The following is a 56,331-nucleotide window of genomic DNA, read 5'->3' on the forward strand; positions in this document are numbered from 1 at the left end:
TTACCTGGGGAAGCTCCTCCAGAGCCTTCTTTACAGCCGCCTCGCAGTGACCGCACATCATACCTTCAATTGTAATCGTTTTTTCCATCGTTGTCTTCTCCTTTTTTACATTTTGTTTGATTTTTTTATCTTTACTCGCGTCATGCACCTTAAACCAGTTAAGACGCAGGGCGTTTGTTACCACGCAGAAGCTGGACAGGCTCATGGCTGCCGCGCCGAACATAGGATTGAGCTGCCAGCCGAAAATCGGAATCCAGACGCCCGCTGCCAGTGGAATGCCGATGACATTATAAAAGAATGCCCAGAACAGATTTTCATGGATATTCCGAAGAGTTGCCCGGCTTAAGCGGATGGCCGCAGGCACATCGCTTAAGCGGCTTTTCATCAACACCACATCAGCCGCGTCAATAGCAATATCAGTTCCCGCTCCGATGGCGATTCCCATGTCGGCTCTTGTCAGGGCCGGAGCATCGTTGATGCCGTCGCCTACCATGGCTACCTTGCCCTTCTCCTTCAGGGCCCGGATAACGCTTTCCTTTCCTTCCGGAAGCACGCCGGCAATGACTTCATCCACCCCGGCCTGCTTTCCGATGGCCCTGGCTGTTCTCTCGTTATCGCCGGTCAGCATCACCACATGGATTCCCATATTCTGAAGCTCACGCACTGCCTGCGGGCTGTCTTCCTTGATGACGTCCGCCACGGCGATGATGCCAAGGAGTTTTCCATCCTTTGCGAAGAACAGCGGCGTCTTTCCTTCCTCCGCCAGCTCTTCCGCCTGCCGGCGCACGGCGTCTGTGACTTCCGCCGTCTGGCTGATGTATTTCAGATTGCCTCCGGTCAGACGGCTGCCGTCCAGCTCTCCGGTCAGGCCGCCGCCCGGCACTGCCTGGAAATCCGTCACTTCCAGATCAGACTGCACACCGCGTTCCCGGCCCGTCTCAAGAATCGCGTTTGCCAGCGGATGCTCGCTCTTCTTTTCCAGGGCATAGGCCAGGGTCAGGAGCTCTTCCTCTGAGGTTTCTTCCGCCGGAAGGATGTCGGTAGTCTTCGGCTCACCGCTGGTGATGGTTCCTGTCTTATCCAGAGCAACAATCTGCATCTTTCCAGTCTCCTCCAGGGAAACCGCCGTCTTGAACATGATGCCGTTCCTGGCTCCCATTCCGTTGCCCACCATGATGGCTACCGGCGTGGCCAGTCCCAGAGCGCAGGGGCAGCTGATGACCAGTACGGAAATGGCCCGTGCCAGCGCAAAGCCTATGGTCTGACCTGCCACCAGCCACACAATCAGCGTCACCACAGCAATCGCGATAACCGCCGGGACAAAGACTCCCGATACCCGGTCTGCAATCTTCGCAATAGGCGCTTTGGTTGCAGCCGCGTCGCTGACCATCTGGATAATCTGGGAAAGGGTCGTGTCCTCGCCCACGCGGGTCGCCTCACAGCGGATAAAGCCCGAGTGGTTCAAGGTTGCCGCAGATACGGCGTCGCCCGGTTTTTTGTCTACGGGAATACTCTCCCCGGTCAGCGCCGATTCATTGACCGCGCTGCTGCCATCCAGCACAATGCCGTCCACGGGTATATTTTCCCCGGGCCGCACCACAAAAATGTCGCCTTTTCTGACCTGGTCGATGGACACCTCCACTTCTTCTCCGTCCCGGACGATCACGGCCGTCTTCGGCGCCAGCTTCATCAGCCCTTTGAGCGCGTCCGTGGTCTTCCCCTTGGAATGGGCCTCCAGCATCTTTCCGACCGTAATCAGGGTCAGAATCATAGCTGCGGACTCAAAATAGAATTCATGCATGTAAGACATGACGCCTGCCATATCGCCGTTCATCTGTGCCGCCGTCATGGCAAAAAGCGCATACAGGCTGTATCCAAAAGATGCTGCCGAACCAAGCGCCACCAGCGTATCCATATTGGGGGCCCCATGAATCAGCCCTTTGAAGCCGCTGATAGAAAACTTCTGGTTGATCACCATGACGATGCCCGTCAACAGAAGCTGGGCGATTCCGATAGCCACATAATTCTCCGCCAGCGCCTCCGGCAGCGGCCAGTTCCACATCATATGTCCCATGGACAAATACATCAGCGGAACCAGGAAACAGAGCGAGGCAATCAACCTCCGCCGAATCTTCGGCGTCTCCGTATCCTTCAGAAAATCGTCGTCCGCTCCCGCGGCGGCGGAGCCGGCTGCGGCTCTGCTGGAGCCAGCTCCGGCACCGGCGCCGGCGCCTCTGGCGCCCTTGACAGAGGCGCCGTAGCCCGCCGCCTCCACGGCGGCGATGACGGCCGCCTCGTCCGCCGTGCCTTCCACTCCCATCGAGTTTGTCAAAAGACTCACGGAACAGGAGGTCACTCCAGGCACCTTGGAGACAGCCTTTTCCACTCTCGCGCTGCAGGCCGCACAGCTCATACCTGTCACGTTATATTGTTCCATAATCTCTCCTCCTCACTCTGCGCGGATTTTCTATCTGCCGGCAGCCGGAAAATTCCTGGCGCTATGCACCGGTTCCGGCCGGCTGGCAGAACGCTTCCGCGTAGTCTGCGCAGTCTAACCATACATATCATTTCATCATTTACCGCATCAGCTTCTGCAGCACCGTCACCAGCTCGTCAATGGTCTCATCATTGCCTTCCCGGATATCGTCTGCCACGCAGGTTCGGATATGATTGGCAAGCAAAACTTTATTAAAGCTGTTCAGCGCCGCGTTGACCGCCGACACCTGTACCAGTATGTCCGGACAATAACAGTCACTCTCCACCATCTTCCGGATTCCCCGTACCTGGCCCTCAATTCGGCTCAGACGGTTAATCAGATCCTTATATTCCTTCTCTGTACGCTCCTTCGTCTTGTGGGAGCAGCAGCATTCTTTCTGTTCTTCCATACCTGTCACCTCTTTTTCCCAGAATTCCCGCTGTGGGAGCCGCTGAATACTTCTGCCTGTACGTTCCGCTGCCGAATCGGCCGGTTCAACAACATTTCACCGTATCATATTCCGCCGCTTCAAATACGCCCCAGGGGTATCTCTGTTTGAGCTCATTATATACCCCATCAGGGTATTTTGCAAGAGGAAATTTTATCAATTCCATTGTTTTCAGTACTGCCGTATAACGTTATAATTTATACAGAGATTTTTCTTTTTCACGCAACCAGCGTCTGTTTTTGTCGGCTTTTAGAATAGAAGGGGGATTTTTATATAGAAGACAGCAAAATCATCGAACTGTACTGGCTGCGGGACGAATCTGCCATTCAGGCAACCAGCCGGAAATACGGACCCTATCTTTTTAAAATCGCATACAACATTCTGACCGATACCCAGGACAGCGAGGAGAGCGTCAATGACACCTATCTCAAAGCCTGGAATTCCATGCCGCCCCACAGACCAGGGCTTCTCCCGGCCTTCCTCGGAAAAATCACCCGGGAGCTGTCCATTGACCGGCTTCGTTACCGGACTCGGAAAAAACGACGGGATTCAGGATACATGCTTGCCCTTTCCGAACTGAAGGAATGCGTATCCGGCACTGATACGACGGAACAGCAGACATCAATGCTTTTACTTGCGGAATCTATCAGCTCCTATCTCCGCAGTCTGTCTCCGGAGGCGCGGAGTCTCTTTGTAGGGCGCTATTTTTATCTGGATTCCGTTCAGGAAGCGGCCGCTTATTGCGGAATGAGTATATCAAAAGCCAAAAGCCTGCTGCACCGGACCCGCAAAGGACTGAAGGTACACCTGGAAAAGGAGGGATTTCACTTATGAAAGCGGAAACCATTCTTGACTCTCTAAATTTTCTGGATGACGAAATCATTATCGAAACCGACAGACTCCGCAAAACTCCAAGACAGGTGCGCTCCAGATGGCCCTGGTTGAAATGGGGAGCCGCCGCGGCCTGCCTTCTGGCCGCCCTGTGGATGACCTCAAAACTCTGGCCTGCCGCCCGCCTGGAGCCCTCCCCGGCTTTTCCGGACTCTTCCTCTGAGTCTGCAGACTCTGCTCCCGAAGGAAGCATTCCCGAATCCTCAAACATCTCCGATACCTCTCCCACGGAAGACGTTTCCGAGTCTTCCGGCCTTGTCCCGGAAGCAGAGCTTCCTGAGTTTTCAGATCCTTCACCGGAAGCAGAATTGCCCGATCTCCCTGTCCTGACTGTCTCAGACATCTCGGCAGGCGGCATGGGATTTGAGGGACTTATGGCCTTCGATATCTCTGAGCTGACCAACGCAAATCCCTGGACGGAAGATATTACCCTTACAACGCTGCCCGTTTACCGAAACCAGCAGGATTATGAAGAAAACTATTATCCGGTCGACGTCGACTGGGATCAGATGAATGAGCTTCTGCTGGAAACCGCGGGAAAGCTTGGCATGGATACCGGCTCTCTTAACATCGCAAAGGAATCTGGCTGGTCCAATTATTTGAAAACAGAACAAGACGGAACTGTCATCACAGCATGGTCCTCTATGGAAATTCAAATAAATTTTGAACCGGCCGTATCACTTCCTGAGCAATATCATTTTACTCACTATTCTACTTATGAAGAGCTCGCGCAGGCTGCTGAGTATTTGCTCTCTGCTTACAGCCATCTGCTCGCCCCGGACAATCCCCGCCTGAACATCAGCGGAGGCGATTATGACATTTACCTCCGTCAGAGTTATGAGCCGGAGTTTTTCGAAGCCGGGAACAGCCTGGAAGAGGATATCATAAATTATAATTTTTATCCCATCCGTTTTTCCTGCGATGACGCAGGACGGCTGATGAGCATCCGCATTTTTCAGCCCGATCTGTCAGGAAAAATCGGGGACTATCCTGTGATCACGGTTCAGGAAGCCGCTGCGCTCCTGGAAAGCGGAAACTACATTACCTCCGTCCCCTACAGCATTTCAGAAATGAAAGATGTAAAAAAGGTGGAGCTTGTGTACAAAACCGGAGATTACGAGACATATTACATGCCCTATTACCGGTTTTACGTGGAACTGCCGGAAGAGGAAGAAGCAAACGGCCTGAAGACCTACGGCTGTTATTATGTGCCTGCTGTAAATGGACGATACCTTGAGGTTGTGCCTTCAGAAAGAGGCTTTTTAACTAGTACACCTGGCTCCCTCACACCTGCAATTTTTTTCGCAAATCTATTGCCCTGCCGAAAAAACAGCCGGTTTGTCCTCAAATCCGGATTCTCCGGCAGAACAGCCTTGACGAGTCCCGAAAATTTTCTTATTCTAAAAAATATGAAAATCCGAGAGATGTAAAAGTGAGCGCGGCTGCAGAAGCGGCCGGACTCCAAAGGTATCTGAAACGCAGAACATTTGCAGGAAAGCAGCGAGGTACGGACATGAATTTATATGACATCCTGGGCCCGGTTATGGTAGGCCCTTCCAGTTCTCATACGGCAGGCGCCGTGCGAATCGGGCTGATTACACGCAGACTGCTCGGAAAAGCCCCCGCAAAAGCGGACATCGCCCTGGCAGGTTCTTTCGCCGCTACCGGCAGAGGACATGGCACGGATCGGGCCCTTGCAGCTGGTCTTTTAGGTATGCAGCCCGATGATACCCGTATTCCCGACAGCCTGCAGCTGGCGCGGGAACAGGGAATGGAAATACAGTTCCGGAAAATACAGCTCAAAGACGCCCATCCAAACACAGCTCTTCTTCATGTGGAAACCGAAGACGGACGGGAACTGGAGCTTCAGGCTTCTTCTCTGGGCGGCGGCCGGATCATGGTAAACAAACTGGACGGCATTGATGTAAATTTCACCGGAGAAAGTCCCACGCTTATCGTCCACAACCTGGATCAGCCTGGTCATGTGGCCGAGGTCACTTCCATGCTGTCCCACAAGTCCGTAAACATTGCTACCATGCAGCTTTACCGGAACAAGCGGGGCGGCTACGCCGTCATGGTGCTGGAAACCGACCAGCCGATTCCGGAGGACTCTGTTGCCTGGCTTGCCCATCTGGAAGGTGTTATTAAAGTAACCTATCTGAACACAGTACAGGAGGATGAACATGGCGTTTGAATCAATGGAAGAATGGCTGAGATCCAGCGCTGACAAAAACATATCCACAGCAGAGGCTGTAATTCAGGAGGATATGAGTGATCGGGGCGTATCCCGGGAGGAAACCTGGACACAGATGAGCCGTATGTGGGAAGCCATGCGCAGCTCTGAACAGGATTATGACAGAACTCTGCGCTCCCACAGCGGACTTGTAGGCGGCGCAGCCGGGCAGATGGAGGATTATCTGAATACCTGCCATCCCCTCTGCGGAGAAACCATGGGAAAGGTTATCATGCGGGCGCTCCGCCTGGGAGAATCCAATGCCTGTATGAAAAGAATCGTGGCGGCCCCCACGGCCGGAGCCTGCGGTGTCCTTCCTGCCGTTCTCGTCACCGCCGCCGAGCAGGACGGATATTCGGATGACCAGATGACCGAAGCCCTGTTTACCGCCGCCGGCATCGGCCAGATCATAGCCGCAAGAGCGTATATTGCAGGCGCCATGGGGGGGTGTCAGGCAGAGATCGGTTCGGCATCCTCTATGGCCGCCGGCGCCCTCGTCTTTCTGCGGGGCGGAAGCCCGGAACAGATGGCCGATGCTGCTGCCATTGCCCTGAAAAATCTTCTGGGACTGGTCTGCGATCCGGTCGCCGGACTGGTAGAGGTCCCCTGCGTAAAACGAAACGTCATCGGGGCTGTCAATGCCATGGCTGCCGCGGATATGGCCCTGGCCGGAATCCGCAGCACCATTCCCGCCGATCAGGTCTTTGACGCTATGAAGGAAATCGGCGATCAGATGAACAGCTCCCTGCGGGAGACTGCCGAAGGCGGACTGGCCGCCACGGCCGCCGGCCGGGCGGTCAGCGAAAGGCTGCGGGAAAATCTTTAGAAGCTTTAAAAATATTTAAAAACAGAAGGAAAAGCAGAAGGCTGTCAGGATATGGCCGTCCCAGGTCTGGCTGCCATATCCTGATAAACCAAAAAAGGCTTCCACAACCAAAGGTGGAAGTCTTTTTTCCAGCTCTTATGCAGAGCTTTATCTTTTATTTTAAATCCGCGCATTCTGCTTTGAACCCTGAACAGTGCCGTTACCTCTGCAGCCGGCTCGGCCCAGGCTGCCTCGCGGCACACAGGAGGTTCCGCTTAGGGCTGCTTCATTCCTGACCTGACCCGGTTCACAGATTCCTGTTGCGCAAGACCCAAGCGTCAGTGCTGCTTACAAAGGGCTGCACACTGTTCATAAAGTCCGGGGCAGAATATCACCCCTGCTGTAGCGGATTGCAGGTACAGGGCACCGCTAATTCCCCGGCTGCGCGGAAATTTTATGACATATTAATCTGCACGGCAGTCTCTGAGGACTGTCTTCGATAGTATACCCTTAATTTGCCTGTTTGTCAACGGCTTTCTGGCAGAGCTTCTGCCGCTTTCCGGCTCCTCAGCTCCTTAAAAAACTCTGTCAGTATCCTGCTGCACTCCTCGCCCAGCACTCCCCGTTCCACCTGAACCTGGTGGTTGAATTCCGGCATCTCCAGAAGGTTCAGGACAGAACCGGCGCAGCCGGCTTTGGGGTTCATGGCCCCGATCACCACCCGCCCCATACGGGCCTGTACAATCGCTCCGGCGCACATCTGACAGGGCTCCAGCGTAATGTACATAGTGCAGTCTTCCAACCTCCAGTCTCCGGTCTTTTTACTGGCTTTCCGAATCGCGTTCAGTTCCGCGTGGGAAAGTGTATTCTTGTCCGTATTCCGCCGGTTGTAACCCCTTGCTATGATTTTATCATTCTGCACAATGACACAGCCTATGGGCACCTCCATCAGAGCCCAGGCCTTCCTGGCCTGACGCAGGGCCTCCTTCATATATTTTTCATCTGCTGTCATTCTTGTCCTTCCTTTTCCTCTGTTTTTCAAAAGGCCAGATTCCGTTTCCCCTGACATCTTCCCCTGCCGTCTTTCCCGCCCGGCTCCGGCCGGTTATTTCAGCAGGCGGCACCAGTAACCGAAGCTTTCTTCCGGTGCCTGTGTCTGCGTCTGCGCATCCGGCCCTTTCATCACCTTGAACTCTTCAAAGCCGAACATGGAAGCAAGCATCTGCTCCTTTTCATTGTAGATGCCTGGAACTCCTATGTAATAGCTTATCTGCCTCTCCGTCTGCTTACGGAACAGAAGAAGGTGGTGATGCTGGTAAAAGCCGTGAAGCAGAAAACTGTTATTTCCAAGCCCCCATTTGTCCCGGGGAATCCTGGACAGTTCCCTGTTCCCCAGACGTATTCCAGACAAAATGTCTCCACCTCCATCCTGATAGCGTACTGCCGGAAAATGAGACACCAGGTATTCCCACTGCCTTCTTCTGGGGTCTTCTGGAACAAGCATTTCAGGCTCCGTCTGCGCTCTCTTTTTTTCCTGTTCCTGCCGCGTCCAGTCTGGCTTCAGCTGGGCCGCCTGTAGAGGTTCCGGCTCAGACTCCGTCTCCAGTTCTGTCCATGGCTTTGATATTTGCTCCGGCTCTGGCTCCGGTTCCAGCCTGGCCGCCTGTGCCATCTGAAAATTCATCCCAGCATTTCTCATCAGATCAGTCTGCTCTTCCTGCTTTGGCCGTTCCGCCACCCTTTCCGCACCGCTTTGATTATCTTTTCCTGTATTTTCCTCCACATTCCTCTGCCTGGCAGACCTCTCAAGGGGCTCAAACCTGTCTACGTCTACCGGATAGTCGTCCCACTCTGCGGCAAAGACGCGGTTTTCCCCTTCGATATAAATTCCCCGGCTCTCATCCAGGCTGAAGCCGCCCATAAGGCTGTCCGTTCTGGTTACTCCATTCCACTCCAGCGCTCCATTGCGGCTTTCCAGCTCGCCCAGATACTGTCCCTCCAGCCGTTCTCTTTTCTGCGTAAATACGTAAACCCGATAGGGCCTCTGCCGGTGGCTGTAGAATCCCTTCACGTGCACCCAGATCTTACATTCGTCTCCGCGGGCATTTACCTTGACAAACCCTGTATTTTCTCTTTTTTCTCCCTGCTCGTATCCGTAAATGTAGGAGACAAACCGTTTATAGTCAGACAAAGAATCCCTCCCTTTCTCTCATTTGCTAAGATATTCTATGCCTGACCTGTCCTCTTCATTCCAGAATCTTTTTATTCTTTTCTCTGGCATAGCGTCGGTGCACCAAGGGACAATACGGTCCCTTGTACACCGACGCTATCCTTAATTAACAAGGACGTTCCCGCTGCCGGAAACCTATTCGCTTTTGTCTTTCAGCCGGCTGCTCAGCTCGGCAAACTGTGAGAGCTCCAGCGCTTCTCCCCGTATACCGGGAGCAAGTCCCATCTCTTCCAGGACAGCCGCTGTGCATTCCTTGGGAATATGGAGCTCCGGCGCATTGTAAAGTCCGTTGACCAGCGTTTTTCTGCGCTGATTGAAGGATGCCCGGATAATCTGAAACATCAGTTTTTCATCCTGCACTTCTACTGACGGCTTTTCATGCTTTGTCAGCCGGATAACGGCTGAACCCACCCGGGGACGGGGCATAAAGCAGTTTGGCGGAACGTTGGCCACCAACTCTGGCCTGGCGTAATACTGCACGGCCAGGGACAGCGCGCCGTAATCCTTGGAACCCGGCCCCGTCTTCATACGGTCCGCCACTTCTTTCTGAACCATAATCGTAATGCTTTCCACCGGAACATGGTTTTCAAACAGACCCATGATAATCGGCGTTGTAATATAGTAGGGAAGATTCGCCACTACCTTGACGGGTTTTCCTCCGTTCTTTTCTTCCACAAGCTTTGTCAGATTCACCTTCAGCACATCTTCGTGAATCACCGTCACATTATCGTAACCGCTGAGCGTATCCTCCAGAATGGGAAGCAGAGCGTCATCTATCTCGATCGCCGCCACCTCTCTTGCAGAATATGCAAGATACTGGGTCAGCGTACCGATTCCGGGACCTATCTCGATCACAAAATCATCCTCCGTTATCCCTGCGGAACGGATGATTTTCCCCAGCACATGCTCGTCAATCAGAAAGTTCTGTCCGTATCTTTTCTGAAAGACAAACTTATATTTGTTCAGTATCTCTATGGTATTTTTGGGATTTCCCAGGCTTGGAACCGGTCTGCTCATAACTCTCTCCCCTGAAAATATAGTTTTCTGGCATTTTCATTTGTAATACGGATCACTTCCTCTGTCTCCATTCCCTTGAGCTCCGCAACCGCTTCCGCCACATAGGGAAGATTCAGAGAGGAATTGCGTTTTCCACGGTTTGGAACCGGGGCCAGGTACGGACAGTCTGTCTCCAGCAGAATCCGCTCCGGCGGCAGCATCTTCACGACCTCTTTCAGTTTTTTGGCATTCTTGAAGGTTACAACGCCGCCGACTCCGATATAGTATCCCATTTCAAGATATTCCCGGGCCGTCTCGGGCGCATAGGAAAAGCAGTGGATCACGCCCTTAAGCTTTGGCGTATGGGCCTTTTTAATCTCCTCCAGTGTGTCAGCGCATGCCTCCCGGCTGTGTACAATAATCGGAAGCTCCAACTCTTTTGCCAGATCCATCTGTCTCCGGAACCAGTATTTCTGAGTCTCATGGTTTTCCTTATCCCAGTAATAGTCCAGGCCGATTTCTCCTGCTGCCACGGTTTTTGGATGCCGGCACTGCTCCTTCAGCCATGCAAAGTTTTCCTCATTCAGCTCTCCCACCTCATCCGGATGGATTCCCACTGCCGCATAGATAAAAGGATACTCTTCTGCCAGCGCAAGCGTCGATTTCACTGACCCCAGGCTGGCGCTTACATTTACAATATATTCAATTCCCTGATTCTGACACTGAGAAAGAAGCTCGCTTCGATCGGAATCAAAGGCTTCATCGTCATAATGGGCATGGCTTTCAAATATCATCTTTCCGCCGCACTCTCTTTCCTCGTTTTCTTCTCATTATACAGAACCACTGCCCAAAAATCCAGTACCGCTTTTTGCATCGGTGTACAGAGGACAATACGCCCTGGTATGCCGGTACTATCCCTCCACCACATATCTCACATCCGCGAACCCCACGCAGTCGCCGGGCCGGAGCCTTGCCTTTTCATTGACTTCCAGGCGTCCTCCATTCAGATATGTCCCGTTTGTGGAGTTCAGGTCTGTCAGATAATAGCAGTCCTCCTCCCTGGAGATCCTTCCATGTATCCGGGAAATCCCTCTGGCCTTCAGCCATCCATCCACCGCGTCTTTTTTCTTTCCTATTAAAAAGCTGTCCTTCGTAATCCGCAGATCCGGATAGGCCGCGCTTTCACTCCGCAGAAAAAGGCCCGGCTCCCTGGCTTTGGAGAGAAACGAGGTCCCTCCTTCCGGCTTTTCCGTCCATTCCGGGGAAACCGCGTCAAAATTCCGTTCCGGTTCCCGCTCCCGGATGCAGTCTTCTTCTACCACCGTCTGCCCGTTTCCGTCATACCGGATAATCTTTCTCTCAGATTCTTCCTGCTGCCCCTGTCTGTCTTCCGGCAGTCCGTTCTCTTCCTGCCATGTCTTCAGCAGCTTTCCCAGCGACGGATTTTCTTCTCCCGCAATCCTGTAAAATTCATATCCCAGCGTAACCGCTCCCGAGTCCTGTCTGTCCAGACGGTCCAGAAAATATTCCGCCAGTTCCAGAAGCTCTCCTCCCGGGTCTTGTGTTTCAAAGGGAAAAAAGCAGAAAAAGGATGTCCATTCATCCGGATCAATATAGATAAAATCCGGCGTCAGCAAAAGCCGCTCCACATCCAGAAGGTATTCTTCACAGGAACATACCGCCTGATACATGCCGCGCAGCAGCTTTAGAAGCTCCGGAAGCTTCAGCTTTTTCCGCTCCAGTACCAGACGCAGACTCTGCCGGGAAGTAATCTCATAAAACAGAGACGCTCCCCTGTCAAATCTGCTCATTCTGCATTCCAGGAATCCCGGAATTTTGTTTTTCAGCAGCATACCCGTCTGATAATTTTCCTGGTACTCCTCCTGCTCCAGTACCAGATAATTGTGATTCAGCTCTCTTTTATATGACACATTCATACGATACCTGCTCCTATTCCTCGATTAGATTTTTCAATCGCCGGCTGTTTCGGATAAAATCCACCGGATTCAGCCGCTGCGCAGTCTCTTCTTCCCTGACATCCAGACCGCCCAGAAGGGAGGTGCTTCCTTCATAGCAGACTGTTACAGAGCTGTCTGCCACTTCCACAGAAACACCCGTCAGCCGCAGCAGAAGAAGTCTCTCATCTGCCAGACCTGCGGCCTGTCCGGTAAGCCAGTTTTCCAGATGCTCTTCTGTCTCATACTTACGCGCCGCCCCTTTTCCTGCCAGCTCCGCCGCGCAGGAAATCAGAACGCTTCTGTCATGGAGATAGAGACTGAGAATGAAAAATACAAATATAAGAAACAACAGGAAAGGAAGAAGCAGAGAAGCTTCTACGGTAAAGCTTCCGCTTTTCCATTTTGACACCGCCGTTTCTTTTGGCCTTCTCTTTCTGCTTTTTACCTTCATACCACTTTCCATAGCATCCTCCCAAACTGTGCCAGGCACAGGAAAGGTACAAAAGGAAACTGCTGCTTCCAGCCGGCCTTTCCCAGTATCAGCCCTGCTCCCAGAACCAGCGCGCACAGAATCAGTCCTGCCATCAAAAGCTGCATATTCTCTGAACCTCCCAGATAAATGCCCGTTACACAGAGCAGCAGACCGTCCCCGAATCCGATGGCGCCCCTGGTTACGGCCGCTGCCGCCAGCACAAAAACTCCAGATCCGATACCTGTCAGAAGCTCAAGACTGCTCTGATATTTCAGCAGCAGATTCACCAGAATCCCTGCGGCGGCAAAAATTCCAAGACTCGGAATGCTGACCTCATGCTGCCGCAGATCCTGCCTGGCATTCCATACCAGCAGCAGAATCACACAATATTCGCTCCACATATATCCTATCCTCCACACACCGAACAAGGCGGCAGCCCTCCTGTCTCCCAAAGACGAACCGCATGAATTCCCCGGACCAGCGAAGAGCAGTTCAGCGTCTGATGATACCGGTTTCCCTCTTCCGTCAGGAACACGATTTCGGAACCTTCTTTCCAGCAGCGTTCGCAGGGATAATATTTTGCCCCGTCCCCATTGCGGAGCTCTTCCACTTTATCCAGCTCCGTCTGCTGAACAGACAGTTTCAGATGCCGGCAGCCTAAATCCCTGTGATACACAGTTCCGTGATCTGTCACGTAGACGATTTCGCTGTCCTCTATTTCCGGAATGCCGCTTCTCCCGGCAAATCCGGTAAACCCGCGGACTGAGCGCTCCACGGAAATCTGAACCGGCCGGAACCAGAGAATCCAGGGCGGAAGCACTGCCTGAAAAGAAGCCCGCAGCGTCAGCACAGAATCCTCCTCATTCCAGACTGTTCCCAGAAAAGAGATTCCGTCCGCTCCGTCCTTTATAATTTCCGCTGCCACCCGATCCTCCAGATAGGCTTCCACTTCTCTCTGTCCGTAAAGCATGGCCATCGCCGAAGGAGCCAGACTTCCTGCATCTTCCAAAAAATAAGCCATCTGCGCCAATTCCCGTCCTGTATCTGTCAACGCACGTCCTATCTCCACACGAACCTGAACCAGGAAAAACAGCGACAAGAAGGCTGTCAGCGCAAAAAGGAACAAAGGAAATACAAGCGCAGCCTCTACTGTCAGGCTTCCTCTTTTTCTGAAAGAGGCGCACCGTGATGTTTTTTCGGCACAGGGATGGGAAAGAGAGTTGTCAGAATTGATTGTCAGAATGACAGCCCGACCATCTGCCGCTGCCTGGAGAGCTTTGAATTTAATTAGACACACCCCCGTACGAAAAAACATCACGGTACACCCCTTTCTTACCTCTTCAAAACCGTTCGTTTTTTACCATTCGTACCCTATCCAGCGCTCTGCCGTCAGCTCCTGTCCATTTGTACATACCGCCCGGAACCAGAAAGCATCTGTACACTGATCGATATAAAACCAGTGCCCGCCTGACTGTTCCCGGATTACACCCTCTATGGCATCCAGGCTTCTCATCATTTTATGTTCCCGTCCGGTCAGTGTAAGCAGGATTCCCAGATAATCCTGGTACAAAAGCCCTTCCGGGTCCTCCTGCTCATCAAACCCGGAAAGAGCCCCCGCTTCCAAAGCCCCGGACAGAGACAGCTTCCAGGTGGAATTATTCTTAAAAAACGCTGTCCTTTTTCCATTCAGCAGCATCCGTACATCCAGGACGCTCTCTGCGAAAGCCCATGCCAGAAGCAGTACCTGCTTCATGGCTTCTACCAGACCGGGAATCATTGTAGCGCCCACCAGCGCTGCCGCCAGAGCCGCACACTCTGCTACCTTTGCAGAATCAGACAGCAGATATGCATAATTCATGCCTTCCCGGATAGCCAAAAGCCTTCCGCAAACCGCTTCCAGATTGGCAATGTCTGTATCCTTTCCGGCTATGAGGTACTCCAGCTGATAATCCAGCCAGGCTCCGCTCTCCTTTCCTTCTGCCAGATACTCGGCCGCATCCGGAAAATGCTCCAGAAGATATGCCAGGAAAAACACGTCATTGCCCACACCCGGACTGTTCCGTCCCCGGGGACCTGCTCCCGAAAGAAGCACTCTTGCGGAAGGCATCGTGCTTAAATCCGCCTTTTTCCCGGACAGCTTGTCCGGCTCCTTTACCACCAGATTTAAGATGCTTCCCCGTTTCAGACTGTTTGTATTGGAAACCGGGTCCGGCGTGCTCTTCTCCTCTTCTTCCTCCCGGCGTTTTTTCAACTCTTCCAGATTCTGATTCTCACGTGCATCTGCCTGAGCATAGCTCTCTTCATTTCCGGAGGCCTGACTTCCATATTCTTCATACTGCTTCAGCTTCTGCAGAAGGGAGGCTCCCGTCTTCTGCTTCATATAAGCCACCGCCTGCTCATAATACGCAGTCCCCTTTCCGTCCGTCGCCCTGGAATAATCCCAGGTATCTACCCCGGCCGTCTCTCCTTCGGACAGATTTGCGTCCAGAAAACCGGTGATTCTCCGGTTCAGATACTCTGTATCCTCTGCTCCCCCTCCATAGCTCAGATCCAGATAAAACAATCCGTAAATATCCAGCAGCTCTCTGTGATATTCAGAAAGAACTGAGTATTCCGCCAGCTCCAGAGCCTCCTGCGTCTGACTGCGTAGCATCGCGTAACGGGCAGATTCCAGCGCGGCCTGAAAGAAAAACAGAAGCACCGCCAGCAGCATGCTCAGAAAGACTGTAATCTCTCCCCGTTTCCATATCCTGCTGCTCATAACCGCTCTTATACCAGCCTGCTCTGACTTGTGATCTTGTCAAAGATCTCATTGACCAGAGAGGTAAGCTGATTTTTAAATATGATCACGAGGGCAATCAATACCACAAGGATCAGGATCATCTCCACCGTACCGATTCCATCCTCTTCCTTCCAAAAACGTTTCCACCAATATTTCATATTCAGTTCATCCTTTCCCGCCTGTATGGTTTTTGTTTTCTCACTTTCCGCTTCTATCACATCTGCATCTTTCTGCTACATCTGCATGGACATTCCTGCAGGGATCAGTATCAGAATCATTACGACTGCCAGCATCATGACCATCGGAAATAAAAGCCTTGTTGCCGCTTCTTCCCCCTGATTCCGGGCGCAGTCCTTCCTCTGTTCAAAGGCTTCCAGAATCTCCGCGTTCAGGATCTGGCTTAACCCCTTACTTCCTTTTCGGAGATTCTGCTCCAAAAGAGCTGACAGCTTCAGATAACAGGGCAGGCGGCATCGAATCCCGAAATTTTCATATACCTTTGTCTCTGCCACACCGCTCTGCATTTCATGACAAGCAAGGGCCATTTCCTCATAGGCAAACCGGGGCTTTATCTCCCCTTTATCCCTTTTTTGCTGATACTCTTTTACAATGGTCTCCCACGCGTTCCGGGCCGCCGCTCCCGCGCCCATCAGAAGCACCAGTTTGCTTACAATCCCGGCATAATCACGCTGCATCTGACGCTCCCGCTCCTGCACCTGCTTTTTCAATTCCCGGTCCTTTGCCACATACACCAGGACTGCCGCAGACAGAGTCAGGAACAGAACTGTCAGAGCAGAAGAAGACGGTGCTTCCGTCCAGCTTACCGCAACCCCACCTATTCTCTCCGGCAGTTTTTTCATTTTCTGACTGCTGCTCTCCTGCTGAGCCGCAGCCAAAGCTTCGCTCACAGTCTCTTTCCACTGCTCCTCCTCTGTGGGAATCGGCGGATAAATCTTCACGACTGCCCGGTATATCTCTTCCTCTTCTCCGCACACGAGTCTGGCTGTCAGTTCCGTCAGGCTGCCTTCCTCTTTCAGGTTCTCCAACCGGAGGCTTCCATCCAGATTCAGCGTCTCATAAGTATCCAGTTCCCATTCCACGGTAACAGGCGTGTCTTCGATCTCCCGAATCAGATTCAAATCGCTCCGCACTTCTTCCAGAGAAGCGTTCTCCCCCAGGATATAATCTTCCATCCGGTTCACCTCCCTCTCCAGAAGATCTCTGCTTTCCTCTGCAGTCAGCGCGCGGGGCTCCACTTTCACGGACACATTTTCCTGCCCGCCTTCTTCCATACTCAGACGCAGTTCCTGAGTATAAGCCTTTTCCTTACGGGGAAGAAAATACCCTTCTGTCAGAACCCGGCTGCTCCCTGATGTCAGGACAAAGAGCAGAGCAAGGACAAAACCGGCTCCCAGGACTTTCAACATGAGCCCGGTTTTTTCCGCGTAATAAGCTTCTGCACGTTCTTTTACTTCACGTTCCGGTCCGAGAAGTTTCAGGTTTTCTTCTACCTCAGCCTGGCCCGGATATTTTCCTCCGATCCTTTTCCTGAGCCACACGCTTATCTTCCGCATATTGCCGGAAAGCCGTCTCTCTCTTTCTCCCTTTTTATCTTTCTTTTCAACCTTCTTTTCCCCGTCCTTCTCTCCGTACTCCTTCTCTTTCCTTTCCTTCTCTGTCTTTCTGCTTTTCCCGAACATCGCCTTTCCGCCTATTTTCGACACATCCCTTCTACAATCAGAAGTTAAATCTCTATCTCCAGCATCCGCCTTCCCAGATAACGCGCCGTCAGATACAGCCCAAGGCAGCCTGTCATGACACAGATTCCCGCCGCATTTCCATATACGGGGTCCAGAAAGCCCGGACAGCCAAGCCGCAGATAAAGAATCATGGCAAAAGGAATCACATTCATGATCCTCTGCTCATATCTGCGGGAAGCCAGCACGGAGGCCACCTGTCGCTCCGTATCCACGGTCTGCGTAATGGTACGGGCGGTATCCTTCATGACCGCTATCAGATCTCCGCCATTTCTCTTTCCCGTTGCAAAGATTTCCGCAAACATTTCCGCTTCCTCCATACCGCTTCGGGCCGCGAAATCCCGGATTGCTTCTTCCACGGTCTGATTTGCGTCCAGCTTCCGCTGCATGGCTGCCAGTTCCTGCACCATATCTGCGCTTTCCGGGTATACCAGCTTTAAATCTTTTCGGGCCTCCCGGACAGCATTTTCAGCAGAATATCCTGCCGCCAGCGCCGCCGCCATGCTCTGAACCGCATCTTTAAACTGAAGTTTCAGCCTCTTTCTCCGCTCTTCCGCAAGCCGCTCCCCCTTTTCACGAAAATGCTGAATTCCCACCAGCGGAAAAGCGGCAAACGCAAGCGGCGAATTATAAAAGCAGAGAGCTATGATTCCTGTTATCAGCGCCGCTTCCAGGCCATATCTGAGCTTTTCTTTCCGGCTGAAATGATACGTCCTGTAATCCATATCTTCAGCCCCCAATTCCCGCTGCTCTCATCTTTTCTTCATGGAACAGCCCGTCCCGCTTTCTGAGGCTTCCCCGAACCTTAAGTCTGTCCTCTCCCACGTCTTCCTGAAACTCAAAAAGCGTATGCAGACAGATCTCCCCTTCCCGGATTCCGTCCGTTTCCACTATCTCCAGAACTCTCCGGCTTCCGTCCCGGAGCCTGCCCAGATGCACAATCAGGTCTACCCCGGAAGAAATCTGTCTCCGGATGGCCATAAGCGGCAGTTCCATCCCCATCAACACCATAGTCTCCAGACGGCTCAGCATATCCCGCGGACTATTCGCATGTCCCGTGCTCAGAGAGCCGTCGTGTCCGGTATTCATGGCCTGAAGCATATCGATAGCCTCCGCGCCGCGAACCTCTCCTACAATAATCCGGTCTGGCCGCATCCGCAGCGCCGTGCGGATCAGATCCCGGATGGTAATCTCCCGCTCACCTTCCAGATTGGCTCCCCGCGCCTCCAGCGTGACCAGATTCCGCACCCGGTCCAGCTGCAGCTCTGCATTATCCTCTATGGTAATAACCCGGGCTGTCTCTGGTATAAATTCCGAGAGCGCATTGAGAAATGTAGTCTTTCCGGAACCGGTGCCTCCACTCACAAAAATATTGTAGCCGGCCTGGACTGCGGCCTTCAGAAACTCCACAGCTTCTTCCGTCAGCGATCCCCAGCTCACCAGCTGCGCTATCCGCACCGGCTCCTCCGGAAAACGCCGAATCGTAATCACCGGACCATTCAGGGCCACCGGGTCCAACACAATATTCACCCTGGAGCCATCCGCGAGGCGGGCGTCCGCTATGGGGCTGGCTTTGGTCACGCTCCGGTTGCAGAAGCTGACAATCTGCTGCACCACGTCTTCCAGCTGTATTCTGGTGGAAAACCTCCTCTCCCACCGGAAAATTCTGCCCTTCTTCTCTATAAAAATGTGATCCGGTCCGTTTACCATGATCTCCGTCACCTCCGGATCTTCGATCAGTTCCTGCAGAATATCGAGCCTCCGCATGGCATGGAACAGTTCCTTCTGCATCCGGAGTTTTTCTTCCAAAAGAAGATAGCTGCTCCGGCTGCAGGCCATGATTTCCTCATCAATCAGCGCCTGCACCTCTTCATCTGTCAGCTCCCTGGACAAATCCAGCCTGTCCTGAACCCGGCTCCGCAGCCTCGCGCGCAGTTTTTCCCAGTCTTCCTTCACTCTCCGCTCCACCTCCTGCTTTCCGCCTTTGCCAGAAATTCGATTCCCCCGCCTCCAGACAGACAGAGCTTCTTTGTCCGTTCCATAATATGTTCCAGCTCCAAAAGCCCTAAGGTGTCCTCATATTGTGACACTTTTGCTCTGGCCGTCTCATCCTCTTCCACAGGCGTATAGACGCAGTCACATTCTTCCAGAAGTTCAAAGAGCCCGTTCACCATGCCGCTTAAGTCAAGAATCACCACCTCATACCGGCTTTCCCGCTCCAGCGCATCCAGCAGAGCCTCCCAGTCTTCCCGGCTGATATGCCGGAGTTCCACCGGGGAACGCAGCGGCGGAATATAATCCAGATCCCCTATCTGCTGAATCACACCTTCCAGCTTGCAGGCAAAGGCTTTCTTTCCCTGTTTCAGAAAATACATCAGTTCCGACAGCGTCCAGTCGTCTTCATAGGGATACAGCGCCGCAAATCCCGAATATTCCTCCATATTCAGATACAGCGTCCGGCGTCTCTTTGCCACTTCTTTCCCAAGCGCCAGCGCAAACCCTGTCTTTCCTGTCCGCCCCACAGGGGAGTAGATTCCCAGCCTCTTCATTCCCTCCTTTCGGAGCGCCATGCCGAGAGCCTGCGGCGCTTGTTCCGCATAGATATCCAGCGCCTGCCGGAGAATCTGCGTGCAGGGCTGAAACTTGTAAATCGCCGGATATCCGTCATCTTCCCTGTATTCTTCCTCTGTCAGCAGAATCACTCTGCCCAGGCCCTTATCTTCTGAAATCTGAATCCTGTATTCTTCCGACAGAAGGAGAATGTCAACCGGATGTTCTTTTGTATAAGCCGTAAGCTCATCCCAGTCCGTAAATCCATGTACCGCAAACAGAGAGTCTTTCCGCGAATTTGCAAACTCCGCAAACTTTTTCGCGTACCCCTTTTCTCTGCCGCATACCGCCATCCGTCTCCCTTTCACCCAAGTCCTCCCATACACAGCAGCGCACCGAGCAGCAGACTTACAGATAATTCAAAGAGCAGAAAACTACTCGTTAAAAGCAGGAGTTTTGGCGTTCTCTTGTAACACTTTATTAATGATTTCAACCAGGCAACGCCCCCTTTCATGTCCCAATCATGTCCAAACTGGAATTATGGTTTGAGTCAAACCGCAGATACGGGCTGCGCCGATACCGGCATCAGCCAGATTAAGAAATTTCTTGAACGATCGTAGGTAAAGTATAGCTGTCTTTTCCGGATTTGTCCATTGTAAAATATTCACAAAATTCCGAAGGCCGCAATTCCGTAAAGCAGCCCCAGCCCGCTGATTCCAAGGCTTCCGACTGTCAAAAGCGTCAACACATTCAATCCCACAAATACAGAAATATTCTGGGAGAGCAGAAGAGCATTGATCAGCTGAATCCCTATCGCCCCGAATACCATGCGCAGCAGAAAATTCAATACCTTCATAGCTTTTGTCCTTCGTTTTTTATTATTTATATGGTCCGGACATCCAATATATTCTATTTTTAGTATAAATTCCTTCATCCTGGCCTATACTCATATTGTAGCACGGAAAAAAGGCCTTCACCACAGACGGCAGGCCTGAAAGAAAACTTATAAAAAGCGGGGGTTGCAGCATGAGTCTTTTTAAGAAAGAGCCGACACGGGGGACTTCCGGCGAATCCTTTACCCGGCGCCAGCTTCTGGAAGACCTTTATCTCACGAAAAACGCACTGGACACCGCCTACGCAAACTTCGAGGCGGTCGTAGATCCGGATCTGATCGACTGCTATACTTATGAAATCTACTCTGTGCAGAAGCGGTATAAATTCCTGCTGGAACAGGCAAAGCAGATGGATTTGCAGACGTATTTCTGATTTTCAAAATACCGTCATATAATGTTATCTGAATTCAACACATGACACTTTTCCCAACACCTATCCCCTTCCCCGGACTGCGGCGTACATCATATAAGTACGCCGCAGATATCCGACTTGCCCGTTCAGTTTCCACCTCCCCTCAATGGGAGGCCTTTTCTATCTCCCGCAGAGCTGTCACCAGAGGATCTTCTGATCCATCTGACAAAATATCCGGCGTGGTTCCGGCTTCTTCGCTGCTCGAACCATCGGGATTCAGTCCGTACATCATAGTATACTGTACCAGAATACCGGAGTTGGGAAGCTGAAGGAAAACAGGGTCCAGGCTTCCGATTCCATCTCCCCCGGTCTGCTCTCCCACAAGTTTTGCAAAGCCTGTCTCTTTGCAAAACACAGCAAAGGATTCACTGGCCGAATAAACCTGCGGTCCGACCAGAAGCCAGATTCTTCCTTCAAACGGCGCCCGGTAATTTCCCGGCGATACATGAAGTACGCTTTCCACATAATAATCCGCGGCCTCCAGCCCCTCCCGGTTCAGCTTAGGCAGCGCCGGCAGTTCTCCAATCGGATGAAGTTCCTCTTCCGAAAATACATTTTCAATATAAGGCCGGTTATTCTCACTGTCTGCCAGAAGCGCATAATTGGTACAGGATATCGATTCCTCTATAAACGGCGATACCAGGAGATTCTGCCAGTAAAGCTCACTTCCTCCGCTGTTTTCGGTCACATCAATTATCAGATCCGTATAACCTTCCAGTGAATCAAAAAACGAAAAAAGCTGTTTTTGATCCTCTTCATATTCTGCGGGAAAGCTGTCGATTTTTACATAAGCGATTCCAGAAGCCGGAAGCTGCAGCGTATGAATATTGGCTGCTTCCTCCCCGGCCGTTTCTGTTCCGGCATTTTCACCGTCACTCTCATCTTCCTGCGCCTCCAGCATCTTTTTCAGCTTCTCGTAACCTTCTTTTGTCCCGGGTGATTCGAGTACCTCTTTCCAGTGAGTCCTTTCCTCTGCCTGAGTGTCTGCCTGTCCGTCTGTCTGACTGTCACAATAGGCGGACAGATAGTCCTGATAAGCTTCCGGTTCAATGAGCCACAGATGGCCATAAGTTCCCAGAAGATATAGCGTGCTGTAGACCGCGCTGTAAAACGCCTCGTCGCTGTCTGTCTCTTCTATCATCTCCCGATAATCCCGAAAGATATCCTCTGCCGGATAATCCGGATTTTCCCGATCATGTATGCCAAGGCAAAGGTAACTGTCCTTCAATGTGCTGACCAGATAATCGAAGTCTTCCAGCCGTTGTTCCCGGGTAAGTCCCAGCGCGTTTCGAAACGCCGGATTCCAGTCTTCCGCACCACTGGCTGCGGCGCCGCAGCCGGATATCAGGCTGAAAGCCAGCGCTGCTCCAAGAATCCGTCTCCATTTTTTCCCTGTCTGTCCCATCTTCCTGTCCTCCTCTTTCTAATGAAACTGTCAGCCCTTTATTGTGTTTTCCGGCCCGGATTTCATCTTCTATAAGATTAAGAAAAATTTCTTACAGACAGCTGAAGAAAATTCTTTCAGGTTTCTTACATTTCAGCGAAATTTGTTTATTTAGAAGATTCGATTTCAAAAAAACATCCCCTTCAGGGTCCGAAGCAATAAGCCCAGACTCTGAAAGGGACATTTTATTTCTTTATTTCCTTACTTTTATATCATCCTCATGCGCAGGCTGCCTGCAGCTCCTCTGTTCTAGCAGATCTCCGCTCCCGCAGGCATGTCCTTATCCGGCATCATCAGCGCCAGATTGCCGTCCGCGTCTTCCGCGCAGAGAATCATTCCCTCAGAAAGCACTCCAGCCAGCTTGGCAGGTTTCAGATTTACTACCACCATAACCTTCTTGCCGACCATTTCCTCCGGCGTGTAATGGGCCTTGATTCCGGATACAATCTGCTTCACCTGGCTGCCGATGCGCACCTGGGAGCACAGAAGCTTCTTGGACTTCTTTACCGCCTCGCAGGCAATGATCTCTCCTACCTGGAACTGAAGCTTCTCGAAGTCTTCAAAAGTAATCTCTGCTTTCGGTTCAATATCAATAACAGCCTTTCCGCTGTCTGCTCCATCGCTTCCGGCTCCGGCAGCGCCTTCTGTATTTCCCGCAGTCCCCGCTGTACTTCCTGCTGCCTCGGCCGCTTTTTTCTCCTCTACCTTTGCCAGAACCTCATTCACATCCAGACGGGCAAACAGGATCTCCGGCTTATCTGTTACCTTTGTACCGGACTGATACAGCCCAAACATATTCATGACTTCCAGAGAACGCTTCTTTGCGCCCAGCTGAGCCAGAATTTTCTCAGCAGTCTCCGGCATGAACGGCTCCAGCAGGCAGGCTCCGATGCTGATGCTCTCTACCAGGTTATAAAGCACGGTTGCCAGCCGGTCTTTCTTGCTCTCATCCTTTGCCAGAGCCCAGGGCATGGTCTCATCGATATATTTATTGCACCGCTTGAACAGTGTGAAAATCTCTGTAATCGCGTCTGCCACGCGCAGCTCGTCCATCTTCTCAGAAGCCTTCTGAGCAGCTGCCACGGCAGTCTCCCGCAGCTCTCTGTCCACAGGTTCAATGACGCCCGCATTGTTCACCACGCCTCCAAAATACTTGTTTGACATGGAAATGGTACGGTTTACCAGGTTTCCCAGGGTATTGGCCAGCTCGGAATTGATACGCTCCACCATCAGCTCCCAGGTGATTACGCCATCATTATCAAAGGGCATTTCATGCAGCACAAAGAAGCGCACTGCGTCTACGCCAAACATATCCACCAGGTCGTCCGCGTAAAGTACATTGCCCTTGGACTTGCTCATCTTGCCGTCGCCCTGCAGCAGCCAGGGATGCCCGAACACCTGCTTCGGCAGCGGAAGATCCAGAGCCATCAGGAAAATCGGCCAGTAAATGGTATGGAAGCGGATAATATCCTTTCCGATCAGATGCAGGTCTGCCGGCCAGTTCTTCTTGAACAGATCGCTGGACTCTCCGTCACAGTCATAACCGATTCCGGTGATGTAGTTGGTCAGAGCGTCGAGCCACACGTACACCACATGCTTCGGATCAAAATCCACCGGGATTCCCCACTTAAAGGAGGTACGGGATACACAGAGATCCTGCAGGCCCGGAAGCAGAAAATTATTCATCATCTCATTTTTCCGGGACACCGGCTGAATGAATTCCGGATGGCTGTTGATATGATCTATCAGGCGGTCCGCATACTTGCTCATACGGAAGAAATACGCCTCTTCCTTCGCCGGCTGCACCTCACGGCCGCAGTCCGGACACTTACCATCCACCAGCTGTGACGGAGTCCAGAAGGATTCGCAGGGAGTACAGTACAGTCCCTCATAGGAGCCCTTGTAAATATCGCCCTGGTCATAGAGCTTCTTGAAAATCTTCTGTACCTGCTTCTCATGGTAGTCATCCGTCGTGCGGATAAATTTATCATAAGAAGTATTCATCAGATCCCAGATACGTTTGATTTCCCCAGATACCTGATCCACAAATTCCTTGGGCGTCACCCCCGCTTCCTGAGCCTTCAGCTCTATCTTCTGTCCATGCTCGTCGGTTCCTGTCTGAAAGAACACATCGTATCCCTGCATTCTCCGGAACCGCGCAATCGCGTCCGCCAGTACGATCTCATAGGTATTTCCGATATGCGGCTTGCCCGAAGTATAGGCAATCGCCGTCGTCATATAAAACTTCTCTTTTTCCATCCTTATTTCCCTTTCTTTTCTCTCAACCTGCAAATGATACTGCAAGACCTCAAAATTACACTTGTAAAATTCACGCGCCAGGCGCAAAATCAAGAAGAGTATCTGAACCGCGTCCGCTTGGCTCACTGCCTGCGGGAATAAAAAACCCGTCTTCTTTATCACTAAAGAAGACGGGATATTCCCGTGTTACCACTTCTGTTCGCCTGCCCCTCGCGGGAACCGGCCTCTGCGGGTACGGGACGGCTCTTCATAGCTCCGCGTCCTTATACCCTTCCGCTGTAACAGGCGGCCCTGTCACGTCTTATCGCAGATTCTCTGTGCTCTGCGTTCATCCGTACCGCTCGGAAACCATCTTCAGCCGCTTTGCCTTCATCCCTCTCAGCTTCCGGGAATTCTCTGTAAAAAGCGCATTCAGCCTACTCTTTTCTTCATAGCGTTTGCAGTAAATATGCGGTTTTCATATAAATGAGCGTAACACGCAAGAATAGCTTTGTCAAGCCGTTTTCTCTTTTGTTTTCTCTGCAGCTTCTTGCCCTGTCCTCCATTCGTTCCGCTCGCAGCGCTCCTCATGTGCTACTGCTCTTCTCTTCCGTATTTCTCAAAATACTCCCGGGCCTGTTCCGGCGTCAGGAAAAACCTTCGCTCCAGCTTGGAAAGAATCCGCTTTTTCGGGATATTTTCTTCCAAATTGTCCAGAATAAAGGCACAAATTCCTTTCTGAATTCCTTTCTGAATTCCTTGCTGCAGTCCCTGTTCCAGCCCTTGTTGCAGCCCTTGTTCCAACCCTTGCTGCAGTCCCTGTTCCAGCCCTTGTTGCAGTCCTTGTTCTAACCCCTGTTCCAAGCCCATGGCCCGGCCTTCTTCCAGGCCCATCTCAATCGCTTCTTTCCGGAGATATTCTCTCTCCGCCTTCTCATCATACTCTGTCAGCAGCATCTTACGCACCTCCATTTTGCTCTTCCTGAGAATATCCTCTAATATTCCCCGATTCATGCAGGCTTCGATTCCCTGTTCCACAGCGTCTTCCAGCACCATTCCCGCTCTCAGGTTCCGGCGGATTTCTTCTATGAATTCAGAATAATCCTTAAGCCTGCGGCAGCGTTCCATGATTGCCTGATTGTGTCCGTAATTAATATTAAGTACAACAGCTCTGCATTCCAGACTGGGAAGTTCGTCCTTTCCCTGGCTTTGAAAAGAGTCTGACAGCAGAAGCTGTATCTGATCAGGTTCCTCTTTTGTACCATTGTAGAATACCACATACCTGGGAAACGGCAGCGGCAGCCTTCTCCCGGTTCCGGTCAGACGGTAACCATTCTCCTCCAGATAACGCTGGTACAGTTCCGCGAAGTACAACAGCCCTCTCAAAGGCATATTTTCATTCCATGTGCTCTGATGTTCATACAGATTCACAGTCGCGCCCAGGAGAAATGACAAATCATTTTTCATGCCAAGATAAAGCACATCCTCCAGCGTATTGATTTCCAGCTCTTCTGTATCCTGGTATTCCGTCCCGTTTATCGCATTGTAAAGCTCCAGCAAATCCCTTTTATTCTGAAAGACGAAGCGGAACAGCCTGTCTTTATATTTGCGGTTTATCCTTTGTGCCGTTCTGAATTTATACCGCTTTCTTTTCACCCGGTTGGTTTCTCCTTTCATTATACGTTTTTAATATCCGGCCTGCAAGATCAGAATGCGGCAGTCATAGGCATCAACTCCTTCTTCTGTTACTGCTCACTTCGTTCACAGTAATCTCCGTTTTTATTTGAGGCTTTGGGAATAGGAAAACAGAACTGTTTTCCCGGGCAGATCGATCATCTGCAATATCAGAATACCACAGCCGGGAACTACGCACAACTGCTTTTATTTCTTTTCATCCTTCCTCTGGGGCTTCTTGCAGGCATAAGCTTCCTCTGCTATAGTATATACAGGATTTTTACACAGAAGGAAATCGAACCTAAAGGAGAACCTGTTATGTCAAAAAAGACGTTATCACCTGAGCAGAAGCGTCTGGATACGGATATCTGGATCATTGCGCTGGTTACCCTGGCCGTTTTCTGCCTTTATGCCGCAATGGGAAATCAGTTAACCCAATTTGTCCTGGACAGCGGCCGCCCCATTTTTCCCCGGCTGCTGGTGAACGCCGGTATTCAATACGGCGTCGCCGGACTCGGCATCACGATTGTCTGTATTCTCCGCAGGGAGGCATTTTCCTCCTTCGGACTCAGAAAAGAACAGGCTGGAAAAGCTGTTCTGGGAACCATACTTGTCTTTCTTCCCCTCCTCTGCTGCCGGTATCTTTCGGGGCAGATAGAAGGCTGGCAGCCCTTCAGTATCTTAATCACAGAAGATGTGCTGAACAGCGGTTTTCCCCTTTCAGTTCTGGGAATGGCAGTAATTATCCTGGTCTGGGGATTTTTTGAAGGTTTTAACTACGCAGTCATCAGCGAAAAGATAAACCGCAGATATCCTCCTGCCGGACTCTGGCTGGATATGGGCGCTGTCATCTGCGCCGCTGCCTGTCTGCTTCTTCATCCCTTCAACACTTCCTTCTGGGGAATCGTTGAGCTTATCACCACTTTCACGGCTATCTATGGAATGCTGATAGTAAAAAGGCAGACCGGAAACGCCTGGGGCTGTGTTTTCGCTTTCTGCTTTATCTGGAATGCCTTTTAAATTTCCAGTTTTCTTCCAGATATGCCGATAAAATACTTTGTTTTCTCTTTTTTTATAAACTTTTAATAATTTAACGCCAAAAAATCTGATTTTTCTCTTGACAAGCGGTGCTATAATAAAACTGTAATTAAATAACGAACACTTAACAATACCTGTTTGTTCTGCAAAGTGGAAGGCTGCTAAGCGATTCAGATTTTTGGAGGAAAAGATAAATGAATACTTTAAAAGCTGAAAAAAGAGACATGACAACAAAAGCCAAGAAACTTAGAAGAGAAGGTTATGTAACGGGCGTTATCTACGGCCGCGAGATGGCGGAATCCATTCCGCTCAAAATCGAAAAACCCGCTGTAGAGCGAATCCTTAAGACAAACGGCAAAGGAAGCCAGGTAATGCTGGAAGTAGACGGCCAGACCTATGACGCTCTGATCAAGGAAATTGATTTTGATACCCTGAAAGGGCAGCTTCTGGAAATTGACTTCCAGGCTCTGGTAAGCAATGAAAAGGTACATTCTGTAGCTGAAATTATCCTTTTAAATCATGAAGCTGTTCAGGGCGGCGTGATCCAGCAGATGCTGCAGGAAGTTTCCTACAAAGCTCTGCCCGCCGCATTAATAGATAAAATCCGGGTGGATGTAAGCAGCATGAAGGTGGGCGACACCCTGAAGGTGGAGGATCTGGACATTGCAAAGAATCCGGATATTGATCTTCAGACTCCGCTGGACGCTGTGATTGCTACTGTTATCGAGGTTCACAATGCTCCTGCGGAAGATGAGGGTGAAGAAGATACCTCAGAGGCTTAAAGCCCTGCATATCTGCTTCACAGAGTATACCGGCAGTTAAGGCCGGAGATATGGCTGAACTAAAATTTTATACCGGCATGGTTCTCAAAAGGACCATGCCGGTTTTTATTTCCCCCGTTTTTTATTTTCCACGGCTTTTCCGCTTCCAGCCTTCCGGCCTGCCTTTTGCTAATCACAGGCTCTGCCCAGCAGAATGCCGCAGACGAATGCGGCCACAGCGAAAATCAGCAGCAAAGGCAGCACATCCTCCAAGCGGAAGGTGTTTTCCGTCATCAGCCTGTAACCCCAGAAAGCTGGAAACAGCTTTCCCACAGCCTCGAAACCTGCCGGAAGCAGCTCACCCGGAAACATGATCCCGGAAAGCAGGATGGAAGGCAGGAACACAAGAATGGAAAACATTGACGTTTGCGTCTGATCCTTTACCGCCAGTCCGATGACGGACGCGGCGCTTAAGGAAATCAGGATAAACACAGCAAGGCCCGCAAAATACGCTCCTGGATTTTCCGGAATTTCAGCGCCAAAAGCAAGAGGCGCCGCCGCATAAAGAATCACGCTCATCATAAACAGGTGTATAAACGCCGAAATATTTGTTAATACAAGACCGAGACAGAACGGAACCCCATTTACCCTGTAAACCTTCCGGATTCCGCCGCTGTAGATTTCCACCAGAGAAGGCGGAAGGCCAATCAGCGCTCCCATAGATACGCCAAACACTGTCATGGACTGAATCAGCGTCTTTCCCGCATCAGGCATGACCGCCGTAAAGATGCCTCCCATCAGAACGAAAAACAAAAGCGGAACGATATAGCAGGTAATAAGCAGCGTTTTGCTCCGTATATCCATCTTCCACTGCAGCGATATTCCGTACAGAAAAGCTCCCATGTGTCATCCTCCTTTTGCGATTTTCATAAAGTGCTGTTCCAGCGTTCCCCGGTCCGTCCTGATCTCCAGAATATCCGTTCCACTCTCCCTGTACCGGGCAAGCAGCGAAAGCAAGGCGTCTCTGATATTATCCGTTTCATAAGCATCAGTTCCGCACGCCGTCCGGACAGAAATATGGTAATGTTTTCCCACTTTTTCATGCAGTTCTCCCACCGTGCCGGTAAAAGCTATCTTCCCCTCTGTCAGAATCCCTATCCGGTCGCAGAGACTTTCCACCTCAGCCATGTCGTGGCTGGCCAGCATGATGGTCTTCCCACGGGCCTTCAGCTTCCGGATCTGTGCGTGAAGGGAAAGCCTTCCTTCCACATCCAGGCCCGCCGTGGGCTCATCCAGAAAAAGAATATCCGGATTTCCGATCAGCGCCAGAGCCAGGTGAAGACGCCGTTTCTGGCCTGTGGACAGCTGATAATACTGCTTCTTTGCCAGTCCATCAATCCCCAGAGCAGCAAGCATCTCCCTGTCAGGCGCGGTTTTATTCCATCCGGCAAAAAGCTTTACCGCTTCCATAGCCCGGATATGCTCTGGCAGAGAAGCGGATTGAAGCTGAATCCCCATTCTGCCATGAACCGCAATGCTGCCAGCGTCACATTTCCTCAGTCCCTCTATACACTCCAGGGCTGTGGTCTTTCCCGCGCCGTTTACACCGAGCAGCGCGAAAATCTCTCCCTGACGCACACGAAAATCGAGACCTTTCAGCACCTCATGCGCCCCATAGCTTTTCCTTAATCCCCTGATTTCTACGGCATTTTTCATGGCGCTTCCTCCCCGAACGGATCTGTCCCCAGCCCGGAAAAATATACGTCCAGTACCTGCTCAATATATCCGTTCGCAGCCTCCTGCTTCTCCTTCCACTTCGGGTTGGTGTTCACAGTCTGTCCGAATTCCACCAGCTTTGAGAGCATGCTCATGTCACCGCCGGTAAATTCTGTAATCATATCCCAGTAGTCTTTCGCGAATTTCTGTCCTTCTTCACTGTCCGCAGGGCTGCCTGCGTTCCGAAGCTGCAGCGCCCTGTCCTGAAGCTTTATAAAACGATCCATAAACGCCTGTCCGCTGTCCTTATCAAAACGGCCTCGGATGTGATCCAGCATCTGATCGTCAAAATGCTTAATCAGCCAGTAGAATTCATTTTTCATCCGCAGATTTACAATAATATCCGCGTATTTTTTGAAATCCACAGACTGCATCTGGAGCACTTCTTCCCGCAGCGCCTCCAGCTCCCTTAAGGATTCCGACAGTTCTTCTATCTTATTTCGGACAGCAGACGCCTGATCTTCCAGGGCCTCCGCCACCTCTGCCGGAGTATCAAGAGAGATGAGCCTGTTTTTGATATCATCCAGAGAAAAGCCAAGATTCTTCAGGGACAAAATCTGATGAAGCTTTACGATATCCTTATCTGTATAGAGTCTCCGTCCACCCTCGCTCAAAGCGGACGGAGACAACAGGCCCTCTCTGTCATAATGCTGCAGTGTCCGCACAGTAACACCCATTCTTTTCGCGGCTTCCCCCACCGTCATATAGCCTTCCGGTATCGCTCTGTATTTTTCCATTTCCGTTTTACCTCCTGACTGAAAGTATAACTCATTACGCTGCGTCACAAGCAAGCCCCTTTTCAAAGCAGACGCAAAAATTTTTTCTTTGAAATCTCCGCAGACCGGGTGTTCCGCCTCAAACTGCTTTTCTCCCAGGACTTTAATTGCTGTTCTTCTCATAAGATCCTATAAGATTTTTTCAGGTGAACGCAATTGAAATTTGTCAAAAAAAGACTGGAAACGGGGCGGAAGCCTTCCACAATCCTTCTGTTTCTCTTCCTTTTTCCAGCGCTGCTGCTCTGTGCGCTTTTCCTTTTTCTCTGCACGGACGGAGAAAAGGAGCAGACAGCCGATGAAGCCTTCAAAACCTTTACCAGCAGGCTTTTCCTGTCAAACGTATCTTCCAACACACTGACGCTTCACTATACACTGGCTGACCCGGAAGCCGCAGGCATCACAGACGCTCCTGTGTCCTTCGGAGAATATTCTGCCTCCGCAAAGGAGCGCTCCGCAGCCGCTTTGGAAAACGCGCTGGATACCCTGTGTTCTTTCCCGAAGGAAGAACTGTCTGCCTCCAACCGTCTGACCTATGACATTCTCCGAGTGCAGATTCAGAGCGAGCTGGCCCTTGCCGAATATCCTTATTATGAAGAGATTTTAAGCCCTCTGCTTGGAACCCAGGCCCAGCTTCCTATTCTGCTGGCTGAGTACAGCTTTTCCTCCAGGGAAGACATCGAAACCTATCTGGCTCTTCTGGAACAGATCGATTCCTACTATGAAAGCCTGCTTGCTTACGAGAGGGAAAAGGCAGAAGCAGGCCTTTTTATGCCGGAGGAGACTGCAGAGGCTGTAATCACCCAGTGCCGGGATTTTGTCTCCGATCCCGGCAGCCATTTTCTGCTGTCTTCCTTTGAGGAACGTCTGGCCCAGGCGGATTTTCTTTCTGAAGAAGAACGGAAAACCTATGCGGAAGCCAACCGGGCCCGCGTCATCGGTCATGTGCTTCCTGCCTATGAGCTCCTGGCAGACGGTCTGGAAGAGCTCAAAACATGCGGCACAAACCCTTACGGCCTCTGCTATTATCCGGAAGGAGCCGCCTATTATGAAGCCCTCATAGACTGCACCATTGGCTCCGGGCGCAGCATGACAGAAATCCGGAATCTCATCGACGGGCAGCTTCTGTCCGATGCCCGGCTAATGGCAGATATCATTACCAGGCGGCCCGAGCTTCTGACTCACCTTTCCCGCCCGATAGAATCCCAGGCTCCGGAGGATATTCTGGCAGAACTGCAGGAAGCTATCCAGGCAGATTTTCCCGCCGTAAATTCCGCCTCCTGTACCGTCAAATACGTGGCCCCTTCATTGGAAAGCTACTTAAGCCCTGCCTTTTATCTGACGCCGCCTCTGGATCAGATGAACAGGCATGTCATCTACATCAACCAGGGCGCTGATTACGATGAGCTGACGCTTTTCACGACCCTGGCCCATGAGGGCTGGCCCGGCCATCTCTATCAGACTATGTATGAGGATTCACTGAAGCTTGATCCGGTACGAAATATTTTCTATTTCGGCGGATATGTGGAAGGCTGGGCTGCCTATGCGGAACGATACGCCTACCGCTTTACCTCTCTGGATTCTGATTCCGCGGAGCTTCTGGCCGCCAATTCTTTTCTGCTCCTGGGCCTGTACGCCAGGGCCGACACAGGCATCCACTACGAAGGCTGGAAGCCGGAGGATCTGGCCGCTTATCTCGAAGCTTTCGGAATCACCGATGAGACGGCCCTGGACTCCATCTATCAGGCCATCGTCCAGAATCCGGCCAATTATCTGAAATATTATCTGGGCGCCGTGGAGATCCTGGAATTAAAAAAAGAAGCACAGGAGACCTTCGGAGAGCATTTTGCCATAAAGGACTTTCATGAATTTATTCTTTCCATCGGACCCGCTCCCTTCTCTGTGATCCGGGATTATCTTTACGGCTGGACGGGAACAGACTGAAATACATCTGGGCGGAGTGCGCCGGATCAAAACAGGCGGGGCAGCAGACAGAACTCTTTCCGTCTGCTGCCCCGCCTATTTCATCATTCCGGCCAGCCAGATACTGGCCGCCACCCCCACCAATGTGGCCAGCAGAGCTCCGGCCAGCGTGTAGCGCGTCTTCTTTACCTTTGCCGTCATAAAGTACACACTCATCGTATAAAAAATCGTCTCCGTACATCCCATCAGAATCGATGCTGTAAGACCCAGATAGGAGTCCGTCCCGTATTCCTTAAAAATATCCAGCGCCAGCCCTGTAGCCGCCGATGCGGAAAACATCCTCACAATCGTAAGGGGAACTAATTCTGACGGAAAATGGACTAATTCTGTCATCCGTCCCAATGTTTCTGACAGAAAATCCAGAAAACCGGAGGCCCGGAGCACCCCCACTGCCACCATCAGCCCCACCAGCGTGGGCATAATCTGAAGCACTGTCTGGAACCCGTCTTTTGCTCCTTTTACAAAATCGTCATAAACCGGGCGCCGGGCCAGAAGCCCATGGGCCACCACATAGAGGATCAGAAACGGAACCAGCATATCGGATATGTAGAGAAGAATCTGAATAATCCTATTCACGTCCTGCGCCTCCCATCCATCATCTTGCAGAATACCACCGCAGCTATCGTGCTCAGCAGAGTGGCCGCAAGGGACGGCGCTATGACTGCCGCCGGATTCACGCTTCCGTACTGGCTCCGGTAGGCGATAATGCTGACAGAGATCAGCTGCAGAGACGAAATATTCAAAATCAGGAAGGTACACATCTCATTGCTGGCCACGCCTTTAGGCACAGCCTTTCTTCCGCCCACCGGATGTGTTTTCCGTTCCTCCTCCAGATCTTTTAATGATTCCATGGCCTTCAGCCCTGCCGGAGTCGCGGCCCAGCCAAGGCCGAATACATTGGCGATAATGTTGGCCGTGATGTATTCTCTGGCCTTATGTCCTTTGGGAAGTCCCGGAAACATGAAACTGATAAAGGGCTGGATCTTTTTTGTGGCCCGTCCGATGACTCCGCTTTTCTGCGCGATCTCCATCAGTCCTACCCACAGAGACATAACTCCTGTCATGGTGATACACAAAGTCACGGCTTCTTTGGCAGAATCAATGGCCGCTGAAGTAATTTCCGGCAGCCTTCCGTTAAAAGCGCCATAGACAATTCCCAGCAAAAGCATGGCGCCCCACAGATAGTTCAACATTCCTTATTTTCCTTTTCTATTGTTTTGTACAGTATATTTTCTGTGATTTTCTTCTATGTTTTGTTTTTCGTCTCACATTTTTGTCGAAATTTGCCTTTTCCATCCCCTGTTTTTTCTCTCAATTTACTTTATATGACTATGAATTCCATAATTATCAATTTTCAAAAATAATTTCTCTCCGATTAGTGAAATTTCTATTGGAATCTTGTCGTTTTTTTGTTATACTAGAGGTTATCAAGTGTTACCATCATATAAGGAGGAGAAGCAATGAAGAACACCGGAGTAGTCAGAAGGCTGGATGAACTGGGACGTATCACGCTTCCAATGGAATTACGTAAAGTATTCGGCATTGAAGAACGCGATTCTCTCGAGATCTATGTTGAAGATGACAAAATTATTTTGAAAAAGTATGCACCGACGGATATTTTCACTGGAGAACGCGAAGACCTCATTGAATATCATGGCAAATTGGTTTCAAAGAAGTCTATCGAAGAATTAGCGAAGAAAGCTGGTTTAATCTAATAAATATCCGTACAAAAACCGGCAGCCATAAGTTCCATCATGGTTACCGGTTTTTGATGCTATAGATACAGGACATAGTCTGACAGAAGTGGGAATCCTGCGGCGCAGGATTCTTTTTTACGCCTTCTCCTCTTCTGTGAGCAGAGCCTGATAGATCTCTCTGCGCGGCACTCCCCGATCCCGGGCTGCCAGCCGCATAGCTTCTTTTCTGGAATTCCCCTGGGACTCGTACATTTCCACATGCTCCCGGGGACTCATTTCTTTCCAGGCTTCCTGCTTTTCCTTCAGAATCTCTTCCGCAGCCTTCCCCTCGATCACGAGCACACACTCTCCCCTCGGTTCCTGCTCCCGATAATGGGAAAGGGCCTTCTCAAAATCTGTCCGGAAAATTGTCTCATGCTTCTTGGTCAGCTCACGACAGACAGATATTCGTCGGTTTCCGAGTGTCTCCAGAAGCTCCTCCAGAGTCCGCACCAGACGGTGGGGCGCCTCGTAAAGCACAATCGTCCGGGTCTCACTTTTCAACTCCTCCAGCACCTTACGCCGTTCCTTTTTATCCGCAGGCAGAAAGGCCTCGAAGGCAAAGCGTCTCGTACCAAGGCCGGAAAGCGTCAGCGCCGTCACACAGGCGCAGGCTCCCGGAAGGGCTGTTACCGTGATCCCGGCCTCCGCGCACATTTTCACCAGTTCCTCGCCCGGATCGGAAATTCCAGGCATTCCCGCGTCCGTGATTAAAGCGACATTTTTCCCTTCCTGCAGCCGGGATACCAGTTCCCTTCCTCTGTCGAATTTATTATATTCATGATAGCTGACCATAGGCGTATGTATCTCGAAATGATTCAGCAGCCTGATGCTGTTGCGCGTATCCTCCGCCGCGATCAGATCCACTTCCTTCAGTATCCGGACAGCCCGGAAGGTCATATCCTCCAGATTTCCGATTGGCGTCGCGCACAAATATAAGGTTCCCTGCATCTTTTACTCCTCTGTCTGTACAGGCGCAGATGGAACTTCTCCGCTCTCACCGGCAGTCCCTGAGGCCCCTGCGTTCTCCGCGGGAGACTGTTCTGTTCCTTCCGTTTCCCCGCTGCTTTCTGCTTCCGCGGCGGCCTGCGCCGCCTCCTGTTCGGCTTCCAGCTCCGCGGCTTCCCGGGCGGCCCGCGCCGCTTCTTCGGCTGCTTTTGCTTCCTCAGGAGTCAGAAGCCCCCCTTCCGTATAGGAACACTTCGCGTTCCAGAGAAGCCATTCCGTGCTGCCGTTATCATAGACCGCCTGAATCTGCTGGCGGATCTGCTCCGGACCATAGGTCTGGTGCGCGCTCAGCCAGGTGGCTGTGAAATCCTGAAGCCAGGGCCGTACCTCTGCTTTCTTCGTACCCTCCGGAATCTCTGCCAGCCTTTCCGCGGATGCCTGCATCGCTCCCGTGATGGTCTCGTAGGGCTGCAGATCCGGATGGGCCAGACCATAGACCCCGTCGTTATAATGAGAAGGATAAATCATCGGGCAGATGTAATCCAGATGCTCTGCCATAGCCTGGTAATCCTGACCCACAATCTCAGCATCCGTCTCATTGTCAATCACCGTGCCGAAAACATCGGCCGACACCTTTACATTCAATGGAGAAAGATTCTCATAAGCGTAAGCGGTAAACTCCGTAATCACATCCGTCTTGGATTTCTCCAGAGAAGTCTCTCCATAGTCGGCTTCCTCATCCGAAATCTCGGTGGGGAAACGGATATAATCAAACTGAATCTCATCAAAGCCCGCAGCAGCAGCCTGCTTTGCCACCGCCAGCAGATAATCCCACACCTCCTGCCGGTAGGGATTGACCCAGGCCAGACCATTCTTATCTACAAATACGCCGCCGTCCTTTCTCTGAATACAGAGATCCGGGCGTCTGGACGCCAGAATAGGGTCCTTAAACGCCACGATCCGGGCAATCAGATAGACATCCTCTGCTTTCAGCCTCTGTACCAGCCCCGGAAGATCCGCAATATACCGCACATCCGCTTCCAGCTCCTGCACCATGGGCTCTTCCATCTGATAGGTGACAATTCCCTCATCATTTTTAATATCAATCACCATGGCATTCAGCTCGCTGTCCCGGACAAGCTGTATGAGATTTTCCATTTTCGCATGACCGGCCATGGGACCTGTCACATAGATTCCCTTTACCGGTTCCGGCGGTTCGACTTTTTCTGTATCTTTGGCTTCCTCGTTTTCTTTTGTATCCTTGGTATCTGTGGTTTTTTCGTTTTCTTCTGTATCTTTGATTTCTTCTGTCTTTCCTGTCTCTTCAGAAGCCATGTCCGTCTTCTCCTGCCCGTCCGATCCAGACACTTCTTCCTGCTCTGTCACCGTCTGCGCCTGCTGAGCCTCCGGCACTTCACTCTCCGTCTCCCCGCAGCCGGATAACAGAAAAAGGGCCGCTGCCAGCGCCCCGATCACTGCCATCCCTTTTTTCATAGCCTGTTCTCTCCGCAATCAGTATCCATAAATCTCGTAAATTTCTTCCATATAAACGCCCGGTTCCCGGTACACGATGAGAGGCTTCTCCACCGTCATCCGGGGTCTGCCTCCCCGGCAGGCCTCCAGGAGCACCATATTGGGCTCCCGGTCCACATAAGGGTAGACCAGGCGCATCCTTTTCGGTTCCAGCTTGTACTTTCCCAGCGTCATGATAATCTCTGCCAGACGGAAAGGCCGGTGCACCAGATAGAAACGGCCCCCGGGTTTTAAGACCTTCGCCGCCTCCCTGGCCACATCCTCAAAGCTGCACAGAATTTCATGGCGCGCAATCGCTTTCGGAAGCTCGGGATTCTGAAGGCCGTGCTGATCCGTCATATAAGGCGGATTGCAGGTGACTACGTCAAAAGAGGCCGCTCCAAACAGGGAAGCCGCCTCCTTGATATCGCCCTCTACGATGGAAACGGAATCTGTAAGCTCATTCAGCTCCACGCTGCGTCTGGCCATATCGGCGCTTTCCTTCTGAATCTCAAGTCCAGTAAAATTCCGTCCCTTTGTCTTGCCCCTCAGGAGAATCGGAATAATGCCGGTGCCAGTGCCCAAATCCAGCGCCCGTTCCCCTTCTTTCACCCGGGCAAAGCCCGAAAGAAGAACCGCATCCATGCCAAAACAGAATCTTCCCGGATTCTGAATGATCCGGTACCCGTTCCGCTGCAGCTCGTCCAGCCGCTCCCCGTCTTTCAGCTCAATCATCATCCAGTTTCGATTTCCTCTCCTGCTTTTCCAGAGCCTCCAGTTTTTTCAGCTCCTTATCGGACACGCCGCCCTTTTCCTTTTTCTTCCTGGGCCGGAATTTCAGTTCCTCCACCGGGTACTCCCGAATCTCCTTCTCGTCTCCTTCCAGGGTCACGACCACCTTTACCTTCTGGCGCAGCACATTCACGCTCTGCACTTCACCCTTCAGGCCGTCTGCCGTCGTCACAGAATCCCCGTTGCCCGGGAGGCGGCTGTTCAGCTCCTCGTAGGTCTCCTGCTCATGCTTCAGACAGCACATCAGGCGGCCGCAGACGCCGGAGATCTTCGTGGGATTCAGGGACAGGTTCTGCTCCTTCGCCATCTTGATGGAAACCGGCACAAACTCGGAAAGATGCGTATGACAGCACAGGCTTCTTCCGCAGATGCCGATGCCTCCCAGAATCTTCGTCTCATCCCGGACTCCGATCTGACGCAGCTCAATTCTCGTACGGAACACACTGGCCAAATCCTTAACCAGCTCCCGGAAATCGATCCGTCCGTCCGCCGTAAAGTAAAACAGCACTTTATTGTTATCAAACGTATACTCTGCCTGAATCAGTTTCATCTCCAGGCCGTGCTTTTTGATTTTTTCCTGACAGATCCGGAACGCTTCCCTCTCCTTGACCCGGTTGGCAGCTTCCTTCGCGTCATCCTCCGCAGTCGCGATCCGGATCACCGGCTTGAGCGGCTGCACAATCTTTTTATCCTCTACCTCTTTTGTACCGACCACAACGCTTCCATACTCCACGCCTCTGGCCGTCTCCACAATCACATGCTTCCCTCTGGGAATATTCAGCTTTCCGGGCGAGAAGTAATAGATTTTCCCCGCAGTCCGGAATCTGACGCCTATGACCTTTTCCATGTTAATTCTCCTTTATCGTCAGCATGAGAAGCTCTATCGTCAGCTCAAAGCTCACATTTGCCTTCAGACGGGTTTTCGCTTTCTCCAATGCATTTAAAATATGCTCCAGGCCCTCATAGGAACTTTTCGAGGCCTGCGCGCTGATGTAATTAATTTCATCTGAAAATATCAGGCTGTCAATCTGTCTTGTAGCCTTGAACAGCAGTACGTCCCGGTACCAGAGCGCCATCAGGTCCAGATAATCTTCTATATCCGCCTTATACTCCCCTGCTCTCCGCACTGCGTCCGTGATTTCATATATTTCCATATCATTCAGATGACGCAGAAGATGCACCACCTGATCCTTCAAGTCCTGAAAATGATCCGATTCAGCCAGCCGTTTGGCTTTGCCCACGTTTCCCCTGGCGAAAGCTGTGCATACCTCCGCCTGATAATCCGGCACATGCAGTTCCTCCATCAGATATTTCCGAATCTGCTCATCCTTTACCGGCCGCAGCTTCAGAGTCACGCAGCGGGAAAGGATGGTTGGAAGAAAAGCCTCCGAATTCTCCGTAAGCAACAGAACGATTCCATAAGCGGGCGGCTCTTCTATTGTCTTCAGAAGAGCATTCTGGGCCTGTACTGTCATCTTTTCCGCTTCATCCACAATATAAATCTTCCAGGGACTGCTGTAGGGACGTATGAGGATATCACTGCACAGCTGATCCCGGATATCATCCACACCGATAGAGCCTGGCTTCTCATGCGTTACCCGGATAATGTCCGGCTGATTCCGGCTTTCCGCCTGAATACAGGAGTGGCATTTCCCACAGGGCTCCGTGCCGCCCTGTTCGCACTGAAGGGTCTGAGCAAAGGCTGACGCCAGAAGCATCTTGCCGGCCCCCTCCTCGCCATCCAGAATATAGGCGTGGGAAACCTTATTCAGACGGATTGCGTTCTGTAAATGCTCTATGATCTGTTCATGTCCGATGATTTCTGAAAATCCTGCCATATATTCTTCCCTCCCCTCGCGGATTGTCCACAGCTATGTTCAGTATAACACAGTTTTTTTATAAAAAACAGTCTTTTTCCGCTTACAGACTGGCCTGGATATAGGAATTTATTTCCTCGATGCACTCCTTCAGATCCCGGTTATAAAACCGCTTCTGGATGCCGGCCTCCTGTATCTTTTCTTCCGAAAAATCCTCGCTGTCCGCCAGAAACCGCCGGCAGAGCTCCGCATAGCGGGGCTCCTCCTGGGCTCTCTCCCGGTCAAGGGCCCGCTGCAGGCGCTCTCCGTCCTCCACCTCGATATAAAGGGGCACCACTTTATCCGCCCCATAATAATTCCTCAGAGCCCGGAAAGATTCCAGCACTCCTACTCCGATATAATCATGCTGCTCCAGATCTGTCGCTTCCGTATCCGCCGTAAAATACTTCCAGATCCCGTGAACCGTGTGATAGGCCCGAAGCTCAATCACCCTGTTCTCCGCTTCCAGCTTCGAAAGCCCATCTTCATCGGTAAAATGATACTGCACTCCCGGAGTCTCACCGACACGCATGGGACGCGTGGTATACAGAACCAGAGGCTCCAAATTCAGTTTCCTGTTCTCCAGCAGACTCTGAAAAATCGTATCCTTCCCTGTGGAGCTCTTGCCGATGATATAAAATAATTTTCCCATTTCTTCATTTCTCCTCGTATCTTTCAGAAGCTTTGGAGGCCCAGGCTTCCAGCCTGCTGCCGGGCCGCGGACGAGGACCGGCTGTCACTTCCGTTATCTCTCCCTGACTATGGGCAGCTCCCTGCCTTCCCTCAGGCCGTGCACGGCAAAACCGGCTTCCAGCCATTCCCCGATCCGGCAGACCGCCTCTTCCGTAATCCGCTCTCCCGGCACAAGCAGCGGAATCCCGGGGGGATACAGGTACACATAATCCGCCGCGATCCCTCCCGCGGCGGCCGAAAAGGAGCAAAGCTCCTTTTCTCTCTCCGCCGCCTCCGCAGCCGTCAGGACAAAGGGAAGCCGGGGAATCCCGGCTTCCCCCGGGAACCGTCCTGTCTTTTCCCTGCATCCTGCGTATTCTCTGTCCAGTTCATGGAGCGCTCTGCTCAATCTGGAAAAGCCCTCCTCTGTATCAGCGATACTGGCGATACCGACCACATAATCCGGCCCGCTCATTTCCATCTGCAGATGGTACCGCTCCAGAAGAAGTTTCGAAAGGCGGCTTCCCGAAAGTCCTGTCCTCCGGGCAGAAATCAGAAGCTTGCTCCGGTCAAAATCACAGGCGCCGGCTGCCCGTCCGTTCCCTTCCGGTTCTCTTCCTGCCGTTTCTGCCAGATAGCCGGCAGCCATATCATCCCCGGCCAGGTACAGTGTTTTCAGATCCCGGCAGCTTTCCCGGAAGGCAGAAAGCCCCTTGACATGTTTCCGGAAAAGCTCCGTTCCCTTTCGCTCCAGCAGATCCACGCAGGCATCGATGGATGCCATCAACACATAAGACGGGCTGCTGCTCTGATATACCGAAAGGAAATGCCGGATTCTCTCTCTGTCCACCAGTCTTCCCTGAATATGCAGAATCGCCGTCTGGGTCAGCGCAGGCAGCGTCTTATGTACGCTGTGAATCACCACATCCGCTCCGGCGCTCACCGCATCCTCCGGAAAATAATCTGAAAACGGAAAATGGGCCCCGTGAGCCTGATCCACGATCAGCGGGATTCCATGTCTGTGGCAGACCTCCGCGATCCCTCTCACATCCGAACAGACGCCGTCATAGGTAGGGGAGGTGATGATGACAGTCTGAACAGGATGTTCAGAGGCCCTCTCATCTCTGGCTCCATATTTCTCTGCCGCAGTATTCCGGTCTTTTTCCCCGGACTGCCGTTCCTCTTTCAGGAACTTTTCCACATCCTCCGGGCAGACCGCGCCGTTTATCCCCAGCGATGGAATCTGCTGTGGATAAAGATACTCCGCCTTCAGATTTCCCAGTTCTATGGCATGATACACGGACCTGTGGCAGTTCCGGGCCGCCAGAATCCGGCCTCCCCGGCGGGTGCAGCCTGAAATGGCGCTTAAGATCCCTGCCGTGCTTCCGCCCACCAGAAAATGAGTCTCCTCCGCTCCGTAAAGGCGCGCCGCCCGTTCCTGGGCCTTCGTCAGAATTCCATCCTCCTCCGGATGATGCAGATCATCAAAGCCGTCTATTTCCGTAATATCAAACCGGTATGGATTTTCGAACTGTCCCAGAAGCCGTTTATGCCCCGGCATGTGAAAGCCGTAATAATCTGACTCCCCATAAGCCTGAAGCTTCCGGTAAAGGGGACCTCCGAAATTCCTCTTTTCCTGTTCCGTACGCGTCATTTTCCTTTCTCTTTCTCCAAAAGGGCCGCCATATCCGGGAACGGCTGAAGACTCCGCTCCAGAATCCCCTTCATATAAGCAATCAGAATTCCATAATTTGTCATCGGCACGCCCTGGCTCTCTGCCATCTTAAGGCGGTACTGCATTTCCTGCTCATTCAGCATACAGCCTCCGCAGTGGACAATCATATGATACTCCTTTAGGTTCCGCTCAAAGCCAGTCCCGGAGGTAAAGACAAATTCCGGCTTCTTCCCCGTATAATTCTCAATCCAGCGGGGCAGTTTCACTGTTCCGATATCATCGCATTGGCGGTGATGGGTACAGCCCTCGGAAATCAGGATTTTATCCCCGTCCCGCAGCGATTCCAGCGCCCCCGCTCCCCGGACTGCCTGCGCAAGATTTCCCTTATACCGGGCAAACAAAATGGAAAAGGATGTGAGCAGAATGTCCTCCGGCGTATCCCGGTCCACAAGGCCGAACACCTGGCTGTCTGTAATTACCAGCTTCGGTTTTGTGCCAAGCTTTTTAAGAGTCTCCTTCAGTTCTTTCTCCCTCACCACCACAGATACGGCCCCACTCTCCAGCACATCCCGGATGGTCTGCTGCTGGGGCAGAATCAGGCGGCCCTTGGGCGCAGCCTTGTCAATGGGAACCACAAGCACCACCAGATCCTGCGGCTCCAGAAGGTCTCCCACCAGACGCTTCTCTTTTCCGGCCGGAACCATACGGGCCAGCCGTTCCTTCAGCTCCTGAATCCCTTCCCCTGTCCGGGCGCTGACCCGGATATGGCGCTCATCCTCCGGCTCCGCGCCGGAATTCTCTTCCCCGGCACTCTTTTCCTGTACCAGATCCCATTTATTGAAAACCACCAGATAAGGAAGCCTTCTCTTTTTCAGCTCCTCTTCCAGCCTCTCGTCCTCCGGACTCATTCCGGCAGTTCCGTCCACAATCAAAAGAGCGATGTCTGTCTTTTGCAGCACGTCCAGCCCCTTCTGCACCCGGAGGGCGCCCAATTCCCCCTCGTCATCCAGCCCCGGGGTATCAATCAGCATCACCGGCCCCAAGGGCAGAAGCTCCATGGATTTATATACAGGGTCCGTAGTCGTCCCCCGGACCGCTGACACAATCGCGATATCCTGATTCGTAACCGCGTTGATCACGCTTGATTTTCCCGCATTCCTTTTTCCAAACAGGCCGATATGCACCCGTTCAGAAGACGGCGTCTGATTCATTCCCATGCTGATACCTCCTCTGACCTTCCTCTGATGTCCATTGTTTCAACGCTATTCTACTATAAATTCCCGCAGGGGGCAAGGCAGGCCTCGAAAGCCGTCCGGAGTGGCCGGAGTGAAACTGCGGCGGCAGGAGGCTACGGCGGCAGAACTCCATTTATGCCGTTTTCTCTGCTGTTCTTTCATATCTTTTCACTTCCATTTACCCTTGACGTTTTCGTTCCCCAGTGGTATGATTAATCATACAAATTATATTTATCATACTTTTGGAGGCATTTATGAAATTCACAGACGGAAAGTACGCATGGATGGTCAAAATCGGAGAAAAGGGACAGTTTGTAATTCCAAAAGAAGCCCGAGAAATCTTTGATTTCCAGCCCGGCGCAGAGATCCTGGTATTGGGGGATGTAAAACGGGGAATCGCCATTCTTCCCATGGAACAGCAGGAACAGTATATTTCAAAAATATTTGCAGACATAGAGCAGGCAGATTCCGATCAGCAGGGAGGAACAGATGAGTAAAATCGTATTTTTCTGCATACCGGCCTACGGGCATACCAATCCCACCTTAAATGTGGTGAGGGAGCTTACTGCCCGGGGACATCAGGTATGGTACTATTCTTATGAAGCTTTTCGTGAACGGATAGAAGCTGCCGGAGCAGTATTTATTTCCTGTGACGGATATGGACCGGAACAGAGTCTTTCACCGGAAGATACCGCCCGCGTGGGCCGGGATCTGGCTTTTTCCATGCAAATTCTTGTGGACACCACCCTGGCCCTTGACGCAAAGGTTTGTTCCGATATGGCCCGCCTGAAACCCGACTGCATCGTGGCAGATTCCATGGCCGTATGGGGAAAGGCCGCCGCCATGAAGCTGGGCATCCCCTTTGTATCTTCCACTACTACCTTTGCCTTTAACCGTTATTCCTCAAAAATCATGCCTCAAAGCCCTGGACAGATGCTGAAAATGCTTCTGGCTCTCCCCAAAAGCAGCCGTCTCATCCGGCGTCTCCGGGACAAAGGCTATCCTGTCAAAAATGTCCTGGATATCCTCCAGAACGACGCTTCCACCCACACTATTGTCTATACTTCTCCCGAATTTCAGCCCTGCGCCGAAACCTTTTCAGACAGATATGCCTTTGTGGGGCCTTCCGTCCGTCCTGCGGCTGAAGAGATCCGGAAAACCCGGGATATCCTCATCTATATCTCCATGGGAACCGTAGTCAATGACCTGCTGCCCTTCTACCGGGACTGTATCGCCGCTTTCTCAGATATGGACTGCCAGGTGATTCTGTCTGTCGGCCGCCTGGTCCCCCCGGAAGCCCTGGGAACGCTGCCGGATCATATTTCCGTCTTCCAAAGCGTCGATCAGATCGCCGTACTGGAAAAGGCGGACCTGTTCCTTTCTCACTGCGGCATGAACAGTGTCAATGAAAGTCTGTATTTCGGAGTTCCGCTGGTCATGTATCCCCAGACTTCCGAACAGCAGGGCGTGGCGGAAAGAGTCTCTCAGCTGGAAGCAGGCCTGAAACTGAAAAGAGCAGACCCGGCCTCCATTTCCGAAGCCGTCCGGAAAATACTTTCCGAGCCGAAATACCGGCGGAACGCCTGCCGGATCGCCGAAAGCTTCCGGAAATGTCTCGGCGCCAAAGGAGCCGCAGACAAAATCCTGCAGGTCTGCCGGGGAGAAAGAAGCGCCGTTTCTCCTTAAGTCTTTCCTCTCTGCCCGTTCCCATTCTCATCGCTCAGAAGAGCAGGCCTCCAGATACTCAAAGCATCCTATCAGCTCCCGGTAATTATTGTAGCCCTCCCGGATATGAAGGGTCTTTCTGCAGATGCGCCTGCTCTTTCCCTTCTCGATCACGCATTTTATGATGCAGTGTCCTTTCTTCTTAATGATTTTTTGAACCTCCAGAATTCTCCAGCAGTTATTTTTATTCAGCTGGGTGTGCAGGAAAGAATTTCTCGCCAGCAGCTCCTGGCTCTGCCGGCGGGATCGCTCGCCCATCTCTATCATCTTCAGCGCGGCTGCGGAACCAAGAAAGTCGTTTACAGCCTGAGCAGCTCCCGCCGCCTCGTTCTGGATAAAGATCCGGTACAGATCCCCGTCGCAGAGCACATAGGACACCATATTTCCGCCATAATTGAACTGATTTACAAAAAGGTACACCATCGCCGCTATGACTATCAGCATAGACAACAGAAACCCTGTGGAATTGCCAAAAACAGAATCCCAGATTATGCCGCCTGTCACAGCCAGCGCAGCCGGAACCATGATAATCAGGCAGCCGTACTTCATCATCTTGCCGGAACCATTTTCATCATGAAATACCCCGCGGGTAAAGTGAATTCCATACTCCGCCAGTTTTTCCGCCTTATGAATCTCCTCCAGCAGCAGCTCGCCTTCCCGAAGGGCCTGCTCCTCTGTCAGAAACCATCTGCGCCCGAATCTTACCTTTCTTCCGTTTTCGTCCAGAATCAGCGCCCGGTAATGTTCATTCTGATACTCCTTTATATACTTACTTTCTGTGGAAATCGTATATTGCTTCTTCTGCTTCATATTCTCTGTCCCCTCAATATATTTTTTATTACAGGTATGTCCGGCGCCTGCAAAAATCAAATCCGGATCTCGATTACACAACTGATCTCGATCTCCGTCCCGTCTTCCATAATAAGCTCCTGCCTGCAGGCATCGATCCTCCGAATCCGCCCGGATGCTTCCCGGTAAGAGCCTCCCGCCTTCTTTCTGTCCGGCACAAAATATGTGATCCGCACTTCCGGCCTCTCTCCTTCGCCGGCCGGCCCGCAGGCCATCTGAAGCTTATAGTCCAGCTCCGCCCGCTCCTCTTCCGAGAGATCGGGTTTCTGTTCTGTCAGCCTGGCCTTCTCCCGGACCGCGTCCCCGTATCCGGTCAGGGCCGCGAAGGGGGAAAACTGCGCGGCCCGGTCCGTCATGGACATCTGCGGATGCCGGGAGGAAACGTGATGGGGCAGATGGATCATATCCTCATACTGCCGTTGTTCTTCCTGCTTTGTACTCATACTGCATCCTCCCTCTCCTTTTTTAGTCTTTTCAGGCCCTGTGCCCGCCTATCTGATTGTTCCGGTCCCTGGCTGTGGCTCCTTCCTCCAGATTCATGCCTTTCAGAATCGCGTTCTTGCCGAATTTCTTCTTGATATCCAGCATGGCGTGCTGAAGCTTCTTTTCCCGCTCAGCCTCCGCCCGCTCTTCTTCCTTCTGTTTCTGAAGAGCCGCGTAGTCTGTAAACAGATCCAGCTGCTCAAATCCCGTCTCCATCTTTTCTTCCGCTTCTTTTTCCGGCAGCACATGATTGGCCGATATGCTCAGCCGCCGCACCAGAAGCTCCTTATCCACAATGCGCTCAAAAAGTCCTGTCACTGCCTCTGTAAGCTGGCGGGTCGAAGAAGTATAATTTTCCAGATTCACCGTGCCGTGGGCGTGCTTCGGTATGGCTCTCCCGTACCGGTCCGTCTTAATCTCTCCCTTGTATTTTCCGCGCAGAACAGGATCTCTCAGATTGTCGATATCATACCCCACCGTCAGAACAAGCTGGTTGGTTACAAGCCCCTTTTCCACCAAATCCAGCGCCAGCATATCCGCCATCTCCCGCGCTACCAGTTCTGCCTTTTCAAATGGGTAGGGGCACTGCAGCACCTGACCGGAAATAATGCTGCTGCTCTCGGGCTTATATGCCTTGATATCCGCTATGGTACAGGGCTCCCATCCCCAGGCATGATCAATGAGCAGCTCCGCGTTGACGCCGAACATGCCATACAGCAGGTCTTCATTGTAATAATCCGAAGCCTTTCCCAGAGAACAGCGGGCGATATCTCCCATGGTATACAGTCCTTTTTCCTCCAGCTTTTTCGCGTAACCCGGTCCTACCCGCCAGAAATCTGTCAACGGCCGGTGGGACCAGAGCAGCCGCCTGTAAGACAGCTCATCCAGCTCGGCGATGCGCACGCCGTTCTCATCCGCCGGCACATGCTTGGCCCAGATATCCATCGCCACCTTGCAGATATACAAATTCGTCCCGATTCCTGCTGCCGCCGTGATCCCCGTAGTGTCCAGCACATCCAGAATCATCTTCATAGCCAGCTCCCGGGCCGTCATCCGATAGGTTTTCAGATAAGCAGCCGCGTCGATAAATACCTCGTCAATGGAATAGACATGCATGTCTTCAGGCGCAATATATTTCAGATAAACTTCATAAATCCGGGCGCTGATCTCCATGTAGCGCGCCATCTGCGGCGGCGCGACCACATAGTCCACCGCCAGCGCAGGGTCTGCCTCCAGCTCCCCGCTCTGACAGGAGGAGCCCTTCAGTACGCCGCCGGGCGCCTTCTGCCGGCGCTTCGCGTTGACCTCCCGGACCTTCTGCACCACTTCAAAGAGCCTGGCCCGCCCGGAGATGCCGTAAGCCTTCAAAGCCGGAGAAACTGCCAGACAAATGGTCTTTTCCGTTCTGCTCTTATCTGCCACCACCAGATTTGTGGTCATAGGGTCCAGCCCCCGTTCCATACACTCCACGGAGGCGTAAAAGGATTTTAAATCAATGGCTATATAGACTTTTTCAGACATGGTTTCCGCCCTCCGCGCCGGTATTTTCGAACGCATGTTTGCTTTATTCGGATTATACCACATCCAGAAAGAAAAGAACAGTCCCTGCAGAAATTTTTTCTTCTTCTCTGCAGGGCAGCCTTTCTGTTCGCCCGTGCCTCGTTTCAGCAGCGATTCGCGGGCTCATCTTTTTTCAGTTCTATTTGAAAATATGAATCACGCCCCGGTCATTGAGATTTTTCACAAGCGAAAGTGTAATCGGAAAGCCGAACAGGCCGATCAGGCCGAAAAACTGCAGGCCAAGCAGCATGGAAAGCAGCGTTACCACCGGATGGAGCCCCACCTGGTATCCCACAAGCTTCGGCTCAATGATGTTCCGGATCACAGTAATGATAACGTACAGTATCAGCAAGCCAACGCCCAGCACCCATTTTCCCATAATCAGGCAGATAATGCCCCAGGGAATCATGATGCCTCCCGTACCCAGTACCGGCAGAATATCAAAGACCGCGATGCACGCCGCGATCAGAACCGCCCCCGGCACCTTCAGAACCGTCAGCCCTATGGAGAGCTCTGCAAAGGTAATGCAGAGAATCAGGGCATAGGACACAAGACATTTCAGCAGTGTTCCGACTACATAGCCGCGCACCTCCTCAAGTCCCTGCTTCCCCCGCTCCGGAAGCTGGCGCAGAAGAAAACCCGTTACTTTTGGAAAATCAATTGCCAGAAAAAAGGTGACAATAATCGTAATCACAATATTCAGAAACAAGCCCGGCACCGACGCCGCAATGCCGGAGATATAGGAAATGATCCGCACAGACCCGTTGGTCACAAAACTGCCCAGAGAGCCCAGGGCCGAATTTACGTTGTCGCTCAGCGCCGCTACCACGGCAGGGTCCAGCTCATCCAGCCGGTTCTGGAGATCCGCGAACAATGTCTCCAGAGCAGGCTCCAGCGTATTCCTGTATAACTGCGGCAGCTCCCGGACCGTCTCCCACACAAACATCAGCACCCTAAGCCCCAGAAAGCCAAACAGAACCGCCGCCAGCAGATAGAACAGAAGCGTAAGGCCGATGGCAGGAAGAACCCGCTTTCCATTCAGGCGCTTCGCCAGAAACCGGATCGGCCGGTCCAGCAGAGCCGCGATCAGAAACGCCATCACAAAAGGCAGGACCACCGGAAGCACGTATTGAAATCCGACCAGCATCAGCAGAATCACCACTGCCCAAAAGCCGATTCGGATCAGAAACCGTTTCTGAGTTTCAATGTTCATAGGTCTCCTCCCATTTTTTCGTCCACAGGCGGAAAAACTTCGCCATCAGCGGAATATATGTCACCAGAAATATTGCCATACCTGCCCCATACACCGCTTTTCTCTTCTCCTTCGGAACCTGCATTCCCACCATCAGTCCGATGGAAAACAGGCAGAATTTCAGGAGGGCAAGTGTTTTCCAGCTGCTTTCCTTACAGTATCTGTCAGCCACATCTAACAGCTTCATGTTATCTCTGCTCCTTTCCGCACCACTGTGCAATCTCTCTAATCAGTTCCAGGGGCAGCGCCCTGTCGTAAGGAAACTGAATTGCCCCTTTGCTCGTCTTATACTCTGCAAGCCTGTCCGCAAACGCCTCCACCGCCTGGGGTCCCGGATAAAGGCCCACATGCTTTTTAAAAGCCGCAAACTGGATGAGATTGTATTTCTTCCAGTAAGTCGGCATACTCCACGAAATCTTTTCCACTGCGTCGGGCAGTGCGCCCTTTATCACCTCATTCATCCTTCTCAGGTAACCCCGGGCCTGCTCCGGCTGCCGGGAAATGTATTCCTCAATTGTCTTCGGGGCTTCCCCGCAGTAATGATCCTGATTTCTGTTCTTAAATGTGCGCCCGCACTTCGGGCATTTCCACAGCTTCTTTTCCCGGGGCGCAGCGGAATCCACGGACTCGTCCGTCCCGGCTTTCACCGTGACCGCAATCCTGTCGCCAGGCTGCTTTCCGATCTTATTCCGGATATCCTTCCGGATTCCGATGATATAGCAGACGGAACCATCCTCATTTTTTACGCCCATGTTCACGATGCTCCCGGAATATGGTTCGCCGTCAAAGGTTACTTCCGCTTTCACTCTTCCTTTCCCAAACTCTTTCCGGATATCATACGGAAACCGCACATAAGCCCCGCCCTTATCCGGCACTGGCTCTATCACTGCCTCAAATTCATAAACCCGTTCGCCCATTCTTTCTGCCTCCGGTTCTCATTTTTTCCGCAGGATTTTCTCCATAGCCTTCCCTTTTGCCAGCTCGTCCACCAGCTTGTCCAGATAACGGATATCCTGCATCAGCGGCTCCTCGATATCTTCCACCCGGACGCCGCAGACCACTCCCTTTATCTGTTTCCGGTCCGGATTCATTTCCGGCGCCTGCCTGAAAAAATCTCCATAGCTGATGTCCGATACCGCAGCCTGTTCAACCTCCTCCGGCGAATACCCGGTCAGCCAGGTGATAAGCTGATTGACCTCTTCGGCGGTTCTTCCTTTCTTCACCGCTTTATTCACCAGAAGGGGATATACTTTCCCAAAACTCATGTTGTATACTTTTTCGTATGCCATCTTCTTTCCCCTGATTCTGCTTTATTTTTAAATACTTAATCTCCCGTTCAATCCCTCTTGTCTCTTACCTCTTATCTTTCATACTTCATCGGCGTATATCGGATTCCATCCTCTACCCGTTCCCTATCTGTATCTGCAAAACCGAGTTTATTTTCTATTTTCCTTATCTCCATAATTATCCCCCGGCATCCTGCATAACAAACACCCTGTGTCCGCCTTCTGTCCTTTTGCATCGTCCTTTCTGCTGTCTGCCTTGCTTCTACAGAAACTTCCCCGTCACGCTCTCCGGCGTATTCCGAATCTCTTCCGGCGTCCCGGCCGCCACGATTCTTCCGCCCTCATCGCCGCCGCCCGGGCCCATATCGATGATATAGTCCACGTTCCGGATTACATCCAGGTCGTGTTCGATGACTATGACCGTGGCGCCGTTCTCGATCAGGGTCTGAAACACCCCGAGCAGTGTCTGTACATCCAGAGGATGAAGGCCAATCGTAGGCTCATCGAAGACAAATACGGAATCTGACTGAAGCCGCCCCATCTCGCTTGCCAGCTTCAGCCGCTGGGCCTCGCCGCCGGACAGGCTGGGCGTCTCCTCCCCCAGCGTCAGGTAGCCCAGGCCCAGGCTCTGCAGCACCTGGAGCCTCTGATGGACCAGTTTCATATCCGCGCAGACCGGGAGCGCCGTATTGATATCCATAGCCATAAGCTCCGGCAGAGAATACGCCTCTCCCGCCTTATTCCGGTATCTGACTCTGCCTGCGTCTTTCCCGTAGCGGGAACCCCGGCATTCTGGGCATGGAATGTCTACGTCCGGAAGGAACTGCACATCCAGGCTGATGACTCCCGTGCCATCACACACCGGACAGCGCAGCCTGCCTGTATTATAGGAAAAATCGCCCGCCTTATAACCCAGCTCCTTTGCCTCCGGCGTCCTGGCAAAAATTTTTCTCAGCTCATCGTGAACGTTCGCATACGTCGCCACGGTGGAACGGACGTTGATTCCGATGGGCGTGGCGTCGATGAGCTTCACCCTCTCGATGCCTTCCGCCTCCACTGCTTTCACATGTTCCGGCAGTTTCTTTCCGGCAATGACTGCTTCCAGACCGGGTACCAGGCTTTCCAGAATCAACGTCGTCTTGCCGGAGCCTGACACGCCTGTGATGACTGTGAGGCGGCCTTTGGGAATGTCCACCTCCAGCGGATGCACGGTATGAATTTCTCCTGTAGAAAGACGGATTCGTCCTTCCGCAAAAATCTCATTCCGCGCATGGTGGCTTCCCGCTTCTATCTCCGCAGTTCCGGCAAGAAACGGGCCAATCAGGGATACCGGATTCCCGGCAAGATCAGAAACCGTCCCTTCCGCAATGACCTGCCCGCCGTCCGCTCCGGCCTTCGGCCCCATTTCGATCAGCCAGTCTGCCTGAGACAGAATCTGCGTGTCGTGATCCACCAGAAGAACAGAATTTCCATCCGCCGTCAGATCCTGCATGACCCGGACAAGACCCAGGATATTGGAGGGATGCAGACCGATGGACGGCTCGTCCAGCACATACAGAACGCCCGTGGTGCGGTTCCGCACCGCCCGGGCCAGCTGCATTCTCTGACGCTCTCCGGTAGAAAGCGTGGAGGCCGCCCGGTCCAGGGCCAGGTATCCAAGCCCCAGCTCCATCAGCCGCTTTGCCACGGTCTGGAAGGATTCACAGATACTCTCCGCCATGGGACGCATTTCCTCCGGCAGCGAAGCCGGTACGCCGTCCACCCACTCCACCAGCTGAGTCAGAGTCATCCGGCAGGCCTCGTCCAGCGTAATCCCCCGGAGCCTGGGCTGCCTGGCGGCCTCTGACAGACGGCTTCCGCCGCAGTCCGGGCAGACCTCCTCCTTCAGAAATTTTTCCACCCGTTTCATGCCCTTTTCATCCTTTACTTTGGAAAGGGCGTTCTCCACGGTGTAAACCGCGTTGAAATAGGTGAAATCCAATTCTCCCGCCTGATTGGAGTTCTTCGCCTTATAGAAAATATGCTTCTTTTCCGCAGGACCGTCAAATACGATATCCCGTTCCTGTTCCGTCAGCTCCCGGAAGGGCACGTCTGTCCGGACCCCCATTTCCCGGCATACGTCCACCATCAGGGACCACATGAGGGAATTCCAGGGAGCCACCGCTCCCTCCTCGATGGTCAGAGACTCATCCGGAACCAGTGTATCCCGGTCAACTGTCCTTACGATTCCTGTGCCGCCGCAGGTCCTGCAGGCTCCCTGGCTGTTAAATGCCAGCTCCTCCGCGGAAGGGGCGTAAAAATGAACACCGCACTCCGGGCACACAAGCTCCTGGCCCGCCGCCACCGCAAGGGCCGGCTTCAGATAGTGCCCGTTTGGACAGCGGTGCTCTGCCAGCCTGGAATACATGAGCCGCAGACTGTTCAGAAGCTCCGTGCCCGTGCCAAAGGTGCTGCGGATGCCGGGCACGCCCGGTCTCTGGTGAAGAGCCAGGGCCGCAGGCACATACAGCACCTCGTCCACATCCGCTTTCGCCGCCTGAGTCATCCTTCTTCTCGTATAAGTGGAAAGGGCCTCCAGATAACGCCTGGAGCCTTCCGCATACAGGACGCCCAGCGCCAGGGACGATTTACCGGAACCGGACACTCCGGCCACGCCCACGATTTTATTTAAGGGAATATCTACATTGATATTTTTCAGATTGTGCACCCGCGCGCCGCGGATTTGTATTTTATCAACCATCTGTCATCTCCCATACTTTTTCTGTATAACCGAATTTTATCATCGTAAAACTCTGGGCTACATAATGTAGCTCCATCTCCTCCAGGTTGCGTGTACTCTTTCACAAATTTACGCACTGCTTCCATTTCATTTTCTCCCTGACCGCTTCTATCTGTCAGTATATCAGGAAAAGGCTGTAAGTTCAATTTCGTTTGGAAAAAACGAAAAGCCGTTGACAGTTCTTTTTAAATGTGTAACAATATAATTAACCAAAAAGTTAATTCAGAAGGTGATATATGAGTGAAGATAACATATGCTAACAGCAAAGTAGAAAGATACTTTAAAGACTATACTAAAATGCAAAAGAAATTACCTTTTGAATGCGTAAGAACAATAAAGAAACATATGGATCGATTAAAGGCTGCTGAATGTTTTGGCGACTTTTTAAAACTGGGCCTGGGTAAGCCGGAACAGCTTAAAGGATACGCACAAATCCGCTATTCTCTGCATGTATCTCCTAATGCCCGTTTAATCATTGAACCCAATGCAACGCAGGATACTGTTATGATTTGTACTGAAATTGAAGTGGAAGGAGTGAGTGATTACCATGGCAGTAAAGAAAACTGGTATATCCCGTGATTTTATAATTCACCCCGGGGAAACCATTGCTGATGTACTGGAAGAACGCGGTATCTCACAGACTGAGCTGGCCTTCAGGACAGGTGTCTCACCCGCTTATGTAAGCAATGTATTGGCGGGAAAAAAAGGAATATCCGCGAATTTTGCAATGGGCCTGGAGTACGCTCTGGGTGTTCCGAAATCTTTTTGGTTAAATCTCCAGGCAAATTATGAAGCTGAACTTTTGGAATTAAACGAAGAACAGACCATCACAGCGGAAGAACGAAATGCCAGAGAAGACTTGAAGGATGTTGTAAAATATTTAAGACAAAGAGGTGCAATGCCTACGAGAGAAAAAAAAGAAGATTCCATCCTTTCTCTGCGAAAAGCGCTGCAAATCAGTAATATAGCAAATTTAAAAGAACTGATTCCATCCGGTGCTTTTCGGATATCTTCCAATACAGCCACAAATCCTTATATTCTTGGTGCCTGGATTCGCTTATGCCAGATTGCTGAAAATAATAATTTTTTGTCTGCAAAATACGATAAAAATCTCACTGCAAATCTGATCGAAGAAATCAAAGAAATTATGTGTCGGAAAGACGCAAATATACAAAAAGAATTAAAACAAACCATGGGGAAATATGGTATCGATTTCTCCATCATGAAAAATTTCAGAGGCGCACCTGTACAGGGCTATATTTCCCTGAAAGATGACGGTGTCTATCAGATGGTTTTAACCATAAGGGGAGCATTTGCTGATATCTTCTGGTTTTCATTATTTCACGAAATAGGGCATCTTGTGAACGGAGACATCAAAAAATCCATAAAATTTGTGGACGACGGCTGTGATCGCGATAAAGAAGCTGCCGCTGATCTCTTTGCCAGCAACATGCTTTTATCTCCGGAAAGCTATAAAGCCTTTGTACAAAACGGAAATTTTTCTATTGAGATCATTCAAAAGTATGCCGCTTCTCAACATGTAATGCCTTACATTGTCATTGGCAGGCTTCAAAAAGAAAAGTATCTTGATTACAGCGCTTACAGCGACTACAAACTACGGTATAAGTGGGTTGATTAATTTATAATTTGCCTTATATTACACCATCTTACATGCGAAAGAGGCTGTCTTTTCCGACAGCCCCTTTTCACTGTTTCATTTCTGCATTTCTGCAATCGTTCTATCTTTCCAGCCCCTCCAGATATACAGGAAGCTCTGACAGGTTCCGCAGCACTGCGGAGGCTCCTGCTGCCAGGAACTTCTCTTCCACCTTCCGGCGCCGGTCCGCCTGTTCTTCCGGAGACAGCGCGGCATATTCCGCTTCCGTAAGTCCCATGACAGAACTGCCTTCTACAATTCCCAGAGAAAGCATGCCTGCCGCCAGGCCTTCTCTGATATCCGCCACAGTGTCTCCCACCTTGACAGCGGCAGAAACGGCCGTAACCTCCAGCTTTTTCAGATTTTCAAAAATCATGTAAGGATAGGGCCGCCCGAAATTTCCCACGGAATTGGGCGAAAACCAGCAGTCCGGGCTATAACCCTTCTGCGCCGCCGCAGGTACAACGATCTCCATCATTTCATCTGTATATCCTGTGGTGGAACCGATTTTGATTCCCTTATCCCGCAGATATTTCACCGTCTCCAGCACACAGGGCTTCGGCTCCGCAAACTGGTGCACGATCTTCAAAATGCTGTTCTCAGAAGTCTGATATACCTGCTCTACATCTTCTTCTGTGAAATCTTTTCCATGCACCCGTTTCCATTCCTCATGAATCCGCTCCATATTCATCATAGTACGGATATGATCCCGTTTCAGCATTCCCATGGGCTCCCGTACCTCATCGAAGGTGGGTGTAATTCCGTACTCCTCAAAGGCTGTGATAAAAGCCTGCACCGGAGCGAAGCAGCCGTAATCCACTGTGGTTCCGGCCCAGTCAAAGATAACTGCCTCGATTTTTCTGCTCATCCTATGCCACCTCCTGACAGTGTTCTTTTAAAAAGGCCTCCAGGGTATCGCATACCCGGTCAATGTCCTCCAGATAAATCTCACCAATGTTTCCGATCCGGAAGGTATCCGCGTCTGTCACCTTTCCCGGGTAGATGGCATAGCCTCTCTCCTTAATATAACGATACATCTCATCAAAGGAAAAATGTTTTCCCTCAGGATAGAAAAAGGTGGTAATGATGGGACCCTGATGCTCCGCGTCGATATAGGGACGGATTCCCATAGCTTCCATCCGGCGAATCAGCTCCCGGTTATTTTCCAGATAGCGTTTTGCCCGGGCCTGGATTCCGCCCTCCTCCTGAAGCTCCTCCAGAGCTTTCGCGAAGGCCAGCACCGTATGGGTCGGAGAAGTAAAACGCCATTTTCCATCTTTCTCCATGGTTACCCACTGGTCGTACAGATCAAGCGACAGGCTTCTACTCTTTCCCTCGCAGGCCGCAAGGGCGGTTCTTCTGCAGATGATATAGGAGAAGCCGGGCACGCCCTGAACGCATTTGTTCGCGCTGCTTACAAGGAAATCAATTCCGATTCCCGGTACATCGATATCCACTCCCGCGAAGGAGGACATGGCATCCACGATAAAGGTCTTTCCTGCTGCCTTCACGGCTTTTCCCACCGCAGCAATATCGTTGAGAATTCCGGAAGTGGTTTCACTGTGAATGATTCCCACATGAGTGATTTCCGGATCTTCTTTCAGCATTTCCGCTACCTTTGCGGCGTCCGGAATCCTGTCGTAGTTTTCCCGGTAAACTACCGTATTCTTTCCCATTTTCTGTGCGATTTCGGCCATACGCTCCCCGTAAGCTCCGTTGGCGCA

The 56,331-nt window shown here is 51.7% G+C and carries 56 protein-coding genes, 1 other RNA gene and 1 pseudogene (2 of these 58 running past the window's edge); 13 read left to right on the top strand and 45 right to left on the bottom strand.

Going from position 1 to position 56,331, the window contains the following annotated elements; all coding sequences use genetic code 11:
- Both B5E82_RS09230 and B5E82_RS09235 read right to left on the bottom strand, forming a co-directional pair.
- Positions 1 to 2,437: the 5' portion of a heavy metal translocating P-type ATPase gene (locus B5E82_RS09230; protein WP_087307277.1), read on the bottom strand. The gene continues 122 nt to the left of window position 1, outside the view; 2,437 of the gene's 2,559 nt are visible here — the first part of the coding sequence; it begins with the start codon at positions 2,435 to 2,437; its stop codon lies off the left edge, out of view.
- A 139-nt stretch (positions 2,438 to 2,576) separates the two neighbouring features.
- A complete protein-coding gene (locus tag B5E82_RS09235) occupies positions 2,577 to 2,885 on the bottom strand; it encodes a metal-sensing transcriptional repressor (protein WP_087307278.1) in 309 nt (102 codons plus the stop codon).
- Positions 2,886 to 3,248: 363 nt separating this feature from the next.
- Here B5E82_RS09235 and B5E82_RS09240 point away from each other — a divergent pair, with 363 nt between their 5' ends.
- The 4 genes from B5E82_RS09240 (at position 3,249) to sdaAA (ending at position 6,874) form a co-directional block, all read left to right on the top strand.
- On the top strand, positions 3,249 to 3,758 hold the full coding sequence (locus B5E82_RS09240; protein ID WP_275533159.1) for an RNA polymerase sigma factor: 510 nt from the start codon (positions 3,249 to 3,251) through the stop codon (positions 3,756 to 3,758).
- Entirely contained in the window at positions 3,755 to 5,245 is a 1,491-nt protein-coding gene (locus B5E82_RS09245; protein WP_087307280.1) for a hypothetical protein, read from the top strand. Before B5E82_RS09240 ends, B5E82_RS09245 begins: the two co-directional genes overlap by 4 nt.
- Positions 5,246 to 5,328: 83 nt before the next feature.
- On the top strand, positions 5,329 to 6,009 hold the full coding sequence (gene sdaAB, locus B5E82_RS09250) for an L-serine ammonia-lyase, iron-sulfur-dependent subunit beta (RefSeq protein ID WP_087307329.1): 681 nt from the start codon (positions 5,329 to 5,331) through the stop codon (positions 6,007 to 6,009).
- Entirely contained in the window at positions 5,999 to 6,874 is an 876-nt protein-coding gene (gene sdaAA / locus B5E82_RS09255; protein ID WP_087307281.1) for an L-serine ammonia-lyase, iron-sulfur-dependent, subunit alpha, read from the top strand. Before sdaAB ends, sdaAA begins: the two co-directional genes overlap by 11 nt.
- A gap of 165 nt (positions 6,875 to 7,039) precedes the next feature.
- Here sdaAA and ffs read toward each other — a convergent pair.
- From ffs to B5E82_RS09335, 16 genes are all read right to left on the bottom strand, one after another.
- An RNA gene (ffs, locus tag B5E82_RS09260) (signal recognition particle sRNA large type) lies at positions 7,040 to 7,302 on the bottom strand.
- Positions 7,303 to 7,379: 77 nt separating this feature from the next.
- Positions 7,380 to 7,865 carry a tRNA adenosine(34) deaminase TadA gene (gene tadA / locus B5E82_RS09265; protein WP_087307282.1) on the bottom strand — a complete coding sequence of 162 codons (486 nt, stop codon included), beginning with the start codon at positions 7,863 to 7,865 and terminating at the stop codon, positions 7,380 to 7,382.
- 93 nt (positions 7,866 to 7,958) lie between these two features.
- Complete coding sequence (locus B5E82_RS09270) at positions 7,959 to 9,044, bottom strand: hypothetical protein (protein ID WP_087307283.1); 1,086 nt, start codon at positions 9,042 to 9,044, stop codon at positions 7,959 to 7,961.
- Positions 9,045 to 9,218: 174 nt separating this feature from the next.
- Complete coding sequence (gene rsmA / locus B5E82_RS09275; protein WP_087307284.1) at positions 9,219 to 10,100, bottom strand: 16S rRNA (adenine(1518)-N(6)/adenine(1519)-N(6))-dimethyltransferase RsmA; 882 nt, start codon at positions 10,098 to 10,100, stop codon at positions 9,219 to 9,221.
- Positions 10,097 to 10,873, bottom strand: a complete 777-nt coding sequence (locus B5E82_RS09280) for a TatD family hydrolase (protein WP_087307285.1) — start codon at positions 10,871 to 10,873, stop codon at positions 10,097 to 10,099. The genes rsmA and B5E82_RS09280 overlap by 4 nt, the downstream gene beginning before the upstream one ends.
- Positions 10,874 to 10,990: 117 nt before the next feature.
- Positions 10,991 to 12,016: a DUF6382 domain-containing protein gene (locus B5E82_RS09285; RefSeq protein ID WP_087307286.1), complete on the bottom strand. Its 1,026-nt coding sequence runs from the start codon at positions 12,014 to 12,016 to the stop codon at positions 10,991 to 10,993.
- Between the two features lie 13 nt (positions 12,017 to 12,029).
- The gene (locus B5E82_RS09290) at positions 12,030 to 12,500 is read right to left on the bottom strand and encodes a TadE/TadG family type IV pilus assembly protein (protein WP_087307287.1); all 471 of its coding nucleotides are present in this window, start codon (positions 12,498 to 12,500) and stop codon (positions 12,030 to 12,032) included.
- Positions 12,485 to 12,910 (bottom strand): prepilin peptidase, encoded by a 426-nt coding sequence (locus B5E82_RS09295; protein ID WP_087307288.1) that lies wholly within the window; start codon positions 12,908 to 12,910, stop codon positions 12,485 to 12,487. Before B5E82_RS09295 ends, B5E82_RS09290 begins: the two co-directional genes overlap by 16 nt.
- Before the next feature lie 5 nt (positions 12,911 to 12,915).
- A complete protein-coding gene (locus tag B5E82_RS09300) occupies positions 12,916 to 13,560 on the bottom strand; it encodes a hypothetical protein (protein ID WP_162610750.1) in 645 nt (214 codons plus the stop codon).
- 306 nt (positions 13,561 to 13,866) lie between these two features.
- Positions 13,867 to 15,270 (bottom strand): DUF5702 domain-containing protein, encoded by a 1,404-nt coding sequence (locus B5E82_RS09305; protein WP_087307290.1) that lies wholly within the window; start codon positions 15,268 to 15,270, stop codon positions 13,867 to 13,869.
- A gap of 8 nt (positions 15,271 to 15,278) precedes the next feature.
- Entirely contained in the window at positions 15,279 to 15,449 is a 171-nt protein-coding gene (locus tag B5E82_RS09310; protein ID WP_087307330.1) for a Flp1 family type IVb pilin, read from the bottom strand.
- 75 nt (positions 15,450 to 15,524) lie between these two features.
- On the bottom strand, positions 15,525 to 16,991 hold the full coding sequence (locus B5E82_RS09315) for a hypothetical protein (RefSeq protein WP_087307291.1): 1,467 nt from the start codon (positions 16,989 to 16,991) through the stop codon (positions 15,525 to 15,527).
- Positions 16,992 to 17,035: 44 nt separating this feature from the next.
- Complete coding sequence (locus B5E82_RS09320; protein WP_140393112.1) at positions 17,036 to 17,773, bottom strand: type II secretion system F family protein; 738 nt, start codon at positions 17,771 to 17,773, stop codon at positions 17,036 to 17,038.
- 4 nt (positions 17,774 to 17,777) lie between these two features.
- On the bottom strand, positions 17,778 to 19,004 hold the full coding sequence (locus B5E82_RS09325; protein WP_087307293.1) for a CpaF family protein: 1,227 nt from the start codon (positions 19,002 to 19,004) through the stop codon (positions 17,778 to 17,780).
- Positions 19,001 to 19,966, bottom strand: a complete 966-nt coding sequence (locus tag B5E82_RS09330; protein ID WP_140393113.1) for a hypothetical protein — start codon at positions 19,964 to 19,966, stop codon at positions 19,001 to 19,003. Before B5E82_RS09330 ends, B5E82_RS09325 begins: the two co-directional genes overlap by 4 nt.
- 296 nt (positions 19,967 to 20,262) lie before the next feature.
- Positions 20,263 to 20,454 (bottom strand): pro-sigmaK processing inhibitor BofA family protein, encoded by a 192-nt coding sequence (locus B5E82_RS09335; protein ID WP_242966289.1) that lies wholly within the window; start codon positions 20,452 to 20,454, stop codon positions 20,263 to 20,265.
- A 170-nt stretch (positions 20,455 to 20,624) separates the two neighbouring features.
- On the opposite strand from B5E82_RS09335, the gene B5E82_RS09340 reads away from it, so the two are divergent.
- The gene (locus B5E82_RS09340; protein ID WP_087307296.1) at positions 20,625 to 20,864 is read left to right on the top strand and encodes a YaaL family protein; all 240 of its coding nucleotides are present in this window, start codon (positions 20,625 to 20,627) and stop codon (positions 20,862 to 20,864) included.
- Between the two features lie 142 nt (positions 20,865 to 21,006).
- On the opposite strand, the gene B5E82_RS09345 is transcribed toward B5E82_RS09340, so the two are convergent.
- From B5E82_RS09345 to B5E82_RS09355, 3 genes are all read right to left on the bottom strand, one after another.
- Complete coding sequence (locus B5E82_RS09345; RefSeq protein WP_242966290.1) at positions 21,007 to 22,308, bottom strand: S41 family peptidase; 1,302 nt, start codon at positions 22,306 to 22,308, stop codon at positions 21,007 to 21,009.
- Positions 22,309 to 22,596: 288 nt separating this feature from the next.
- Entirely contained in the window at positions 22,597 to 24,606 is a 2,010-nt protein-coding gene (metG, locus tag B5E82_RS09350) for a methionine--tRNA ligase (protein ID WP_242966291.1), read from the bottom strand.
- 573 nt (positions 24,607 to 25,179) lie between these two features.
- Positions 25,180 to 26,241, bottom strand: coding sequence for a hypothetical protein (locus B5E82_RS09355; protein WP_087307298.1), 1,062 nt, complete (start codon positions 26,239 to 26,241; stop codon positions 25,180 to 25,182).
- A 336-nt stretch (positions 26,242 to 26,577) separates the two neighbouring features.
- Here B5E82_RS09355 and B5E82_RS09360 point away from each other — a divergent pair, with 336 nt between their 5' ends.
- Both B5E82_RS09360 and B5E82_RS09365 read left to right on the top strand, forming a co-directional pair.
- Entirely contained in the window at positions 26,578 to 27,279 is a 702-nt protein-coding gene (locus B5E82_RS09360) for a hypothetical protein (RefSeq protein ID WP_087307299.1), read from the top strand.
- 212 nt (positions 27,280 to 27,491) lie between these two features.
- Positions 27,492 to 28,079: a 50S ribosomal protein L25 gene (locus B5E82_RS09365; RefSeq protein WP_087307300.1), complete on the top strand. Its 588-nt coding sequence runs from the start codon at positions 27,492 to 27,494 to the stop codon at positions 28,077 to 28,079.
- Between the two features lie 168 nt (positions 28,080 to 28,247).
- Here the strand turns inward: B5E82_RS09365 and B5E82_RS09370 are convergent, their stop codons facing one another.
- From B5E82_RS09370 to B5E82_RS09380, 3 genes are read right to left on the bottom strand one after another with little or no spacing between them, the layout of a single operon-like run.
- Entirely contained in the window at positions 28,248 to 28,961 is a 714-nt protein-coding gene (locus tag B5E82_RS09370; protein WP_087307301.1) for an ABC transporter permease, read from the bottom strand.
- Positions 28,962 to 28,964: 3 nt separating this feature from the next.
- The gene (locus B5E82_RS09375; RefSeq protein ID WP_087307302.1) at positions 28,965 to 29,774 is read right to left on the bottom strand and encodes an ABC transporter ATP-binding protein; all 810 of its coding nucleotides are present in this window, start codon (positions 29,772 to 29,774) and stop codon (positions 28,965 to 28,967) included.
- Positions 29,771 to 30,571, bottom strand: coding sequence for a MerR family transcriptional regulator (locus B5E82_RS09380; protein WP_087307332.1), 801 nt, complete (start codon positions 30,569 to 30,571; stop codon positions 29,771 to 29,773). The genes B5E82_RS09375 and B5E82_RS09380 overlap by 4 nt, the downstream gene beginning before the upstream one ends.
- A 195-nt stretch (positions 30,572 to 30,766) precedes the next feature.
- Here B5E82_RS09380 and B5E82_RS09385 point away from each other — a divergent pair, with 195 nt between their 5' ends.
- Positions 30,767 to 32,551 (top strand): DUF885 domain-containing protein, encoded by a 1,785-nt coding sequence (locus B5E82_RS09385; protein ID WP_087307303.1) that lies wholly within the window; start codon positions 30,767 to 30,769, stop codon positions 32,549 to 32,551.
- 75 nt (positions 32,552 to 32,626) lie between these two features.
- Here the strand turns inward: B5E82_RS09385 and B5E82_RS09390 are convergent, their stop codons facing one another.
- On the bottom strand, positions 32,627 to 33,154 hold the full coding sequence (locus tag B5E82_RS09390) for a spore maturation protein (RefSeq protein ID WP_087307333.1): 528 nt from the start codon (positions 33,152 to 33,154) through the stop codon (positions 32,627 to 32,629).
- A gap of 8 nt (positions 33,155 to 33,162) precedes the next feature.
- The gene (locus B5E82_RS09395) at positions 33,163 to 33,783 is read right to left on the bottom strand and encodes a nucleoside recognition protein (protein ID WP_087307304.1); all 621 of its coding nucleotides are present in this window, start codon (positions 33,781 to 33,783) and stop codon (positions 33,163 to 33,165) included.
- A gap of 267 nt (positions 33,784 to 34,050) precedes the next feature.
- Between B5E82_RS09395 and B5E82_RS09400 the strand changes: the two genes are divergently transcribed.
- Entirely contained in the window at positions 34,051 to 34,305 is a 255-nt protein-coding gene (locus B5E82_RS09400) for an AbrB/MazE/SpoVT family DNA-binding domain-containing protein (protein ID WP_087165455.1), read from the top strand.
- Positions 34,306 to 34,422: 117 nt separating this feature from the next.
- On the opposite strand, the gene rsmI is transcribed toward B5E82_RS09400, so the two are convergent.
- The 8 genes from rsmI to hydF form a co-directional block, all read right to left on the bottom strand.
- Positions 34,423 to 35,277: a 16S rRNA (cytidine(1402)-2'-O)-methyltransferase gene (rsmI, locus tag B5E82_RS09405; RefSeq protein WP_087307305.1), complete on the bottom strand. Its 855-nt coding sequence runs from the start codon at positions 35,275 to 35,277 to the stop codon at positions 34,423 to 34,425.
- 3 nt (positions 35,278 to 35,280) lie between these two features.
- A complete protein-coding gene (locus tag B5E82_RS09410; protein WP_087307306.1) occupies positions 35,281 to 36,768 on the bottom strand; it encodes a putative glycoside hydrolase in 1,488 nt (495 codons plus the stop codon).
- An 18-nt stretch (positions 36,769 to 36,786) separates the two neighbouring features.
- Positions 36,787 to 37,524, bottom strand: a complete 738-nt coding sequence (locus tag B5E82_RS09415; protein ID WP_087307307.1) for a tRNA1(Val) (adenine(37)-N6)-methyltransferase — start codon at positions 37,522 to 37,524, stop codon at positions 36,787 to 36,789.
- Positions 37,514 to 38,425 carry a PSP1 domain-containing protein gene (locus tag B5E82_RS09420; protein WP_087307308.1) on the bottom strand — a complete coding sequence of 304 codons (912 nt, stop codon included), beginning with the start codon at positions 38,423 to 38,425 and terminating at the stop codon, positions 37,514 to 37,516. Before B5E82_RS09420 ends, B5E82_RS09415 begins: the two co-directional genes overlap by 11 nt.
- 1 nt (position 38,426) lies before the next feature.
- On the bottom strand, positions 38,427 to 39,416 hold the full coding sequence (gene holB, locus B5E82_RS09425) for a DNA polymerase III subunit delta' (protein WP_087307309.1): 990 nt from the start codon (positions 39,414 to 39,416) through the stop codon (positions 38,427 to 38,429).
- Positions 39,417 to 39,498: 82 nt separating this feature from the next.
- On the bottom strand, positions 39,499 to 40,086 hold the full coding sequence (locus B5E82_RS09430; RefSeq protein ID WP_087307310.1) for a guanylate kinase: 588 nt from the start codon (positions 40,084 to 40,086) through the stop codon (positions 39,499 to 39,501).
- Positions 40,087 to 40,179: 93 nt separating this feature from the next.
- A complete protein-coding gene (locus tag B5E82_RS09435) occupies positions 40,180 to 41,760 on the bottom strand; it encodes an aminotransferase class I/II-fold pyridoxal phosphate-dependent enzyme (protein WP_087307311.1) in 1,581 nt (526 codons plus the stop codon).
- Positions 41,757 to 42,998: a [FeFe] hydrogenase H-cluster maturation GTPase HydF gene (gene hydF, locus B5E82_RS09440; protein ID WP_087307312.1), complete on the bottom strand. Its 1,242-nt coding sequence runs from the start codon at positions 42,996 to 42,998 to the stop codon at positions 41,757 to 41,759. The genes B5E82_RS09435 and hydF overlap by 4 nt, the downstream gene beginning before the upstream one ends.
- A gap of 272 nt (positions 42,999 to 43,270) precedes the next feature.
- Here hydF and B5E82_RS09445 point away from each other — a divergent pair, with 272 nt between their 5' ends.
- A complete protein-coding gene (locus B5E82_RS09445; RefSeq protein ID WP_087165464.1) occupies positions 43,271 to 43,513 on the top strand; it encodes an AbrB/MazE/SpoVT family DNA-binding domain-containing protein in 243 nt (80 codons plus the stop codon).
- Positions 43,506 to 44,702 carry a macrolide family glycosyltransferase gene (locus B5E82_RS09450; RefSeq protein WP_087165465.1) on the top strand — a complete coding sequence of 399 codons (1,197 nt, stop codon included), beginning with the start codon at positions 43,506 to 43,508 and terminating at the stop codon, positions 44,700 to 44,702. Before B5E82_RS09445 ends, B5E82_RS09450 begins: the two co-directional genes overlap by 8 nt.
- 27 nt (positions 44,703 to 44,729) lie before the next feature.
- Here the strand turns inward: B5E82_RS09450 and B5E82_RS09455 are convergent, their stop codons facing one another.
- The 9 genes and pseudogenes from B5E82_RS09455 to B5E82_RS09495 form a co-directional block, all read right to left on the bottom strand.
- Positions 44,730 to 45,551, bottom strand: coding sequence for a hypothetical protein (locus tag B5E82_RS09455; protein WP_140393115.1), 822 nt, complete (start codon positions 45,549 to 45,551; stop codon positions 44,730 to 44,732).
- 56 nt (positions 45,552 to 45,607) lie between these two features.
- The gene (locus B5E82_RS09460; protein ID WP_087165467.1) at positions 45,608 to 46,033 is read right to left on the bottom strand and encodes a hypothetical protein; all 426 of its coding nucleotides are present in this window, start codon (positions 46,031 to 46,033) and stop codon (positions 45,608 to 45,610) included.
- 31 nt (positions 46,034 to 46,064) lie between these two features.
- Entirely contained in the window at positions 46,065 to 47,594 is a 1,530-nt protein-coding gene (locus B5E82_RS09465; RefSeq protein ID WP_087165468.1) for a Y-family DNA polymerase, read from the bottom strand.
- A 178-nt stretch (positions 47,595 to 47,772) separates the two neighbouring features.
- Positions 47,773 to 48,846: a sporulation integral membrane protein YtvI gene (gene ytvI / locus B5E82_RS09470; RefSeq protein ID WP_087165469.1), complete on the bottom strand. Its 1,074-nt coding sequence runs from the start codon at positions 48,844 to 48,846 to the stop codon at positions 47,773 to 47,775.
- On the bottom strand, positions 48,836 to 49,072 hold the full coding sequence (locus B5E82_RS09475) for a hypothetical protein (RefSeq protein WP_087307313.1): 237 nt from the start codon (positions 49,070 to 49,072) through the stop codon (positions 48,836 to 48,838). Before B5E82_RS09475 ends, ytvI begins: the two co-directional genes overlap by 11 nt.
- A 1-nt stretch (position 49,073) precedes the next feature.
- Complete coding sequence (locus tag B5E82_RS18845) at positions 49,074 to 49,346, bottom strand: iron chaperone (protein ID WP_334293264.1); 273 nt, start codon at positions 49,344 to 49,346, stop codon at positions 49,074 to 49,076.
- Positions 49,347 to 49,526: 180 nt separating this feature from the next.
- Positions 49,527 to 49,802 (bottom strand): annotated as a pseudogene (locus B5E82_RS18850) (DUF1905 domain-containing protein); the annotation flags it as partial.
- An 18-nt stretch (positions 49,803 to 49,820) separates the two neighbouring features.
- Entirely contained in the window at positions 49,821 to 50,174 is a 354-nt protein-coding gene (locus tag B5E82_RS09490; protein ID WP_087165471.1) for a DUF2200 domain-containing protein, read from the bottom strand.
- 259 nt (positions 50,175 to 50,433) lie between these two features.
- Entirely contained in the window at positions 50,434 to 52,911 is a 2,478-nt protein-coding gene (locus B5E82_RS09495; protein ID WP_087165472.1) for an excinuclease ABC subunit UvrA, read from the bottom strand.
- Positions 52,912 to 53,190: 279 nt separating this feature from the next.
- Here B5E82_RS09495 and B5E82_RS09500 point away from each other — a divergent pair, with 279 nt between their 5' ends.
- Together B5E82_RS09500 and B5E82_RS09505 are read left to right on the top strand one after the other, a co-directional pair.
- Positions 53,191 to 53,529, top strand: coding sequence for a hypothetical protein (locus B5E82_RS09500; protein ID WP_087307314.1), 339 nt, complete (start codon positions 53,191 to 53,193; stop codon positions 53,527 to 53,529).
- Complete coding sequence (locus B5E82_RS09505; protein ID WP_087307315.1) at positions 53,498 to 54,589, top strand: HigA family addiction module antitoxin; 1,092 nt, start codon at positions 53,498 to 53,500, stop codon at positions 54,587 to 54,589. The genes B5E82_RS09500 and B5E82_RS09505 overlap by 32 nt, the downstream gene beginning before the upstream one ends.
- Positions 54,590 to 54,689: 100 nt before the next feature.
- On the opposite strand, the gene phnX is transcribed toward B5E82_RS09505, so the two are convergent.
- A complete protein-coding gene (gene phnX, locus B5E82_RS18195; RefSeq protein ID WP_164488689.1) occupies positions 54,690 to 55,475 on the bottom strand; it encodes a phosphonoacetaldehyde hydrolase in 786 nt (261 codons plus the stop codon).
- Position 55,476: 1 nt separating this feature from the next.
- Positions 55,477 to 56,331, bottom strand: partial view of a 2-aminoethylphosphonate--pyruvate transaminase gene (locus B5E82_RS18200; protein ID WP_164488690.1) — the 3' portion only. It continues 252 nt past the right edge of the window; 855 of the gene's 1,107 nt are visible here — the last part of the coding sequence; its start codon lies beyond the right edge, outside the window; its stop codon occupies positions 55,477 to 55,479.

The sequence above is a fragment of the Lachnoclostridium sp. An138 genome, assembly GCF_002160765.1.
Lineage (GTDB): Bacteria > Bacillota > Clostridia > Lachnospirales > Lachnospiraceae > Laedolimicola > Laedolimicola faecalis.

What these genes read in the sequence shown, in the direction of transcription:
- B5E82_RS09460 (WP_087165467.1), bottom strand. Translation starts at nt 46,033, where the DNA reads ATGAGTACAAAGCAGGAAGAACAACGGCAGTATGAGGATATGATCCAT.
- sdaAA (WP_087307281.1), top strand. Translation starts at nt 5,999, where the DNA reads ATGGCGTTTGAATCAATGGAAGAATGGCTGAGATCCAGCGCTGACAAA.
- holB (WP_087307309.1), bottom strand. Translation starts at nt 39,416, where the DNA reads ATGGCAGGATTTTCAGAAATCATCGGACATGAACAGATCATAGAGCAT.
- tadA (WP_087307282.1), bottom strand. Translation starts at nt 7,865, where the DNA reads ATGACAGCAGATGAAAAATATATGAAGGAGGCCCTGCGTCAGGCCAGG.
- B5E82_RS09235 (WP_087307278.1), bottom strand. Translation starts at nt 2,885, where the DNA reads ATGGAAGAACAGAAAGAATGCTGCTGCTCCCACAAGACGAAGGAGCGT.
- B5E82_RS09280 (WP_087307285.1), bottom strand. Translation starts at nt 10,873, where the DNA reads ATGATATTTGAAAGCCATGCCCATTATGACGATGAAGCCTTTGATTCC.
- B5E82_RS09370 (WP_087307301.1), bottom strand. Translation starts at nt 28,961, where the DNA reads ATGGGAGCTTTTCTGTACGGAATATCGCTGCAGTGGAAGATGGATATA.
- B5E82_RS09315 (WP_087307291.1), bottom strand. Translation starts at nt 16,991, where the DNA reads ATGTTCGGGAAAAGCAGAAAGACAGAGAAGGAAAGGAAAGAGAAGGAG.
- rsmI (WP_087307305.1), bottom strand. Translation starts at nt 35,277, where the DNA reads ATGCAGGGAACCTTATATTTGTGCGCGACGCCAATCGGAAATCTGGAG.
- B5E82_RS09445 (WP_087165464.1), top strand. Translation starts at nt 43,271, where the DNA reads ATGAAATTCACAGACGGAAAGTACGCATGGATGGTCAAAATCGGAGAA.
- B5E82_RS09335 (WP_242966289.1), bottom strand. Translation starts at nt 20,454, where the DNA reads ATGAAGGTATTGAATTTTCTGCTGCGCATGGTATTCGGGGCGATAGGG.
- B5E82_RS09375 (WP_087307302.1), bottom strand. Translation starts at nt 29,774, where the DNA reads ATGAAAAATGCCGTAGAAATCAGGGGATTAAGGAAAAGCTATGGGGCG.
- B5E82_RS09475 (WP_087307313.1), bottom strand. Translation starts at nt 49,072, where the DNA reads ATGAAGCTGTTAGATGTGGCTGACAGATACTGTAAGGAAAGCAGCTGG.
- sdaAB (WP_087307329.1), top strand. Translation starts at nt 5,329, where the DNA reads ATGAATTTATATGACATCCTGGGCCCGGTTATGGTAGGCCCTTCCAGT.
- phnX (WP_164488689.1), bottom strand. Translation starts at nt 55,475, where the DNA reads ATGAGCAGAAAAATCGAGGCAGTTATCTTTGACTGGGCCGGAACCACA.
- B5E82_RS09295 (WP_087307288.1), bottom strand. Translation starts at nt 12,910, where the DNA reads ATGTGGAGCGAATATTGTGTGATTCTGCTGCTGGTATGGAATGCCAGG.
- B5E82_RS09310 (WP_087307330.1), bottom strand. Translation starts at nt 15,449, where the DNA reads ATGAAATATTGGTGGAAACGTTTTTGGAAGGAAGAGGATGGAATCGGT.
- B5E82_RS09465 (WP_087165468.1), bottom strand. Translation starts at nt 47,594, where the DNA reads ATGTCTGAAAAAGTCTATATAGCCATTGATTTAAAATCCTTTTACGCC.
- B5E82_RS09410 (WP_087307306.1), bottom strand. Translation starts at nt 36,768, where the DNA reads ATGAAAAAAGGGATGGCAGTGATCGGGGCGCTGGCAGCGGCCCTTTTT.
- B5E82_RS09490 (WP_087165471.1), bottom strand. Translation starts at nt 50,174, where the DNA reads ATGGCATACGAAAAAGTATACAACATGAGTTTTGGGAAAGTATATCCC.
- B5E82_RS09400 (WP_087165455.1), top strand. Translation starts at nt 34,051, where the DNA reads ATGAAGAACACCGGAGTAGTCAGAAGGCTGGATGAACTGGGACGTATC.
- B5E82_RS09285 (WP_087307286.1), bottom strand. Translation starts at nt 12,016, where the DNA reads ATGAATGTGTCATATAAAAGAGAGCTGAATCACAATTATCTGGTACTG.
- B5E82_RS09455 (WP_140393115.1), bottom strand. Translation starts at nt 45,551, where the DNA reads ATGAAGCAGAAGAAGCAATATACGATTTCCACAGAAAGTAAGTATATA.
- B5E82_RS09290 (WP_087307287.1), bottom strand. Translation starts at nt 12,500, where the DNA reads ATGGAAAGTGGTATGAAGGTAAAAAGCAGAAAGAGAAGGCCAAAAGAA.
- B5E82_RS09430 (WP_087307310.1), bottom strand. Translation starts at nt 40,086, where the DNA reads ATGGGAAAATTATTTTATATCATCGGCAAGAGCTCCACAGGGAAGGAT.
- B5E82_RS09345 (WP_242966290.1), bottom strand. Translation starts at nt 22,308, where the DNA reads ATGGGACAGACAGGGAAAAAATGGAGACGGATTCTTGGAGCAGCGCTG.
- B5E82_RS09380 (WP_087307332.1), bottom strand. Translation starts at nt 30,571, where the DNA reads ATGGAAAAATACAGAGCGATACCGGAAGGCTATATGACGGTGGGGGAA.
- B5E82_RS09495 (WP_087165472.1), bottom strand. Translation starts at nt 52,911, where the DNA reads ATGGTTGATAAAATACAAATCCGCGGCGCGCGGGTGCACAATCTGAAA.
- B5E82_RS09365 (WP_087307300.1), top strand. Translation starts at nt 27,492, where the DNA reads ATGAATACTTTAAAAGCTGAAAAAAGAGACATGACAACAAAAGCCAAG.
- B5E82_RS09360 (WP_087307299.1), top strand. Translation starts at nt 26,578, where the DNA reads ATGTCAAAAAAGACGTTATCACCTGAGCAGAAGCGTCTGGATACGGAT.
- B5E82_RS09340 (WP_087307296.1), top strand. Translation starts at nt 20,625, where the DNA reads ATGAGTCTTTTTAAGAAAGAGCCGACACGGGGGACTTCCGGCGAATCC.
- B5E82_RS09320 (WP_140393112.1), bottom strand. Translation starts at nt 17,773, where the DNA reads ATGGATTACAGGACGTATCATTTCAGCCGGAAAGAAAAGCTCAGATAT.
- B5E82_RS18845 (WP_334293264.1), bottom strand. Translation starts at nt 49,346, where the DNA reads ATGAATGAGGTGATAAAGGGCGCACTGCCCGACGCAGTGGAAAAGATT.
- hydF (WP_087307312.1), bottom strand. Translation starts at nt 42,998, where the DNA reads ATGGGAATGAATCAGACGCCGTCTTCTGAACGGGTGCATATCGGCCTG.
- B5E82_RS09415 (WP_087307307.1), bottom strand. Translation starts at nt 37,524, where the DNA reads ATGATGATTGAGCTGAAAGACGGGGAGCGGCTGGACGAGCTGCAGCGG.
- B5E82_RS09435 (WP_087307311.1), bottom strand. Translation starts at nt 41,760, where the DNA reads ATGACGCGTACGGAACAGGAAAAGAGGAATTTCGGAGGTCCCCTTTAC.
- B5E82_RS09420 (WP_087307308.1), bottom strand. Translation starts at nt 38,425, where the DNA reads ATGGAAAAGGTCATAGGCGTCAGATTCCGGACTGCGGGGAAAATCTAT.
- B5E82_RS09305 (WP_087307290.1), bottom strand. Translation starts at nt 15,270, where the DNA reads ATGAGCAGCAGGATATGGAAACGGGGAGAGATTACAGTCTTTCTGAGC.
- ytvI (WP_087165469.1), bottom strand. Translation starts at nt 48,846, where the DNA reads ATGAACATTGAAACTCAGAAACGGTTTCTGATCCGAATCGGCTTTTGG.
- rsmA (WP_087307284.1), bottom strand. Translation starts at nt 10,100, where the DNA reads ATGAGCAGACCGGTTCCAAGCCTGGGAAATCCCAAAAATACCATAGAG.
- B5E82_RS09450 (WP_087165465.1), top strand. Translation starts at nt 43,506, where the DNA reads ATGAGTAAAATCGTATTTTTCTGCATACCGGCCTACGGGCATACCAAT.
- B5E82_RS09505 (WP_087307315.1), top strand. Translation starts at nt 53,498, where the DNA reads ATGGCAGTAAAGAAAACTGGTATATCCCGTGATTTTATAATTCACCCC.
- B5E82_RS09245 (WP_087307280.1), top strand. Translation starts at nt 3,755, where the DNA reads ATGAAAGCGGAAACCATTCTTGACTCTCTAAATTTTCTGGATGACGAA.
- metG (WP_242966291.1), bottom strand. Translation starts at nt 24,606, where the DNA reads ATGGAAAAAGAGAAGTTTTATATGACGACGGCGATTGCCTATACTTCG.
- B5E82_RS09395 (WP_087307304.1), bottom strand. Translation starts at nt 33,783, where the DNA reads ATGTTGAACTATCTGTGGGGCGCCATGCTTTTGCTGGGAATTGTCTAT.